Source organism: Flectobacillus rivi (assembly GCF_030056655.1).
Lineage (GTDB): Bacteria > Bacteroidota > Bacteroidia > Cytophagales > Spirosomataceae > Flectobacillus > Flectobacillus rivi.
In genome coordinates this window covers 57672-115342 of the sequence record NZ_JASHIE010000020.1, presented here as the reverse complement: position 1 = coordinate 115342, position 57671 = coordinate 57672, and the positions used below count along the sequence as shown (strand labels likewise).

Below are 57671 nucleotides of genomic sequence, written 5' to 3'. Positions count from 1 at the left end.
AAGTACCTTGAAAATGCCAGTCAAATTACCTGATGGAAGTTCTTTGCTACTTGAACCCAATAGTACCATTCAGTTTCCTGAAAGTTTTGAGGATTCGCCCAACCGAGAGGTGTATTTGGATGGGCAGGCATTTTTTGAAGTCGTCAAAAACCCTCAACAACCTTTTTTGGTTCATGCCAAAACTACGGTCGTCAAAGTCTTAGGTACCAGTTTTACAGTACAGTCTTTTAACACCGAAAAAGAAGTAAAAGTAGTAGTAAAAACAGGTAAAGTAATGGTCTATGAAAAAGAAGAGGAAGACAATAACCGAGTGACTCTATTACCTAACCAGCAGGTTATTGTAGATGAGCAAAATCTGATGCAAGCCTCAGCAATTAGTGAAGAACAAGTAGTAGCAATTACCTCAAGAACTAGCACAGTACTAGAGTTTAACGAAAGTCCAGTTGCCCAGATTTTCAAGAAACTCGAAAATCTATACGGCGTACATATCTATTTTGACCAAAAGTTATTAGAAGATTGTTCGCTCACGACCACGCTAGGCGAAGAGCCTTTATTTACCAAACTTCAAATCATTTGTGAGGCCATTGGACCCAATACCAAATTTGAAGTAGTCAACGAGAAAATTATTATTCAATCACTAGGGTGTAACCAATAAATAAAACAATCGCAATGAAAAACCTACTTAACTCCTTCCCTCCATAGCAATAAAAAAAGGTGTATGTCGTGGTGGCACACAACAAACACCTAGCATTTTTCCCCTTCCTGTCTGCTCAACATGCCCTTTCAAAAAAGGGTAAGGGGATGTTTTTGTTTTACTTAACAGAAAACCATTCAAGTTTATGAAAAAAAATCGACAATCAAAGGCTTTTTGGCTTACTATTATGAGAATTACTGGAATGCAGTTTTTCATGATTCTATTCCTCACGAGTTTTGCTTGGGCAAAAACCTCAGCACAAGAAGAACTCAACAAAAAGATTAGTATCTCTATCGACGGAATAGTCCTAAAATCAGCTTTACAAAAAATTGAAAAAACTGCTCAAATAAGAATCTCTTACAACTCGCAAGTTGTGCCTCTCAACAGAACTGTCACTCTTTTGGCAAGCAACGAGCGTGTAGGCGATGTATTAGAGCGTTTACTCAAACCTCTTTCGGTGACGTATGTAATGTTTAACAATCAAATTGTTTTACGTAAAATCGAAGCACCCAGTACTCCCAGCACGCCCGAAACAGAGCGAGAAAACGTGGTGGCTTTACCAACTGTTTCAGGAACTATTACCGACGAAAAAGGAAAAGCCCTCCCAGGGGTAAATATTACCATCAAAGGCACGACCAAAGGAACGAATTCAGACGCAAGTGGGCATTTCAAAATTGAGGTACCTTCCGAAAATACGACCTTGGTTTTTAGTTATGTGGGCTACGTTAAACAAGAAATAGTGGTTGGTAATCGTACCGTTTTCAATATTTCTTTGGCACTCGAACTTCAATCATTAGACGAAGTTGTCGTGGTAGGTTATGGTACCCAAAGCAAAAGAGCAGTATCTGGTGCGGTATCATCAGTAGGTTTTAAGCAGTTCCAAGACCGTTCATTTAGCAATGTGACTCAAGCACTTTCTGGTCAGATTGCTGGTGTAAATATTAGCCAAAGTCAAGGTGCTCCAGGGGTATCTCCTATTATTCGTATTCGTGGTGTAAGCTCCATTACGGCTGGAACAAACCCACTTTTTGTGGTGGATGGTGTACCGCTCGAAAACTTCAACTTGAATATGGTAAACCCTCAGGATATTGAATCTGTGGAGGTATTGAAAGATGCCTCTTCAGCAGCAATTTATGGTTCAAGAGGTGCCAATGGCGTTATTTTGGTGACAACCAAATTAGGAAAAGCAGGCAAAACCACCTTCAGCGTTGGCTATGAATCGGGTGTACAAAGCGTAGAAAGACGCGTTAAAATGATGGATGCTCAGCAGTGGATTGACTATTACATCGATGTTCACAATAATGCTTGGGTTGATTTGAATCCAGCTAAAAACAAAGCTTCTGATCCTAACAGTTTGAGAGGCTCGGTTTACAAAATCCCTGATGAGTTTTTGACTAATCCTCAACAGTTTGGAAAAGGTACAGATTGGCAAGATGTAATGTTTAGAGTAGCTCCTTCGCAGAATGCACAGTTCTCTGCTTCGGGCGGTACAGACAAAACACAGTTTATGTTTTCGGCAGCGTATTTGAGTCAAGATGCCGTTTTGGACGAAAACTACTATAAGCGCCTTTCGTTACGTTCAAATATCAAACATCAATTGAGTAATAAGTTTACGATTGGCTTAAATCTTGGTGTTACAGGAATTTTTGATAGAACCGATGGTACTCAAGGAAAAAGTGATGTGGTAAGTTTGGCATTGCAGAGTGACCCTATTTTTCCAGTTTACAACGAAAATGGTAATATCGGTTATCGCGACCCTAACTCGGTTTGGAACAAATATGTAGCCTACAATGACCTAAACTTATGGCATCCATATTCATTGACACGCTATATCCACAAGCAAAATAAGACTTTCAACACACTAGCTACAGGCTTTTTGGAATATAAAATTTTGGATGATTTAAAATTCAAAACCAGTATTAGCGCCAATTTGTACAATACACGTTACAACTCTTATCGTGTCAACAAACAAGGCTATGGCTATTCTGGGATTCTCCCTGCTGAAGGTTATTCAACAAGTGGATATAGTTTAAACTGGTTAAGTGAGAATACCTTGAACTATGACAAAAGCTTTGGCGATCACAATTTGGCTTTACTCTTGGGCTATTCTGTTCAAAAACAACGCAACGAATTTGCTTCGATTACTTCTGGTAGTTTTCCAAATGACTTGGTTGAAACCCTCAACGCTGGAGTAGTATCAAGTGGCTTTACCAATGCCTCAGAATGGGCTATGATTTCGTATTTGGCAAGAGCACAGTATAATTATTTGAATAGATATTTCTTCACTGCCGCTATCCGTCGTGATGGTAGTTCAAGATTTGGAGGCAACAGCCGTTGGGGATATTTTCCTTCAGTATCTGGTGCGTGGGTAGTTTCAGACGAAAACTTCATGAAAGATATTCGAGCTATCAATAACCTGAAATTCAGAGTAAGTTATGGTATGTCGGGTAACAATCAAATCCCTAATTATGGCTCTACGAGTTTATTAAGTTCATCTAACTATGTTTCAGGCTCAACCCTAGCTTCTGGTTTAGCGATTTCGAATATTGCCAATACCAATTTGCAATGGGAACGTACAACTCAATTTAACCTTGGGCTAGACTTAAAATTGCTGAACAACCGTATTGGTTTATCTGCTGAATATTACAATTCAACGACCAACGATATGTTGTTGAACGTGCCTGTTCCAGATATTACGGGCTTCTCTACGCAGTTGACAAATATCGGTAAAATGGAAAACAAGGGTGTTGAATTAAACTTGAATACACAGAACATTCAAACGCCGAAATTTAGCTGGTCAACTGATTTCAACTTTAGCTCAAACCGAAACAAAGTATTACAATTAGGTCAAAACAACGCTCCTATTACTTACACAGACTTTGTGGTCACTGTAAAAACAGAAGTTGGACAGCCGATTTCTAATTTCTATGGCTATGTAGTGGATGGTGTTTTCAAAAATCAAGCACAGGTAGATGCAACACCGCATTATTCGACCACAAAACCTGGTGACCCAATCATCAGAGATGTCAATGGTGATGGAAAAATTACAGTTGACGACCGTACAACCTTGGGTAATTATCAACCTGACTTTATGGCGGGTATCACCAACAATTTCTCTTATAAAGGCTTTGACTTGTCGTTTATGTTCCAAGGCTCATTCGGAGGCGAAATCGTTAATCAAAACTTCCGTTACTCTGGTTTTTGGAACAACGGACGTAATATGTACGCAGGTGTAGCCAATCGTTGGCGCTCAGAATCTGACCCAGGCGATGGCACACACTTCAGAGCTACATTAGGTTTGACAGGTTTGCAAGACCAATTCACAAGTCTTTGGGTAGAAGATGCCTCATTTGTGAGATTGAAAAACATTCGCGTTTCGTACACTATCCCAGCGTCTATCACTCAAAAATTACATTTGAAAACGGCACGTGTGTACGTAAATGCCGAAAACGTGTATTTGTGGAGTAAGTACACCAATTACGACCCTGAAAATACTACTTATAACGCATCCAACTTTTCGGGTGAAGCCAATGGTAACTCTTCAAGTGGTTTGAACGCCTCAGGAAATGCGCCAAATGGTGCTTTTATAGGCGTAGATTATGGCTCATACCCAATTCCAAGAGTTATTACGATTGGTGCTAAGATAGATTTTTAATCAATGTTTTTTAAACTTCAAAAAACAGGATAGACATGAAAAAAATTGTAAAAATATACCTTCTCCTTGCCGCAAGTTTGCTTACTACCAGTTGTAGTGATTCATTTTTAGAACTTGCGCCTATTTCGAATGCAACGGCAGACAATTTCAAATCAACCGACGACTTTGAACTTGCCATCAATTCGGCATACGCTTCTTTATACACCGTTTATCACCCAGAGGGACCCGTTTCGTATTGTAATGAACAAATGAGCGACAACGCCATTATGTACAATATTTCAGGGATTCAGGCAGACAAATGGCAGTTTAAAGATTATAGCTTGATGACCACCAATACGATGGTGTATCAGTTCTGGCAAGACTATTACCGTGCTGTTTTTAGTACAAATATCGTTTTGGATAAAATCGAGACAGCCTCATTGAGTGAAGCCTACAAAAATGATGTTCGTTCGCAAATGCGTTTTTTGAGAGCCTTATTTTACTTTAATATGGTTCAAACTTGGGGCGATATTCCTTTGGTAACAAAGCCTCTTTCGGGTGACGAGGCCTATGCCGTACCTCGCTCGCCACAAGCCGATGTGTATGATTTGATTAAGAAGGATTTAGGCTTTGCTATCGAAAATTTGCCTTTGGCTTCTGCCATTCCTAGTACTAAAATCGGTCGTGCCTCAAAAGGTGCTGCACAAGCACTGTTAGGAAAAGTATATTTGACCTTGGGCGACAAAACCTCCGCAGCAAATGTATTGAAGGATGTGTACAATAGTAACCAATATGCTTTATTGAGTACCTATGGTAGTCTTTGGGGACCTAATGTCAAAAACACCAAAGAATCTATTTTCGAAATTCAGTTTTTGGGAGGTTCGGCATCAGCACCTTACAGTCGTTACTACCAAACTTTTTATCCAAACAATAACTTCCTTGGATTTTATGGTAGTGGCATGAACCAAGTAACTGACGATTTGTACAACGAATACGAAGCTAACGACCCACGTAGAGACTTGTCTATTGCTTTAGGATATAATAATGGTACAACCTTTATTGCGCAAAAATATCCTATCAAATGGACTCATACCAATGCGCCAATTGGAAGCGGTAACCCTTTAGCCAATAACAACTTTATGGTATTACGCTATGCTGATGTACTATTAATGCTGTCCGAAGCTACAGGCGATGCTACTTATCTGAACCAAGTAAGAACAAGAGCAGGGCTACCTAAATTTGGCGACGCAGGCTACCCAACTGCTTTTGCAGGTTCATTGAGTACTGCTATTGAGCACGAAAGAAGGGTAGAACTTGCTATAGAATTCCATCGTTGGTTTGATTTGAAACGTACCAACCGTGCCATTACAGTATTGCAACCAAAAGGAAAAGCCATTACGACAGATAAGCTATTGCTTCCTATTCCTCAAATCGTAAGGTCTCAAAATCCAGTAATTACGCAAAACAATGGATACAATTAAACGTTAGTACTGAATGTAAGAATTAGGGCTGCTAGAAGCATTTATTTCGGATATTGGATGTTGGATTTCGGAAGTGTAATCTACCTTTTTATTGGTAGAAAATAAATGTATTTTTCTTTATTTCCGAAATCAGAAATCCCAAATCTGCAAAAATTTGAAATCCTTCGACAGTCCTAACATACAATTAGTGATTATTTGAAAATCCATTAATACTTAAGCTGATTCAAGGTAGATCATTATCTCTTTGAATCAGCTTTTTTACTTTCAAGGAATATGATTTTTCTGAAACCTAGACTATTAATTAAGAATAATCCTTATTTTTAGGTAAAAAACCATACCTCTAATGACAAGCATTCAAGAAATATCGAGAGAAAACATCTCCATCCTAGCCCATTTAGCCACCCAACTTTGGACTGATACTCATTTCGACGAAATGTCAGAGCATTTTGAAGAAGTATTATTGGCAGAGCACCCAACAGCTTTTCTATTACTACAAGATCAAAAACCTATTGGATTTATTGAATTGAGTGTTCGTCAAGACTATGTAGAAGGTGCCGAAGATATGCCTGTAGCCTACGTCGAAGGAATTTACGTTGACAATGTTTTTCGTAAAAAAGGCTTAGCCATTCAACTCATCCACAAAGCTGAGCAATGGGCTCGCTCACAAGGATACACGCAACTTTGTTCAGACTCGGAACTTGCCAATTCAGGCAGTATTATATTCCATCAAAAAGCTGGTTTCGAAGAAGTTGGAAGGATTGTATGTTTTGTAAAAAACCTCAACTAGGATACAAGATGATATGGATTAACAATATCTGCGGCACATAGTGATATGTATCCTTCTGATTATGAGTTTATTCTGATAACTGACATACTGTTAACTAATAACTTCCTTTTACTTAGCTGAATAACATCGATTATCTCATAAAAAATAATACCATTCTATCAATTGACAAGATGCTTTGTATCTTGTCAACAAGTTCTAACTCAAATACAAAACCCTTTAAATATGAATCAACAACCTTCTAGTGCATTTGTGGCCGCTTCTTGGGTAGCACTCGGCATAGGAATCATTGGATACCTCATCGGTTTATGGAACGCCGAAATGGCACTTAACGAAAAAGGATACTATTTCACGGTTTTGATGTATGGCCTTTTCTCTGTGATTTCACTACAAAAAAGTGTTCGTGACAAACTAGAAAATATTCCCGTTACAGCTATTTATTACAGTCTAAGCTGGTTTTCAACCATTTTAACGATTGTTCTGTTAACCGTGGGCTTATGGAATGCAACGCTACTTCCGAGCGAAAAGGGATTTTATGCTTTTGCTTTTCTTCTAGCACTTTTCGGTGCAATTGCCGTACAGAAAAATACTAGAGATAGTCAGAAGGGAAACTAGCCGTTAGCCGTTAGCCGTTAGCCGTTAGCCGTTAGCTAGAAAAATGGTTAATGGTAATGTCTACTGGAAACGCAAGGCTTTGCGTCTCTACCTACACAATTTTTAATTCACAATTCACTAAATCGCTCATTCACAATTTACAAATGCCTCTGATTAAACTTCAAACCGAGATAGAATCCAGTCTAGAAATCTGCTTTGATTTAGCTAGAAGCATTGATTTACATACTATCTCAACGGCTCATACTAAAGAAAAAGCCATCGAAGGAAAAACCACAGGGCTGATTGGCTTAGGTGAATATGTGACCTTCGAAGCAACACATTTTGGTATCAAACAACACCTGTCAGCACATATTACGGCGTATGAGCGCCCCTATTACTTTAAGGATGAATTGATTAAAGGAGCTTTCAAGTCGCTGACTCATATTCATCAATTTGAATATGTTGGAGGTAAGGTGCTTATGACAGATTGGTTTGAGTTTGAATCGCCATTAGGATTTCTTGGAAAGTTGGCAAATCACTTATTTTTAACTAAATACATGACAAAGCTCCTTTCTGAAAGAAACAGAATTATCAAAGAATTTGCAGAATCTGGGAGATATAAAGAAGTATTAAATCTGATGTAGGATAAGTTTGTGTAGATACCTAGTTCAAGATTTAGTATCGAAATAGCCTTTATTTCAATTTAAAACTATGTAAAAGATAGGTCCAAGACTAAGTCTTGAACTAGTACTTAAAAATTCAAAGACAATCATGCAAAAGCCCATTTACTCTTGTATTTGGTACAATCACCAAGCCACAGAGGCTGCTGATTTTTATACCAAACTATTTCCTAATTCGCATATTCTCCAACAGAACCCAATGGTAAGCTCCTTTGAGCTAATGGGTACTAAATTTATGGGATTAAATGGCGGTCCACGATATAAGCCAACTCCAGCTGTGTCGTACTATGTATATTGTGGCAGTGAACAGGAAATAGAGCGATTATATACAGCACTTTTGGAAGGAGGTAACGCCGTAATGCCATTAGGAGAATATGATTGGAGCAAGAAATACGCATGGCTCTGCGACAAGTTTGGCGTGTACTGGCAATTGGATATTCAAGCAATCGAAGCTCCTCAAAAAATCGTTCCTACCCTCCTTTTTGCCAATGATAAATTTCCAAAACTCAAGGAAGCTGTCTATCAGTACGTACAGATTTTTGACAATTCTAGTGTAAAAATAGAGTCCCCATACCCAGCTCACTTCAACTTTCCAGAAGAAAGACTTCTTTTTTGTCAGTACCAATTAGGCAGTATTTTGTTTAATGCCATCAGTAGTCACAATGCGCACGACTTTGATTTCTCTCCTGGCAATTCATTCGTTGTTGAATGTGATACCCAAGAGGAAATCGATTATTACTGGGAAAATTTAGGTAAAAATGGAAGATATGACCAATGCGGTTGGCTCGCAGATCAATATGGTGTTTCTTGGCAAATTGTACCAAGTATTTTGCCAAAGCTCATGAGTGACCCAGCAAAAAGTAAAAATGTGGTTCAAGCATTTATGAAAATGCAAAAATTTGATATTCAAACACTAGTCGATGCCTAATTCATAACTAGAAAACACTCGTTGACCAGTCACAATACATTTCAACCACTCATCGCAATTTGTAGCGGTGTTCTCTACACATTTCAATATATTGTAGTTAAAACTATTTGTAAGAAAGTATATGATTTATTTTTTGCATACTTTTTCATAAAATCTTGCGTTTTAACCAACAATAATTTATCAATCGCAAATACTACAATAAGTCCGTCAAATGTTTATTTTTGTAGTTCTTATCAAGTCGATTCTAACATTTTTTTGAACACAAGGCTTGATTCTACTCCATCATTCTAGCCTGCAAGAGCAGTATAGCATTTGGAATAAACTTTTGCAAAATTGCAGTAAACATTAAATCAAACCATGAATCTAAAACACATAGTACTCTGCTCGGGCGTAGCACTTACGTCATTTGCCACGCATGCACAAGTGAAAAAGTCAGCTACTCCAGCATCGAAAGCTGCCACTAAACCTGCCGTTGCAAAAGTAGCAACAGATACCAAAGAATTGAAATTGACAAACTTAGCCGACTCAGCAAGTTATAGTTTAGGAGTTTTAGTAGCTCAAAACTTCAAAATGCAAAATATTCCAATCAATTCAGAATTGATGGCAAAGGCTTTTGGAGAAGTAATGAAAGGTGCTAGTACGCAGATTTCTGATATGCAAGCCAATCAAATCCTTCAAAAATTCATGATGGAAGCGCAAGCAGCTCAGTACAAGCCAATCAAAGAAGCAGGCGAAAAGTTTTTGGCTGAGAACAAAAAGAAAGAAGGCGTTGTTACTTTACCAAGCGGATTACAATACCAAATCTTGAAAGCAGGCGATGGTCCAAAACCAACAGCTAACGATAAAGTAAAAACACATTATCATGGTACTTTATTAGATGGAACTGTATTTGACAGTTCTGTTCAACGTGACGAACCTATCACTTTTCCAGTAACTGGTGTAATTCAGGGATGGATCGAAGCGTTACAATTAATGCCAGTAGGTTCTAAATGGAAATTGTTTATTCCTCAAGAATTGGCTTACGGTTCTCGCGGTAGCGGTCCAGTAATCAAACCATATTCAGCTTTAATTTTTGAAGTTGAATTACTAAGTATCGAAAAATAATAAAGCGAATCTAGGGTTGAGTGATTGGTTTTATAGTCAGTCACTCAATTACCTTCGCATCGAATCTCTATGAAGAAATATCTCATTGCACTTGTTCCTGTTACGCTATTGGCAGTTATGGGACTTCGCTCGACCTCACATAGTGCCGAGAAAAACCTTACTGTGGCTTACAAATTTAGTGAAGACGACCTCAAGCCCACCGAAACACAGAAAAAAGTAGAAGAATTAGTGACACAAATCCTGACGAATTATCATTACAGAAGGGTTCCTCTCAATGATTCTTTATCTTCTAAAATCCTTGATAATTACATCAAGGAGCTTGACGGTAATAAAATGAACTTCACAAAACAGGACATTCAGGATTTCGAACAGTTTCGTTATTCATTGGATGACCAGTTGCAAAAAGGTGACTTAACAGCCGCTTACCAAATCTATAATATTTATCGTAAAAGAGCCAAAGAACGTTTTACGTTCGTAAATCAGCTTTTGGCAAAACCGATGAATTTTAATGTAGACGAGGTTTATACGCCAGACAGAGAAAAAGCGGAATGGGCTTCGAACAAACAAGAGCTTGATGAGATTTGGAGAAAAGCTATCAAAAGTACTTTGTTAGACTGGAAAATCAGTGGAAAAGCTGATACTTCGGCTGTCAAAGATTTGAAAGAGCGTTATTCTCGTAGCGAAAAGTATTTCGACAAAACAAAGAGTGAAGATGTATTCCAACAATACATGAACTCATTCACCGAAAGTATCGATCCTCATACGAACTACATGATTCCTAAGGCTGCTGCACAGTTCAACCAAGAAATGGCGCAGTCGTTTGAAGGTATTGGAGCAACACTTCGTCTGGATGGTGATTATGTAACTATTATCGAGCTTATCACGGGTGGCCCTGCGTACAGAAGCAAAGCCCTAAAACCAAAAGATAGAATCGTAGCAGTAGCACAAGGGGAAAATGGAGCCTTTACTGATATTGTAGGTTGGATGACCGATGATGCCGTGAAATTGATTAAAGGTCCTAAAAATACCATTGTTCGTTTGAAAATCCTTTCAGGTGATGCAGCGGTGGGCTCAGTACCTAAAGAGGTTCGTTTGGTTCGTGAAAAAATCAAATTAGAAGATGGTAGTGCGAAAAAGGATATTCTAGAATTTACTAACAATGGTCGTTCGTACAAATTAGGTTTAATTACCTTGCCTGTATTCTACCGTGATTTTGAAGGTGTAAGAAAAGGTGAAGGAGACTTCAAGAGTACAAGCGCAGATGTTAAGAAGTTTTTGACTGAATTAAAAGCTGAAAAAGTTGACGGTGTAATTCTTGACCTTCGTAACAACGGTGGTGGTTCTTTGGTAGAAGCGGTGAGTTTGACAGGCTTGTTTATTCCTCAAGGTCCTGTGGTACAACGCAAACATGCCGATGGTGAAATCTCAGCCGAGTTCGACCGTGATCCTTCTGTAACATATGATGGTCCACTGGGTGTTTTAGTAAATAGATTTAGTGCTTCGGCTTCAGAAATTTTTGCTGGTGCGATTCAAGATTATAAGCGTGGTATTGTTGTAGGTGAGCAAACTTATGGAAAAGGAACAGTTCAAACCTTAGTAGATTTAGGTCGTTTCTTAAAAGGTGAGCCTGACAACGTAGGTCAATTGAAAATCACCATGGAGAAATTCTACCGCATTACAGGTAGTAGTACACAACACAAAGGTGTAACGCCAGATATTCAATTACCTTCAGGCTTCTCGGCAGAAGAATACGGCGAAAGCTCACAACCAAGTGCTTTGCCTTGGGATATGATTGCGACAAGCAAATACACGCCATCTACAGATGTAAATGAACAGATTGTTGCGTCTTTAAACAAAAAATACCAAGAACACTTGAAATCAGAAACAGATTTGAAAAAATTAGTCGCTGATTTTGATTACTGGAAAAAAACAAAAGAACGCAAAACAATCTCTTTGAAAGAAGACAAACGTCGTAAAGAAATTGAAGAGCAGAAAAAACGCAATAGCCAAGACCTTGCTGAAGAGTTAGCTGACGTTGAAAAACCAGAAGCTAAAACAGAAGTAAAAACTGACTCAGTAAGTATTGCACAAGCAAAACAAAAAGCAGCTAAAGAAAGACGTGAAAAAGACGCTTATTTGAAGGAAACAGAAAGATTATTAACAGATTATATCTTCCTTGCTCCTTCTAATGGTATCAAAATCACTCAGAATAAAAAATAATTTAGTGAATTTTGATTGAGTGAATGAATGATTATTGGCTGGCTGTAGAGACATGCTTTACGCCTTGTTCAGAGGAATGTCTCTCATTGAATATCAAAAAAAAGGTGGTCGAACATATTTTCGACCACCTTTTTTTTGATATTGCTACTCTATGTCTGACTTGGCTTAAGACGCAAAGCAGTGCGTCTCTACTGCTGGAATATCATTTTTAGAATAATCACAAATCACTCCATTAGGAACAATTCGATAATCTTATTTCATCTTCACAATTGTAACACCTGCACCGCCTCGGTCAGCATGTTCATCTACCATTTTATCGACTTGCTTGTAGCCTCTTAAATGTTGGCGAATGAGTGTTCTTAAAATACCATCACCTTTCCCGTGTACAATTCTAATCTCGTCATATCCTACCATAATGGCGTCGTTCATAAAGCGGTCTACATCTACCAAAGCCTCCTCTCCTCTTTTCCCTCTTAAATCAAGGTTGAATGAGAAGTTTTGCATTTTCTCATTCATATCAATTCCCGTTAGCTTGGCTTTAGGAGAAGCTTTTTGACGAAACTCTTTTCTAGAAATTTTCTCCAAACGATTAAGTTTTACTGTCGTTTTCAAATCGCCAATCGCTACTTCAATATCTTTACCACGAACACCTAATACTTCTCCAATGGCTTCCTGCCCTTTGATACGTACCAATGACCCTATCACAATATCACCTCCAATTACCTCAATGACATCTTTTTCTTCTTCCTCTTTCTTTGGAGTTGGCTTATTTTTGTTCTCAGGTACTTTTTCTATTACTAAAGATTCTTGAAAATCCTGTAAATCTTGGCGAAGCTCTTTTGTAGCCGACTTATCAGCCTCTTGCTCACGTATTTCCTTAATGGTTGCCTCGATTTTCTGATTAGCTGTTTTTACTAACTCTTTTGCTTGCAGTTTAGCGCTATTCAGAATGGTCTTTTTCTCTGAATCTAATAAGTTTTTCAGTGAGTTATACTGGTCAAGTAACTGATCGAGATGACGTTGTTTTTGGGCATTTTCAACATTCTTATCAGCGAATACCTTCTTCTCAATTTCTAACTCTTTGACCAATTTCTCGAAGCTTACCTGTTGTTTACCCATCTTGTTTTTAGCACGATCGATTACATTTTTGGGTAAACCAATTTTGTAAGCAATTTCAACTGCAAAAGAACTTCCTGGTTTTCCGATTTCAAGCTCATAAAGTGGCTCTAAATGTTCTGCATCGTAACGCATCGCACCATTGACAAGACCTTTGGTACGATCAGCAAATGTTTTCAAGTTGGTATAGTGGGTGTTAATCACACCATACGCGCCCGAACGATTCAAATCTTCAAGAATACTCTCAGCAATAGCTCCACCCAGTGCAGGCTCTGTACCTGTACCAAATTCATCAATCAAAAACAAAGTCTTTCTGTCAGATTGAATCAAGAAATGTTTCATGTTCGTCAAGTGCGAACTATAAGTACTTAGGTCGTTCTCTAAGCTTTGCTCATCACCAATATCAATGAAAATATTTCTAAACAAACCAATAGTTGAGTACTCTGCCATTGGCACCAATAAACCGCATTGGTACATATACTGAATCAAACCAACAGTTTTGAGGGTAACCGACTTACCACCTGCGTTTGGTCCTGAAATCAACAAAATACGATTGTCTAATTCTAAGGTAATTGACAATGGAACGACACTTTTACCCATCTTCTTGAAAGAAGCATAAAGCAATGGGTGACGAGCATTTTTCCAATCCACCAATTGGGTATTCACACTTAAAGGCGCAATAGCTCCCAACTCGATAGCATAACAAGCTTTGGCACGAACAAAATCGATAATACCAAGGAAAGTATACGCACGCTTCAAGACAGGTACGTGCGGACGCAATCGTGTAGTCAAATCCATTAAAATTCGGATAATCTCACGGCGTTCGGCCGATTCTAACTCACGAATTTCGTTATTGGCTTCAAGTACTTCGGTTGGTTCAAGGAATACGGTTTTACCTGTATCTGATTCGTCATGGATAAAACCTTTGATTTTACGTTTGTGCTCAGCTGCCAACGGAATCACCATACGACCATTACGCAAAGTCAATGAAAAATCGTCAGACACCCAGCCATTGCTTCTGGCATTGCGAAGAATGCTATCTAGTTTTTTACGTAAATCGTTTTCTTGAGAAACTAACTGACGACGAATAGACTGTAATTCTGGGCTAGCGTTATCTTTCAAACGACCACGGTCATCAATTACTTTGTCTAAAGCGTCGAGAATACCTCTTATTTCTAATTTAGCATCTTTGTTGGTCTTTACTTCCTCTTGATTTTTATCGGTACGAGGCTGAAAAGCCATGCCCAACAATTCACGTAACTGTGGGTATTGCTCAGGTTCTTTGTTGTCAAAAAAACGAAGACATTCTTGAATAGTACGAAGAGAAAGCTTTACATCAAAAAACTCCGCTTCAGAAAGAAAAGCGCCTTCAATAGCCGCTTTGGTCAGTTGTTGATTAACATCGAGGTAATTTTGAGAAGGAAATGCCTGTGGTTCATATTGCATAATCTCACGCATTTCATCTACCTGACGAATCATTTTTTGGACTAAATCATAGTTATCCGAAAAGCGAACTTTCTCTACAAATGCCTTGCCAAGTGGACTAATACATAATTCACTAAGTCGTTCTCTAATTCGGTCAAATCCTAATTTTTGTTCTATATTTTGAGGGTATAACATCATAAAAAAATAACAAATTACGTAAGACATTTGTTCGCTGTCTTACCACAGATCATCAAAAAGGTATCTATGAGTATCTATTTTAACAAAATGTTATCCCCAAATCGATTTTTAGAAGCTCAAAGTCCTTGTTTTTACAAATTTCCACTCTTTTTTCTCGAAATCAAAACCTTCGTGAATATTGAGAAAAATGGTTATTGGATAGTGTTGGAAAAATAGGTTCTTTATTCATAAAAATAGCCCTCAAGTAATTCTGAGGGCTATTCTTATGAAACCTTAATTTTTTATTGGCAATCTTTCAATTTACGTTCTACAAAGTCCTGCTTTTTTTCATCATAAATAAAACAATGTTGCTCAAGTTTTACCATTTTGTTATTTGCTACTTTGTACAAAGTCGAGGTATATTGTGACCCCGCACAGCATTGGTTTACTTCGGTAATTCTTTTGGTTTTAGCATCAAATGTCAGTGAAACACCTTCAAAACCACTGTCTTTGTATTGTCCGTTTCCGTCAACCAAAAAATATTTTGAAGAGGTATTTGCTCCAGCATAAGATGATTCAAACAAAGATATATCAGCTTGACCATCAAAATTAAAATCGCCCGTTTCTACGCTGTTAAAGCCCATTGGTTGACAATCTACCGCAATGGTTTGGAGCAATTTATCCGTCTTTTTTTCGTAAACTTTTAGCGCTTTTACGCGTGCTTGATATTCATCTTTGGCTTTACTTAACACTATTTTAAAATATTGATTACCAGAAGTAGCTTTTTGTAATAATTCACGATTACTCCAAGCTATCCCTTCTCCATCATCAAGGTCGTATTTTTTTGTTAGTGTTATTTTAAAACTTTTTGTACCAGCAGGGTTCGTCCAAGTTCCTGACAATTGAGTAGCCTGAGCTGAAAACTTATCAATTACCATTTTACCCGTAACTTTTTCCTTGGCATCCTTTTCGAGAATAGAAAGCACTTTATTCTTGATAGAACCAGAAATATCGATTGGCTCATCGTTGCTGGTATAAACATAAATGCCTTGAATTTCGTCGTCAGAATAAATATTCAAAACCAACTCGATAGGATATTTGTCAATTGTACCTGTATAGACAGACTGAGCATAAGTTGCGCTACACCAAAGAGTACTTAATAGTAGTAATAGTTTTTTCATAATAAATGAATCTTCATAGAGTTTATTCAAAAAATCAATCTACACCAGCCGTAAATCCACCAGCAATTGTTACCCCTTGTGTTCCTTTAGTGATTTTTGAAAGATATAAGGTGCTGTTGATATCATTGTAATACGTTGCAGCATCTAATACTAAATCCAATATACCATCGCCATCAATATCTCCTGCAAACTGAACTGTAGCAATTTTAGAATCAAAACGTGGCTGGCGAAGCAAGACATTAGTATAGTTTTTACCCTCTTTTGTAAACGAAATAGAGAGTGTATAATCAGTCACTAAAATCTGATTAGGGTCGTCTTTGGAAATTTCTTTTTTACCTACAGCAAATAGTTTGTATTTCACCCCTAAATACTCAAACTCAATGGCATCATTGGGATAAAACTCTGTTTTGGCCAAAGTCAATGGCGCAATGACATGGTCTTTCAAATAAGACTGCGATTCAATCAATAACAAACAAGTATCTTTTTGTGCAATATTGATTTGAATACCAGTTTTAGCATCGGGTTTCTCGTCAATCATTTCATCATGAACCATTTCTAAGGAAATACCCGTTGTTTTAAGTTCAAAGCCTTTCTCGGTTTGAAAAATTCCTACCCAAGATTTTTTATCTGAGTCTAAAGGTACTTGCCCTTCATGAAATGTCCCAGGCATCTGAACGGTAATTTGATAGTCTGTTTCTTTAGGAAACATGTTTGTAGAATCAACCTTTACTTGTGCTAATGTGGAGTCTGTTGTAGTTTGTTGTTCTTGTGATTTTTGCTTGCAAGAGGCCATAGCAAGCAGGCCTAGCAAGGCGCTAGTCTTCAAAAGTGTGTGCATTTTGGTTCGGGTTTAAATGAGGTATCTAATATAGCAAAAACAGTAGACACTTTCGATTGCGGATTTCAGATTTTTGATTGCGGAGTTTGTGGGGGTAATTTTCTATATCAAAGACAAACGCAAATATGGTGTCTCTACAGATTGTCAATTCTAATCTAGAAGTTTATGAAGGATTATAAAACTGTTTATTTCGGATAGTGGATGTTGGATTTCCGAAATCAGAAATCCCAAATCTGAAATGGCTCGAAATCCTTCGTACACAACTAACACTAATTCAGTCACTCAATAAAAAAATCCCCCAAGGCAAGCCAAGGAGGATTTTTTTATAGTGTTTGATATTTCTTATTGATTCAAGAAATCACCTGAAGTAATTTGCGCCAAACCATCCAAAGGACGATTGTACAAATATCCATAAGTTGCATAGTTGGTACCATCTACCTCAACTTGGATATCCTTACGCAAGAATACAGATTCTGATTCATTTTCTGGATAAAACTCTTCGTATTCATCCAAAATTTTCACCAAACGAAGCGGGTTTGTCAATTTGTATAACTCACCAACAACTTTGTCAGATGCATCATCAGAAGGAACAATACCAGGGTATTCTCCGATGTTGAACATCTTTCCTTGGTAATTAGCCAAACCGATAAACTCAGAATTACGAGCAATCAATTTATGCAATTCGTTACCGTATCCTTTACGCAAAGTTCCGTAAACAAATAAGAATTCTTCTTTGTTTGGCTCAGGAAGTTTTGCCTCCTCTACCGACAATACTAAGTCTTCTTGTTCAACTACGGTACCTTCGTTAAGTACAATACGAGAAACTACACCTTCGAATGGAGACGATACGATCGATTCCATTTTCATGGCCTCGATAACATACAATGGAGCGTTTTTCTTCACTTCATCGCCTGGTTTCACCAAGATTCGACTCAAACGCCCTTGCAATGGCGCGCCGATATCTCCTTTGGCAGAAGCTTTAGCGTGCTGAGGACGTTCAATTTTGATATTTCTATCTAAAATCTTGATACGACGAGCCTGACCATTCAATTCGAAAGTAACTGTACGCAAACCTGATTCGTCTGGTTCTGAAGCATACAAGTATTTCACAATAATAGTTTTACCTTCGTCGATTGTGATTAAGATTTCTTCATCTTGCTTCAAGCCATAGAAGAATGCAGTCGTAGGAAGAGCTGATACATCGCCGTAATTTTGTTGAGCTTTGTAATAGTCTTCATATACTTTCGGATACATCTTATAAGAAAGATAATCCAAGAAACCTTCTTGATTTTCTGGGAACTTAGCTTGGAAATCAGCAAAATCCTTATCAAAATCAATTGGCGTAATATTATCGTTTGGACGACCTGTAATGGCAAGATCTCCTTTCAAGATAATTTCCTGTAATTGCTTAGGGAAACCACCATAAGGCTGACCAAGACCACCTTTGAAGAAGTCTTTTACAGATTCAGGGAAAGAAAGTGTTGCACCACGAGCATATACATCCTCAGCAGTTAAGCTATTGGCAGTCATAAAGATAGCCATATCTCCTACTACTTTTGAAGATGGTGTTACTTTTACGATGTCACCAAACAATTTGTTTGCCTCCACGTAGTTACGCTTCATCAATTCAAATTTATCACCCACACCCAAGGCAATCGCCTGACCACGCAAGTTGGTGTACTGACCACCAGGGATTTCGTTGTCATAAACCTCAGCAGTACCTGCTTTTAATTCAGATTCAAATGGATAATAGATTTGACGAATATCTTCCCAATAGTTAGAATATTGGTTCAATAAGCCTAAGTTCAATGGACAATCACGCTCGTTGCCTTGCATCATTGCCACCACTGAGTTGAAGTTTGGTTGAGCAGTCAAACCAGACATTGCACCTAATGAACAGTCAACTACATCGACACCTGCTTCAATAGCTTTCAAGTACGTAGCCGCTTGAATTGATGCTGTGTCGTGTGTATGCAAGTGTACAGGAATAGAAAGCGCCTTTTTCAACTCCGTAACCAAAGTTTGAGCTTGGTATGGTCTTAACAAACCAGCCATATCTTTGATACAAAGCATGTGAGCACCTTCGTCTTCCAACTGACGAGCCATGTCTAAGTAATACTGAAGTGTATATTTTTCGTTGTTGAAAATATCACCTGTATAACAAATAGAAGCTTCTGCGATAGAGTTGGTACGCTCACGAACGGCACGAATCGAAACTTTCATCGCTTCAACCCAGTTTAATGAGTCGAAGATACGGAACACGTCGATACCGTTTTCAGCAGATTTTTCTACAAATTTCTCAATCAAGTTATCAGGATATGCTGAGTAACCAACGGCATTGGAGCCACGGAACAGCATCTGCAACAACATATTTGGCATAGCCTCACGGAAAGCCTGTAAGCGTTTCCAAGGCGATTCGTTCAAGAAACGCATCGATACGTCGAAGGTTGCACCACCCCATACTTCCATTGAGAAGAGTTCAGGGAAGCTTTTGGCAAAACCTTCAGCCACAGCCAACATATCACGGGTACGAACACGAGTAGCCAAAAGCGACTGGTGACCATCACGGAAAGTAGTATCTGTATAAAGGATTTGTTTTTGATCTTTTACCCATTGTGCAAACTTGTCGGCACCCATCGAATCCAAACGTTGCTTATTACCCATTGGATATTCAGCATATTTGTCAAATGCCGGAACTACTGGCGTACGGAAAGTACGTTCGTTTTTCACTTTTACATCTGGGTTACCATTTACTACTACATCTCCTAAATAACGAAGAGCTTTTGTAGAACGGTCACGAGTCGGCGTAAAATTGAAAAGCTCAGGATGTGAGTCAATAAATTGTACCACACATTTTCCTTGTTGGAAAATAGGGTGCTGAATCACATTACGTAAGAATGGAATATTGGTTTTTACCCCACGAATACGGAATTCGGTAAGAGCACGCAACAAACGTTCAGAAGCGCCTTTCAAGGTACGACCTTTAGCCGAAACCTTTACGAGCATTGAATCGAAGTAAGGAGAAATTTTAACCCCTGGATACGACGACCCTTCATCCAAACGAATACCAAAACCAGCTGCATTGCGATATGCAATGATGGTACCAAAGTCAGGTTTGAAACCATTGGCAGGGTCTTCTGTAGTAATACGACACTGAATAGCATAACCTCTCAATGGAATATCCTCTTGGCGAAGGATATAAATATTCGGGTCAGAAAGGCGGTAGTTTTGAGCAATCAAAATTTGGGTACGCACAATGTCGATACCTGTTACCTCTTCTGTAATAGTATGTTCTACCTGAACGCGTGGGTTTACTTCGATAAAGTAGATATTCTCGTCTTTATCTACCAAGAACTCAACCGTACCAGCGTTGTAATAATTTACTGCTTTACCAATCGATAAGGCGTATTTGTACAACTTTTGTTTGGTTTCATCTTTCAAACCCACAGAAGGTGCTACTTCTACTACCTTTTGGAAACGACGTTGTACCGAACAATCACGCTCATAAAGGTGTACTAAATTGCCATGCTGGTCACCCAACAACTGCACCTCAATATGTTTTGGTTGGTCGATGAACTTCTCAATAAAGATAGTATCATCACCAAACGCATTTTTAGCTTCGTTTTTCGCTTCAGCGAAAGCTTTTTCTAAAGCTTCCTCTTCACGTACTACACGCATACCACGACCGCCACCACCGGCCGCAGCTTTTACCATTACAGGAAAACCAATACGACGAGCCTCTCTAAGTGCAATATCATACGATACTAGCTCCTCTTTCGAGTCTTCAATCATTGGTACTTCAGCCTTACGAGCAGCATCTTTGGCAGCTACCTTATCGCCCAAAGCATTCATTGCTTCTGGAGAAGGACCAACAAATTTGATTCCTTCTTCACGACAACGACGAGCCAATGTTACGTTTTCAGAAAGAAATCCATAACCTGGATGAATAGCGTCTATTTCTTTCTCCTTACATAACTTTATTAACCCCTCGATATCGAGATATGGTTTTAAAGGTTCGTCGTCCTTACCAATTTGATAAGCCTCATCCGCTTTGTATCTGTGAAGCGAATAACGATCTTCAAATGTGTAAACGGCAACCGTTCGGATACCTAACTCAGAGGCAGCACGCATAATACGGATAGCAATCTCACCACGGTTGGCGACAAGTAAGCTATTAATCGTTTGAACGTATGGTTGTGGCATTTTTTGAGTTTGTCAGTTTGGAGTTTAAAACAGTCAGGAATAAAAATAGATAAAAGGTACTCGTTGAACTACGCAAAATTCGCAATCGTGATTTCTTCTATCATTTACAAGATTAACAGAATAAAGAATTATTAATTCATACAAAAATCAAAAATAAATTGTGTATTTACCCAAACTTTCACAAGAAAATTTGGTCTATATTAGAAAGATGCAATTTTGTTTGGGTTAGATACAACTGATTGATTGTTATGCTAACTATTTCCATAACAAATCACCAATTTTTATCTTAAAAATAGTTAAATCGACAGGTCTACCTAAGTACTTCTCTCTATTTGTCTGCAACCTTTGGTTAAAATCTTGCATCTTAGGGTTAAAATCTAAAAATCTCTTTGAACCCACTATGAACTCAACATCCTCCTCTTCCAATCGAATTCCCTTAGTAGATGGCTTACGTGGTATTGCTCTTTTAGGCATCGTAATTGCTCATGCTTTAGGCTGGTTTATTGCTGGCTTTATTCCAGAGTCGGTATGGCAATCCTATCAAAATTCTTTACCCACTACCATTGTTAATTATTTTGATGGCATTTTTATTTCAGGGAAATTTTATACCTTTTTTTCTCTATTATTCGGCTTAAGTTTTTCTCTACAATTTACCAATAGAAAGGCAGATGATACGCACTTCGAATTAAGATTTCTCTGGCGACTCGCGTTGCTTTTTGTCATAGGCTTTATTCATCATATCCATTGGCGTGGCGATATATTGGGTATCTATGCTTTTTTAGGGATATTTCTATTACTGGCAAATTTGCTTTCAAATCGAGTGGTACTGATTTTAGCTATTTTAATGAGCCTCAATACGCCTATTTTAGTCATTCGGACTGTCGAATACTGGCACCCTTCGCCAAAAGTTTCTGAAGTCGTAGCCAAAAAAGAGCAAGAAAAATCGAATAAAGAACAGCTAAAAAACTTCCAAACGCTCAAGGCAGGTAGTTATACCCAAATTATTCAACAAAACTTTAAGGATTTTGCTTTCAAAGCCGATTTTCAGTGGAACTCTGGACGCATTTTTGTCACCTTTGGTTTTTTCCTTTTAGGATTGCTGGTGGGGCGTCTTCGTTTATTTGATCATTTTCAAGAATATAAAAAACAATTTAAGAAGGCAGTCTGGGCTTGTTTTATACTCAATATTGTCATTGTTACTTTTTTCATTACCCTTCAAGCCACTATTCCTTGGGACAAATTACCCTCTTGGTTCGGTATCCTCTCTGAACTTTTGTTTTCGATTCATTCTGCCACCATGACCCTAATGTATGTAGCAGGTTTCAGTTTATTACTGTCAAAAAGCTCATGGGAAGGTATTTTAAAACAACTTTCTTATGTAGGCAGAATGGCATTGACGAATTATTTACTCCAAAGTTTCGTAGGAATACTTCTTTTTTATGGTTTCGGATTGGGCTTGGCGGGAGACTTTAATCCTGCTTGGTGCTTATTAGGCGCTGTGGCAGTCTTTTTATTACAAATCTTACTGAGTAAATGGTGGTTGAGTCGATACTATTATGGTCCAATAGAATGGCTTTGGCGCTCGGCAACGTACGGAAAGTGGCAAAAAATGCCACGCCAATAAATCGTAATAGGGCAATCTGTCAGCGAATGGGTTTTTATTTACCTATCTTTTAAGTAAACTTGCAAGAATTTATCGAATAGCGTATCCAAGGATACAATATGTTTTCGGCAAAACCGAATCAAGAATCTCAAAAGAATATGGAACATCAAAAACCTGTTATAGGTATTACCTTAGGTGACTACAATGGCGTAGGTCCAGAAGTAATACTAAAAGCCCTAGCCAGTAACCGCATCCTCAAAATCTGTACACCCGTAATCTATGGATCGCAGCGTGTATTGAGCTATTACCGTAAAGTATTGGATTTGAAAGATTGGACTTTGCATAGTATCCCTGCCATCCAACAAATCAACTACAAAGTAACTAATGTGATTACCTGTTGGGACGACAAACAAACTGATGTAGAGCCAGGCAAAGTAACTCCCGAAGCTGGCGCTGCTGCTTTGGCTTGCTTGCAAAAAGCTACACAGGACTTGAAAGACGGGCACATTCAAGCTATCGTTACAGCTCCTATCAATAAGTATAATATCCAGTCGGAGGAATTTAAGTTTCCGGGACATACTGAGTTTTTTACAAGTGCTTTCGAAGCAAAAGACTCTTTAATGTTCTTGGTTTCTGAGCAAATCCGTGTTGGAGTAGTGACAGGACATATTCCATTAGGACGTGTGCGCTCACAAGTTACCCCAGAACGTATTACTCAAAAATTAACCATGATGATCGAATCATTGACCAATGATTTCGGGATTCAGAAACCTAAAGTTGCCGTATTAGGACTCAACCCTCATGCTGGCGAAGATGGCTTGTTGGGTAGCGAAGAAAAAGACGTTATCTCTCCTGTTTTAGAGCAATTTAAACAAAACGGTAACTTGGTTTTTGGACCATTTCCTGCTGATGGTTTCTTTGGCAATATGCAACATCGTCATTTCGATGCCATTTTGGCCATGTACCACGACCAAGGTTTGATTCCATTCAAATATATTGCCTTCGAAAATGGTGTAAACTTCACCGCAGGATTACCAGTAGTTCGTACTTCGCCCGACCACGGAACGGCTTATGGGATTGCAGGAAAAAATACAGCAAGCGAAAGTTCAATGCTTCAAGCGATTTATACAGCCATTGATGTTGTAAAAAACCGCAAAGAATCCGCTGTAGAAATAGAAGAAAAGTAAAACTTTTTCTTACTTTTGAAACAAAATTTAAAATACCCATGAACGTTAAGTTGATGGGTATTTAATTATGAAGAGGCTTAAACCTCAAACTATCTATCCAGTTATTACCAATAATCATTTAACTTAATCAATTTAGAGCAATGTTGAACGAACAAACATCTCGTCGTGACTTCCTCAGAACTAGTCTTTTGACAACTGCTGGCGCAGCACTTCTTTCGAACGATTTATTCGCAAATATTAAAAAAGGTGAAAAGAGCCACATTGGTGTCCAATTGTGGTCAGTACGTGAAGATGTTTCTAAAGACCCTAAAGCCGCTTTAGCTAAAATTGCTAAAATGGGTTATAAAAACGTAGAAGGTTTCGGATATTCAAATGGTAAATTCTTTGGCTTATCGGCAGACGAATATTTAAAAACCATGAATGACAATGGCTTAAAAATGCCATCTGCTCATAACATGATTACGTCAAAAGATGTCGTAAACGGTCAGCTTTCAGACAGCTACAAGCGTATGTTGGAAGATGCAGCCAAAGTTGGTCAGAAATACACTATCGTTCCTTACATGCTCGACGATGACCGTAATCAAGGTAAATTGATGGCTGATATTTTCAACAAAGCAGCAGAATATGCTAAAACGTTGAACTTGAAATTTGGCTATCACAACCACGATTTCGAATTCAAATCGCCAAATGGTGAAATGCTTTATACTACTTTATTAGACAATACAGAAAAACATATCGTATTTGAAATGGACTTGTATTGGGCAGTAGTAGCAGGTCAAAAACCAGCAGATTGGTTCAATAAATACAAAGGACGCTTCACACACGTACACGTAAAAGACCACGATCCAGTGAAAAACGTAAGTGTTGAAGTAGGTGAAGGAGATATCAACTTCCAAGAAATTTTCAACAAAAAAGACGTAGCAGGTATCAAATACTTTATCGTTGAACTTGAAGCATACAAGCGCACGCCAATGGAAGGTATCGAGATTAGTTTGAACAATTTGAAAAAATTGAAATTCTAATTCTGCTATTCTTAACAAGGATAATCATTTTAAATTGAGTGAATGGTGGTTAAGTAAATGTGTGATTATTTTTTCAATCAACATTTCAACGATAGATGATATAATACCTTGTATTCAAAGATGTGTCATTTAAAATTTTAGCATCCTCAAAAGCGGTCGAGAAAATTTCGACCGCTTTTTTGATTTATGAAAGATGCTTAGTTGAGCTTAACATGTATTCAGTATTAAAGTAGTTCTTAACCAAGGCTTCCATTTTGCGGGTGAATTTATTCCCCCGTGACAAAAATATTTAAACAGCTTCATTTGCAGGCTAGGAGATTGTATCTGTTTTCTCTATTATTCTCACAAAACTCGAAATGACTTGTGCTTTTATTTAGCCCTTACCTAAAAGCCCAAAGCCGATACCCAAAAGCCCCTTGCGCCCAACATATACCTATTTACCTACAAATATTTCGTTCAGAATGAAACCCACCGTAACTTTGATTCGTTTTACAATAAACTTGATTACAGTACATTTTAAGTTCTTTCTTTCTGATAGGACAAAGTAGATTAGATGAAGAAAAATATTTTGATTGCCGACGAAATGCACCTTAGCATTCATTCAATGCTAACAGAAATCGGAATGACTTATGATTATTTCCCAGAAATTTCTCGTGCAGAGTTGTTGGAAAAACTCAAAGACTACGATGGTTTGATTATTCGTAGCAAAACGAAGGTAGATATCGAAATGCTCGATACCGCTCCTGAGTTGAAGTTTATTGCTAGAGCAGGTGCTGGTCTCGACCTTATCGACGTCGCAGAAGCCGAGCGCAGAGGAATTATTATTTTTGCCGCCAATGAAGGTAACCGTGATGCTGTGGGCGAACATGTTATTGGGATGCTTCTATGTCTTTTCAATCATATCAATACTGCTGATGTAGAGGTTCGTCACAAAATCTGGAAGCGAGAAGCCAATCGTGGCATCGAACTCATGGGTATGACTGTTGGATTGATTGGATATGGAAATATGGGCAGTTCGGTAGCAAAAAGATTATCAGGATTTGGGGTAAAGGTATTGGCTTATGACAAATACAAAAGTAATTTTAGTGACCAATATGCCCAAGAAGCCACATTGGAGGAATTGTTTGAGCAGGTAGATGTCTTAAGTCTTCACGTGCCATTAACCTCTGAAACCAAAATGATGGTGAATACAGACTTTATCAATTCGTTTCAGAAACCATTCTTTTTGGTAAATACAGCTCGTGGAGAGGTAGCTTCGGTTTGTAATATTGTGGAAGCCTTAAACTCTGGGAAGTTAAGAGGAGCATGTTTGGATGTTTTGGAAAATGAAAAAATGTCTCAACTCAGTGCTGAGCAAGAAAGTTATTACGAAGCACTTTTCCAGAAAAAAAATGTCATTCTTACGCCTCATATTGGTGGGTGGACTCATGAGAGCTATGTGAAGATTAATGAGGTATTGATTGATAAGATTAAAGAAATCCATTCTCATAATTAGCACAACAATATTTTTTAAGTAAAAACCTAAAGTGTCGACTCAATTTTACTCAAGTCGACACTTCAGATTTCTATTTCGAATATTATTTTGTACGATTACACTATAGCGAATTTCCTTCAAACAATTTCGACTTAAATCAGTTAGTGAAGTATGAAAACTTCATTAGCTGATTTTGATTTTTTGGAACCTACTACATTTATCATTACCTGTATTACTATGTTTTTTGTGGTAATGATTCGGTATTTTATTCTTTCAGGATTTTTCCATAGTTATTTCTATTTGTGGAAAAAAGAAGAATGGAAACTTCGCAAAATCAATGCAAAGGCCTATCCTCCAGAACAGTTTAAAAAAGAAATAACTTGGTCTACGCTAACAGCAATCTTATTTTCTGTTATTGGAGCATTCACAGCCGTACTTTGGCAAAAAGGCTATACACAATTATATACAGACTTACATTGGTACGATGTAGTTTGGTTCCCATGCAGCATAGTCATCTCAATGCTTATTCATGAAACATATTACTATTGGGTTCACAGATGGATGCATCATCCAAAAATCTACCATCTTGTCCACAAAGTCCATCATGACAGCAAAATTACCTCCGCTTGGACAGCCTTCTCATTTCATCCAATTGAAGGTCTTTTGGAAGCACTTATTATGCCAGTCATTATTTGTATCATTCCTATGCATATTTATGCCGCAACGGTTCATCTAACCATTATGACGATTACGGCGGCTATCAATCACTTAGACATTGAGATTTATCCTAAAACAAAATGGGGTAATTGGTTGGGGAAAATCATGATTGGAGCTACACATCATAGTCATCATCACAAGTATTATCGTTATAACTTTGGTTTGTACTTTACCTTTTGGGATAAAATTGGTAAAACCGAAAGCCCGAAATTTCAAAAAGAATTTGAAGAAAGAGCATAAAAAAGGAGACGATAAACGTCTCCTTTCACAGTGTGGTAATAATAATTGTAATATAAAATCTTAGTAGTTATAGTGAGTACGAACTAAGCCTCTATAGCCTCTTTCTTGCAACCACATAACTCTTTCTGATGCAGATTCTTTTGTATGGAATTCACCGAAGAGAATACGATACACTTTACCCATTTCTTTTTGACCTACTTGAACAAAAATTTCTTCAGGTGACAAACCTAATTTCACAAGTTCGTCATACATATCATGAATTTTGTTTAAGCTTGTCAAAGCTGTTACTTGCACAGCAAAACCTCTTGGCGATTTTACGGTACCGTTGATATCATAAGTTCTATCTTCAGAGAATGCCGTCGAGTAGCTACTTGGAGAAGTTGCCGCTACTGAAGCCTGAGGCATCAATGAGGTAGGTTGTACAGGCACTCTATCTTGAGTACTTGCTGCAATATCATAATCTCTATAAATATTTACCTGAGAGGCAGGTCTAGCATTCAACACTTCAACTCTTACTTGAGCTTTGCCACTTGCAATCATACCCAAACGAGAAGCAGCTTCTCTTGACAAATTCAACAGTTTGCCTTCTTCTTCACAACGACAATAATCATTTACGCGTACATCAACCGTGCGGTTATTTTCGAGGTTTGTTACTCTCAAAACCGTGTTTAGAGGATACTTTGAATGCGAAGCTGTAAGCTGTGCATCATCATAGCGCTCTCCATAAGACGTTAAATTTCCAGTTAAATTTTTACCGTAATATTTTGCAATCCCTTCTTCTACTACATTATTTCCATAAGAACCACTATACTCAGAATTTTGAGCTTTTGTAACCATCAAACCACCTTGAACTAAAATAAGGAAAGCGGATGCGATTAATTTTTTCATAATTGTTATTCAGATTATGTGTTTATTTTCAGATGTGTTTTAAGAAACGCAGTGCTAATACTCGATGAAACCCTCGAAATTTGAAGCAAATGTATAAAATGTCTATTATAAAGTTTATACAATTTTCAACAAAAATCATGCCAGCATTAATATATCTTAGCTAAGCTTAAGCATAATAAGGCTTTAATTCAAAATTAAACAGATAAAAGCCTCAAAAAACTTATGAATTGGAGATTTCATGAACCAATTCAGGGTTTCTCTGGTATTTCAAATTCTATGTTTTGTCCAACTTTCAGGCAAAACATTATACTTTATAAATGTGTGAAGTAAGGAGATATGAGATTTGAGTGGCTTACTAAAAAGAATTTGTCTTTTTCAAAGATTTATACTTACCTAGGCTTGATATTCAAACTCTTTCTATAAAATATTGTAAGTCCTTGTTTATTTACTAGCTTATATCGTGCCAAACTTTTGTAAAACTCAAAATTTTATTAAAAAAACTTGTTTTACTTTTAGATTTTAGATTTCGACAATTAGAAATATATTTGTATAGGCGCTATCAAGGCATTGCTTGTGTCAATCTTTGGTATTGCTCTACTATTAAATAACATTTTTATAAACAAAAACATTCTGTGTATCTAGAGTAAGTTTTGAACAATGTGTTGGAGATCTCAGCTTGCCGAAATGATAATTATCTAATAATCAGCCTTTAATCTCTTAACTCATTTTTCTTCATTGTTATTTAGGTACCAAAACCATTTTCCCATTTTAGAACAAATAGCTATGGCTAAGACAAAACAATCTTCAAAAAAACCACAAAACGGACAGAGTCGAGTAATTATCGAACGTGTAACTCCTGAAATCGATGGAGGACGTTTTGCTATTAAAGCTGTACAAGGGGATACCATTCATGTAGAGGCTGACGTTTTTTTGGATGGTCACGATATTCTCGCAGCAAGATTGCTCCATAAGCGCAACAATGCCAAAGACTGGATTGAAACCCCTATGTATTTTATCAATAACGACCGCTATGGGGCATCGTTTGGGGTCGAAGACAATGGTTTGTACGAATACACCGTTGAAGCATGGGTAGACCATGCCGCTAGCTGGGAGCACGAAATCAGCATGAAAATCAAGGATGGACAGCATGTCAATATTGAACTACTCGTAGGTGCTAATTTATTAGATTATATGGCAACAGTAGCTTCAGCCTCGGACAAGCCGCTGATTGAACATGCGGCAAGCCTATTCCGTAATCCTGAAGAATACCAACATGCTATTGAGTTTGCCACAGGAGCTACCATGCATGATTGGATTCAGTTATACCCTAATAAAAAGTATGTTAGTACTTACAAGACACTCAAACTTTGGGTTGACCGTGAAAAAGCTGCTTTTTCTTCTTGGTATTCGATGTTTCCTCGCTCTGCGGCCTCGAAAAAAGGTGTTCATGGGACATTCAAAGATGTTGAAGAAAATGTAATTCCTCGTATCAAATCGCTTGGGTTTGATGTGTTGTATATCCCTCCTATTCACCCAATTGGACATCAGTTTAGAAAAGGGAAAAACAACTCGACCACCTGTGAACCTGGCGAACCTGGAGTTCCCTACGGTATTGGTTCTGAGTTGGGCGGTCATACAGCAATTCTTTCAGAATTAGGCACCTTGGATGATTTGAAACATCTGATTCAGACTTGTAAAGAAAATGGTATTGAATTAGCTACCGATTTGGCCATTCAATGTTCTCCTGATCACCCTTATACTAAAGAACATCCAGAGTGGTTTAAGGTTCGTCCTGATGGCACCATTCAGTATGCCGAGAATCCTCCTAAGAAATATCAAGATATTTATCCTATTAATTTTGAGTCAGAAAACTGGGAAGCACTGTGGGATGAATTGAAAAATGTCATCATGACTTGGGCAGAATGGGGTATCCGTCTTATTCGTGTAGACAATCCACATACCAAATCATTTAATTTCTGGGAGTGGGTTATTGCAGAAGTGCAAGCCGTATATCCAGACATGATTTTCTTGGCAGAGGCATTTACTAAGCCAAAAGTAATGGCGCAACTTGCCAAATTGGGTTATGCCCAATCATATACCTATTATACTTGGCGCAATAACAAAGCCGAATTGACGGATTATATGATGGAGTTGACGCATACCGAACAGAAATATTATATGCGTCCCAACTTTTGGCCAAATACCCATGATATTTTGCCATGGTGCTTGCAAGGTGGTTTAGAACCGATGTTTATCACACGTTATTTTATGGCAGCTACGCTTTCGGCTAATTATGGTATTTTCGGACCTGTATTTGAAAGCATGAACCACGAAGCAAATCCTGGAAAAGAAGAATATCGTAATTCGGAGAAATACGAAATCAAGCATTGGGATTGGTCTTTTGAAAATAAATTGACCCATATTATTCGTTTGACTAACCAAGCTCGTGTCGAAAACTCGGCTTTGCAACGCACCAATAACATTACTTTCTGTCAAATTGAAAATGACCAAGTATTAGCGTATCTAAAAACTCATGCAAATGGCAACCGTATTTTATGCGTTGTAAACTTAGACCCTTACAATCGCCAAGGAGGTGTAGTGAGAGTACCACTTTCGCAAATCCATAAGCATCAAGACCAAGAATATGTCGTTCATGATTTGTTGACAGGAGCCAAATATCACTGGAAAGGCGAATATAATTTTGTGGATCTTGACCCTCATATTATGCCAATGCACTTGTTCAGAATTGAAGATATATAGTTGCTGTTTTCTTCTCAGGTTAGTGAGTAAAATTAAAATGATTTTACCTGCTCTAGGCTTTATGCTGTAAGCTAAATGTTGAAAGGCATTTCTCGTGAAATAACGAAAGCTTTTTTGCCTAATGCCTTAGGCTTAAAATCTAAAGCATAATATGGCAATCTTATGTTGCATTACTACTTAGGTGTTTAGTATCAAATCCCTCTCGGAAATTGCTTATTACTACCTAAGTATATTAAGAAATTATTAAGCCCAACTTCATACCTTAAGAAGTTGGGCTTATTTTTGGTTAAAATCATAAGCAAAAATACAGATACAATTGCATAGAGCCATTTTTTGAAACAATTCGGTTTACAATCGATTTCATAAAAATACTTGTCAAAAAATGATTTATTAATAAAAAAAATAATTAAATTTCTATTCCTAGGCTTAATTCAGATAAATTTCAGCTGTAAAGTTATCTCCAAACCAATATGACCATTTGAATATGATAATAACACATACTCTCTATCCAGCTCAATTATTCTTACCAAAATCCTCCTGTTTTTTCGGTAAAAAACGGCAATAGCTAGCCCTCTAATATTTCACTTTTTCTTAAAATCTCCATATTTCATTATGTGAGACTGGATAAATTTTGCCCAATGTTAAGAATAAATCAAGTTGACTTAATGATTTATTTACAGCCTCTCGGTTTTGATGGGATAACTTGCGCCTCCAAATTAAGCATTGGTGAATGCTAGAGACAGGATACTCGTGATTTTCTATAATTCTAAAAAGTATACAACATCCTGATACTCATACTTATCAACCCAATTTTATCATGAACAAACTCTACTCTCAGAGTCTTACCAGCAAACTAGCCGCTGGTTTGCTATTAGGTGTTTGTGTGGGGCTTTCGCCCACACCGCTTCATGCTCACAACCGTGCAGCATTATCTAATTACAGCTTAGAAAAATTAATGACTAGTGAAATTCCTGTAAAAGGAAAAGTCATTGATGCCACAACTAACGAACCGCTTATTGGTTGTTCGGTTGCAGTGAAAGGTAGCAAGCGTGGTGTAAATACCGACGCAAAAGGGAATTTTGCATTGAATGTTGACGAAAAGGCAACTTTGGTCATCACTTTTGTAGGATACGAAAGACAAGAAATAGCGGTAAATGGCCGTACACAAATAGAGGTTTCGTTAAAATCAACTGCGTCTGACTTAGAACAAGTTGTTGTTGTAGGTTATGGTAGTACCACGAAAAAAGATGTAACAGGTTCGGTAAAATCATTGAAAAGTGCCGAATTTAACCAAGGAATTATCAACACTCCTGAATCTTTATTACAAGGTAAAGTATCTGGGGTAAACGTAACTTCAGCGAGTGGTGAACCAGGTGGTACACAAAACATTACGGTTCGTGGACCAGGTGGTGTTCGTACAGGTAGTACTCCATTGTTTGTAGTTGATGGAATGGCGCTTGATAACTCGTCAACAGGTGGTGCAACCAACCCTTTGACATTTATGAACCCTCAAGACATTGAGTCTATCGACGTATTGAAAGATGCATCAGCTACGGCTATCTATGGATCAAGAGGTGCCAATGGGGTTATTTTGATTACTACTAAAAAAGGAAAATCAGGATTCTCTTCGTTGACATATTCTGCTAGCTACGGTTTGTCTACTATGGCTCGTCCGTTGAATGTATTTACAGCTGATGAATATCGTAAGCAAGTAGTAGCTGTTGGTGGTGTATTAGAAGATTTTAAAGGCAATACCGACTGGCAAAAACAAATCAGCCGTACTGCTGTGACACAAAACCATAACTTATCTTTTGGTGGTGGTGCTGACAAATTGACTTATTATGGTTCATTTGGTATCCAGAATCAAGAAGGTATTATCAAAAATAGCCAGTTGAATCGTTACTCTGGTCGTTTGAATGTTACGCAAAAACTATTAAAAGACCGTTTGACTGTTGATGTAAACTTAAATGCGTCACAGACCTACAACGAACGTCCTCCAATCGGATCTGTGTTGGGTAGTGCTATTTCTACAAACCCAACGATTCCTGCTTATGACGCCAATGGCAATATCTATTTGTACCAATCAGGTACAAACCCATTGTTGGCTTTAAAGTTGGAGAAAGATGCAACAACCACTACCAGACTTTTGGGGAATATCTCTCCTTCATTGAAAATTACAGACCACTTAACGTACAAACTTAACTTCGGGATTGACTATTCAAGCGCACACCGTGATTTGCAATCCTTGGCTAACGCTGTACCACAACAAGATGGTCGTTTGGAATCGATTGACACTTGGAATACTAACCGCTTGATTGAAAACTATTTGACTTATAACAGAAACATTGGCAAAGACCATACTTTATCGATGTTGGTGGGTCACTCTTATCAAAGATTCTACTTCCAAGGTCGTGGTTATAGTATCAATAAATTCCCTATTACTGACCTTGAGCCAATTTATAACCCAGGCTTAGGACAAGAATTGACTTTGGCAAACAACAAGCCTTATGGTTATGCGACTATCAACGAATTACAATCATTCTTTGGTCGTGTAAATTACTCATACAAAGACAAGTATTTGTTGACAGCAACAGTTCGTGCTGACGGTTCATCAAAATTTGGTGCTAACAATAAATACGGGGTATTCCCATCATTCTCGGCAGGTTGGAGAATTTCTGAAGAGGAATTCATGAAAGGTTCGGCTGTAAGCAACTTAAAGCTAAGAGCTGGTTGGGGTAGAACAGGTAACCAAGAAATTCCTTCAAAAATTACTCAAGCACGCTTTACTTCAGTGGTTTCTGGAACAACATCTTATCCTTTGGATGAGTCGTCTACCTACCCTGCTGGTACTTCATATACTCGTTTGGCTAACCCGAATATTCAGTGGGAACAGTCTACACAAACTGACTTAGGTTTAGATTTCGCATTTTTGAATGGTGCTTTGAGTGGTACAATCGATGCTTTCCACAAAGTTTCTGGTGATATTTTGTTAGAAGTAATTCCTTCTGACCCAGTACAACCAGCAGGTACATTCTGGACAAACGTGAAGGATATGACTATCACCAACAAAGGTTTGGAATTAGAATTGAACTACCGTCATTCTACGAAACAAGGTTTGACTTACGAATTTGGTGGAAACATTACTTTCATCAGCAACGTAGTAAACAAATCACCTTACTCGGTAATTCCTTCTGGTTCGGCTTCAGGTTCTGGTTTGACTTCAGCTACTATCAATGGTTATGTAAATGGTCAACCTATCGGTACATTCTTCTTGAAAGAATTTATTGGTTTGGATGACAAAGGTTTGAGTAAATACAGAGATGTTGACGGTGATGGTATCGTTACTGACAACGACCGTATTGCAGCAGGAACAGCTTTACCAAACAAACAATATAACTTCTTTGGTCGTGTGAGCTACAAAGGTTTTGATTTGGCGGCTAACTTTAATGGCGTATCTGGAAACAAAATTTATGACAACACAGCTAACGCAAACTTCTACAAATTGCGTCTTTCAAAAGGAATCAATACTACACCAGAGGTATTAGCATTCCCGAATGAGTCTGTTAACAACTCAGCTCCAGTATCGACAAGATTCTTGAAAGATGGCGCATTTTTACGTTTGAATAACCTTGCATTAGGTTACACATTCGATACCAAAAAGCTAGGAATCAACGAATGGATTTCGGGCTTGAGATTATCAGTAACTGGTCAAAACTTATTCGTAATTACCCAATACAATGGTTATGACCCAGAAGTAAACACCGACCGTACTATCAACGGTATTACTTCTTATGGTATCGATTATTTAAGTTATCCAAAAGCAAGAACGGTTGTATTTGGACTTAACGTAACATTCTAATTTTCTAAAGAAACATGAAAAAACCAGTTATATTCCTTTCATTGTTAGCTTCTTTGATAGCAAGTCAAAGTTGTACTAACCTCGAAGAACAAGTACTAGACGAATCTTTTTCTCCGAGTATTTCTTATGCTGATATTGCTAATGGTACTTTAGCACCAGTATATGCTTTATTGCCAAGTGTTTTTTTACATACTAACTATTTTGCTATTCAAGAAATCTCTACAGACGAGGCTATTTTGCCTTACCGTGGAGGTACAGACTGGGGTGACAATGGTATTTATTTAGCCTTGCACCAGCATACACAAACCAGTACAGATCCAAACTTGAAAAACACTTGGAACTTTATTCTTCAAGGTATTTCTCGTTCGGTTTCAGCTATCAATGAGTTTCAAGGCAAAACCGATGCAACTTCTCAGTTGTACTTGGCAGAATCACGTGGTATGCGTGCCTATTACTCAATGTTGACTTTGGATTTGTTTGGTGTTGTTTTTGTAAAAAATAGTGTTGGTGAAACTTCGAAAGTAATCCGTGGTGCAGAAGCAGTAGAATATATCAAATCAGAATTGTTGGCGGTTGAACCAAACCTTTCAACTACAGTAGGTCCTGGTCGTTTGAACAAAGCTGCTGCTTGGGGTTTATTGGCTCGCTTGTACTTAAATGCTGCTGTTTATCGTAATGTGACAGCACAGACTGTAACTTTCTCAAATGACGATTTGGACAAAGTAATTGAGTACACTGATAAAATTATTAACTCAAATCAGTACCAATTATCACCAGATTATTTCTCAATTTTCAATAGCGATAACCATAGCAACAAAGAAATTGTCTTTGCTGTTGACCAACGTGCTGAGTTGAATGGTCATAACCGTTTGGCGTACTTCTCGTTGTCGGGTGATCAATTCCCATTGCCAGCATTCCCTGCGGCGAATGGTACTGATGGACCAGCCATTACTTCTGATTTCTATCGTACTTGGGTAAATGCTTATGGCTCACAAGACCCTAGCGTTGACCCACGTTTTTACAAGCAAAACCTTTCGATTTACTCAAACCCTGCTGACTCATGTGTAACGGCTGAGAGCTTTAATATCAACCGTGGTATTTTGCGTGGTCAACAATATGGTTTGATTCGTAAAAATGGGGTATTCTTGAAATGTCCAGATGGAAAAATGAAGGTAGGTAAACTTTACAATGACACTCGTAACCGTCCGACTACTCCAGTAATCTTTACGGAAAAAGTAGACTTTACAGTAGCAGGTTCTGATTACTCAACTGGTTACCGTGTTGAAAAATACGAATTCTCGAAGAAATCTTCTTCAGGTCGTAACTTAGGAGATGCTGATATTGTAATCTTACGTTTGGCAGATGTGTATTTGATGCGTGCTGAAGCAAAATTGCGTAAGAGTAACGATGCCGCTTCGGCTTTGGCAGATGTTAATACGGTTCGTGCATCTAGAAAAGCTGCAACACCTCCTCCAGCTTTGACAAGTATATCATTAGACTTATTGTATCGTGAAAGAGGTTTTGAGTTTTACTGGGAAATGCTTCGCCGTACAGATATGATTCGTTTTGGTAAATACGAAGATACTTGGACTGAAAAAACAAATACAGACCGTAACAAACGTATTTTCCCAATTCCACAAACAGCCATCGACGGTGCATCTAACCTTCCAGGCTACTTAGTGCAGAATCCATCATACTAATTATTTCGGATTGTAGATTTTTGAATTCGGATTTCATGAACACCCTTTTCTAAAAAGTTTAGAGAAGGGTGTTTTTTTATGCTGCTACTATGTTAGAATGCTGATACCTTTTAATCCGAAATCAGCCATCTCAAATCTGCAATCTCATTGGTTGTTATAATAGGTAAAATCCTTTGTGATTTTACCATTTTGTAAGGTAAAAATCGTGCAAATGGGTAGCTCAAAAGTATTGCTTGGCATGGAGCCTTTCGAGATAAACTCTACTATGATATGGTTCGAATCTGAAGGATAAACACTAATAACACTGTCCCGAATATCTGGAAACATTTTGGCTAGTTCGGTATATTTAGCAATAGTTTGCTGCTGTGATTGCTTCACAGTACCATTACCAAAAGAGGGGTCCTTAAAATCTGCTGAGTCGACATACATCGCTGCCATTGACTTAAAATCATGGCGGTTAAAGTGTTCAAAGTAGGTTTTGACAAAGGCCTCTGCTTTTTGTTTATTAGAATCTTCTTTTTGAGATTGACAGCCCAAAAGGGTAGTTACCAATAGAGTTACAAATAGATTTTTCATAGCAATAAAGGTTTATGTGGAGGGTATGTAAATGATGAGATGAAGATATTATCTAAGAAGTTTGCAACTAAAATACCTGATTATCAATACTATTCCAAATCACATCTGGTTACTCACAAACGCAATAACCTGTGCAGCAGGAATCAAAAGTGCTTGCGCCAATACCGTTCCCAATAACCTTGAAATCATCATAAAAGAGATATTGAAACGAAATCGGCTCTCGCTTATTTCTTTTGACATAAATTGGTCAGTCAAAATAGACAAATATGGATCGATAAAAACAAACAAAATGATTGTAGAAAACCCATTGATTAGTGCGGACAAATTACTGGCGGTACTTCTATAGGTAGGGTTCAAATATCCTGCATAAACTGAAGCAATAACCCCAACAGAAAGAATGGCTGTAGCCAGCATATTGAGAATAAAAATCTTCCAAGGATAATTTTCTTGTCCTTGCAACATCCTCCAATTAGTCCATTGTGGCAGAACAGAGTAAGATTTGACCTTTTGCCAAAATTGTTCTTTTCTTAGAAAGCTTTCCATCATTTTCCCGAAAGTCTTTACCTGATAAAACTCCAAAATCGCACGGTGGAATATTCGCTGGACACTCGGAGTCAGTACTATGCCGATGACCGTGGCTATGGTAAACGACAACAATATCATCCTAAAAATAAGTGTTGTATTATCCAAATCGGCATCAATGGTTTTCTCTACATAGTTGGCAAGTAATGGGGCTTGAAAACCATTAGCAGTTCTAGAAATTACATTGAGAATATTGAAGAGCGAAAATGCCAAAGCTATCTTGCCTGTACGAATGCCAGCAATACGTGCAGCAAAAGAAAAGGTGGCAATCAGGTTTATTACAAGGTTTAAAACTAAAATAATAATCACTATTTTCATCTGAAGAACTGGTTAGAAATTTAAAAAGGGATTCGAGAGGAAAATTACTCCTTTTCGAATCCCTTTTCAAGTTTTTTACTCTTTAATCAATTCTATTCTATACTGCTCTTGGTTAGCGCCCTTCCCTACCGAATATACAATTAGAGGTTTTTCTAATGCTTCCTTTTTGTACACATTTTCAAAGTAATCATTAGTCATTAAGTCAATTTGGTATCTACGTTTACCGACTTGAGCATTTTTGCCGAGTCTACTAACAAAATAATGAGAAAAATCTTCTGATTTGTATTTTTCTAAGGTCTGATAAGGTACATGCTTTTCATTAATCCAAATTCCACAGCGAGGATGTGTCCATATTTTCAGCATTTCGTCAGTGGGTCGTTCTATAGTAAACATAAGAGGATGTTTCAATGCCTCTAACTCCACTTTAGTCAATTCAGAATAATCTTTTATCACAACAGGATTTTTCTCGCCTTTTGCAAGGAATATTTTACTGATCTTGTATTTTACTTTTTGATTTGTTACATCAATAGCTACTGGCATTGGTTTCTGAATCTTTTTCTCGTTTTTTTGCCCTAAAGACCAGTCTGAAAATCTAGCAATTAATACCAAAATTAAAGGCAAACAAGCTACGCCACGCAAGATACGGGCGGTTATGGAGGTGTGATGTGTCATCATAAGAAAGCGTTTTTTAGTAATAGAAAAGGTTGAACTGCTTGTTAAATAAAGAGCATTGCCTGTGGCATTTTGAAGTAAAAGTTGCTGATAGGTTGGTACTTGTGTATGAGCGAGAACTTCTCTGTCAGCCAAAAACTCATGATTTAATTGAATAGTTTTTTTGTACAAATACAAGATGGGATTCCACCAAAAAACTATCAGAAATACCTCAACGAAAAGAATATCCCAAGTATGTTTTTGCTTTACATGAGTCAATTCATGCAAAAGAATATCTGATTCAATTCCTTTGGTTTGATAAATTGACTTGTTTAAAAAGATATAGTTACAAAAACTAAACGGAGCGATTTTCTCCTCAATCAATACCAAATGAGCATTCTGGTGTATTAGCTTCTCGTTAGTCACAGCTTTGCGAGTAATCAGATACAGTCCTCGCAAAAATCTGATCAACAACACTCCTAGTATTAGACCATAGATGTAGAACCCAATGGGCATTGCGACTGTGGGCTCATCACTCGGTTGAATTGGCTCAATCGTAGGTATGTTCCCATCAATCGCATTTGCATTTTTTATAGGTAGAACTATTTCCATAACATGTTCTTGATACCATGGAATCTCGAATGAAATCAACGGAATCAACGTACTCAAGACTAATCCTATGAGTAAAAAATAGCGCTTGAACACATGAAAGTTTTCACCTTCGAGACATAGTTTATAAAATAGGTATATCAAACCCAGACAGGCTGAAAATTTGAGTAGATAGAGTGTCATTGCTGTTTCTGTTGAAGTTGATCATCAATGATTTTTTTCAATTCTTCTAATTCTTCTGTACTCATTTCACTTTGTTGAGTAAAGAAGGACGCAAACTGTCCAACCGAGTTGTTAAAGAAATTCTTAATGAGTCCTTTTACATGCTTCGTAAAATAATCGTCTTTGGATACAAGCGGATAATACTCCCTCGAATTACCATATTCTCGATAAGCCACAAATCCTTTATCAATCATTCGTTTCAATAAAGTTGCTACGGTAGTCGTGGCTGGTTTGGGGTCGGGATATGCCTCTAGTAAATCTTTCATAAAGGCTTTTTCCTTCTGCCAAAGGTATTCCATCAGTTTTTCTTCAGTCTCTGAAAGCTTCATTTCTACATATTTAGAATTTACTCTACAAATGTAGAATAAAAAATTAAATACGCAATACTAGATTGATTTTTTTGGAAAAAATGATGGGATGTATTGAGGCTACAACTGTCTAGTTCGAGGCATTATTGACAATTCACATAGTTTGTTGTGGGCATTTTTTCCCATCCATTCGCAGGAATTTTATCTATGGAAGCAACGCAAATAGATTTAAGTCCATAAATCTGCAATTTACATTGTTGTAGCTTGGTATTTTGCCTTAAATCAATTGATTCCAACTTGTTATACATAATCCATGAAGCATAAAGCTCTACTAGATTTGTCAGTTGAGATACATTGAACGAGCTTAAACTACTTCCTGTACAATTCAAGACTTTAAGCTGAGTGGAGTTATTCAAGAAATCTAAATTCGAAATATTGGTATAGGCACAATTAAGGTTTTGAAGATTGGCGAGGGGGCTTAATTGTATGGTTTGGATTTGTTTATATTGGGTTACACCAGCAATCAACTCTTGAATACCTGAGCATTTTATATAAGTCAGTTTGTGGTTTTTACTCAAATCTAAAGTGGATAAGGAATTGTAGGAACAATCAAGATATGTTAGGTTTTCAAACTCCTCTATTCCTGCGAGGTTTGAAATGGTGTTAGTAATGTTTGAAACATCTCCTTGAATCAGTAAAGTATCCACTTTCATGGCATCTATTTTTGATATTTTCCCATTTACTTGCTGGTCAGAATCAATTCCTTTGGTAACAAGCATTTTTTCAAAAATAGGGTCATTAATCGTGACTGCTTCAGCAATATCTTCTGTTTTTTTACAACCAAGTAAAACAAAGAAAGGTAATAAGTATAGTAGATTTTTCATAGGTATGATGGTTTTAGAACTGAATAGCTCTAGTCCAAGACTTGGTCTTGAACTAGTAATTTTTTACGTCTTCTATTATTTTTTTCCTTTATAATCTCGGTAGGTATCTGCTACAATTTTGTGAATCACTTTATCTAGGGTTTCTACTTCCTGTTCGAGAAAAGTCCAAGTAGGAATCGAACGAAAATCCTCATAATCCATATTGATGAGGTCTATCAAACCTTTGATATTAGCCACTGGTCGACGAATTTCATGAGAATGTTGCCATGCAATTTTTTCTAAAATCTGCACTTGATCCTTTAGTTGAATTTCGTTTTGAGTACGAGCGGTTACATCTTGAATCATGGCTAACACTAACTGTTTACCATTAACAATAAAAGAATTGAGACTAACCTCTACAATTAATTCTTTGCCATCTTTTGTAATAGCAGGAATAAACCTTCCTGCTCCCATGTGATACATTCTTGGTGTTTCTAGGTACTCGGCGGTGTGCAAATGATGGGTATTTTTAAAACGAGAAGGTATCAGCAAATCAATATGTTGATTCATAATTTCTTGATGTGTATAACCAAAAATCTTCTCAGTCTCAGGATTACTCAAGGTAATTTTCATTTGATCATTGACGATCAAAATGGCAATAGGTGCTGTTTCAATGATACGACGAAACTTCATTTCGCTTTCCTGCATAGAGATTTCGGCATTCTTTTTTTCATCTATGCTAAACGACTGCACCACTACACCAAGTAATTGTTTGTGTTTATCAAAAACAGGGTACATTTTTACAGTAAACCATATTTCCTCACCATAAGCCGTTTTAGTGAGTATCTCTTGTTCAATTGTTTGTCCCTCGCATGCAAGCGTAAATAAGTCTAGTAATTGCTGTGGTTCTTTTGCGTAAATAAATTCACGGAAGTCAGCTCCAACATAAATTTTTTTACCAATATTTTCAAATAGCCTTTGAGCAATTGCATGATTAAATTGCAGCACTTTAAAGTACTTACTAATCAGGATTAATCCTTCTGTATTATTGGCAAAAATCGCTTCAAATGTAGTATTTGCTAACTCAAGTGCTAATTCTGCTTTCTTTTGAGCGTCAATATTTTTGATATATAAGGCTATTCCAATGAGCTCATGGTTCGCATCATAAACGGGATTCATTTTGTACTCAAGCCAAATTGTGATATCTCCAACAATAGCCTCATTCTGAACGATTGTAATCTCCCCTCCTAAAGCTTTCTGAAAACTTTCGGCATATAACTGCCTTGTGGATTCAAAGAGATAGTCGTGATAATCATCACCTATTTGAAGTGCTTTATTGAAAAATCGGGAAATCGTTTGTTGAAGAGTACGATTAAAAAGAATAACAGAATGGTTGGCAGAAAGCAATACAAAACTCTCAGGTGAACTATCGAGTATCGCCTTAAAGGTATCACTTAATGGGATTTCAGATGAGTTTAGCATTAGATAGGTATATACTCTAAAGCAGTAAAAGCGTTAGCAGCAGTTTTTTATAATGGTGATGTTTGTTAGCTAACAAATTTACACAGATTTCTAATTTTCTACTCTCTTTTTGAAGAATAAAGCTTTCAAATGTATTGCCCTACTTATTTTTGAGTAAAAAACGAGGACATATTGGTAAGGGCTTACACTCGACAAACTGTGAGTTTTAATTGTTGTCGAATTGTAGAAAAGCGCTGTAGATATAACCATTTGTTATACCTACAGCGCTCATTAAAATGATACCGTTTTATATTAAACTATTACTCCATTTTTGTTCCCAAATCATGAAGCAGAGAGCTCGTTAAAACTTATAATTATACCCTACTCGAATAACTTGTGTTTCGTAATAATCTGCGCTATTGTATTTGAACCCATCGCCATTGATCGTTTTCTTAATTTTCATCGTGTTAAACAAATCTGTGGCGTTAACTACCAATTCATGCTTGCCATTGCTCAAAGACTTTTTCAAACCTACATCACACGAAAAACGTTGTTGAATTTGTCCTTGTGGAATAAGGTCTGGCGCCAAATAGGTGAATAAAACTTGTAAGTCCGTTTTATTAGGTAAATGAATGATATTGTTCCATTTAGTATTCCATGAAACCAACATTTGCTCATCCGAACTTGATATATGTGGCGTCGGATAAAGATTCATAATAGCAAAAGCATTGATTTGATTTCGGTAAACGTTGGCATTGATATTTAACGAATACCAAGGAGCTATTTCCTTACTAAATACCATTTCTATTCCCGTATTATAGCTTTTGTTTACATTCTGAAAAATGGCATAAATCAAGGTACTATTGGGCACTGTGCTTGAAATACGAGTGATCGTTCCGTCTACAATTTTGTGATACAATGAGGTGTAAAAATAACCTTGTGGGATATTAGTTTTATAACCTAATTCAAGGCTATTGGTAAACTGTGGCTTGAGGGCAGGATTACCCACTTTGATAATTTCTGCATCGTCATATTTCGGAAAAACACGAATATCTACCTCATTTGGGCGGTCTACTCGACGATTATACAAGAATGTTAACTGATGATTATCACTGATTTTGTAACCCAAACGTACATTCGGGAAAGGTTGTGTGTACGAATATCCATCACTTTTGTATGTATTGTGTGTCGGACTCACCTGATAATTTACCGACACGTATTCCATACGCAAGCCAATTTCGGCTTCGAGTTTTCGAGTTTCAAAAACCAAATTTCCATAAACCGCAGGAATAGACTCTTTATAGGTTGCAGGGCCACCCGCCGAAGAATCCAATGGAGAATTAACCCCAGGGAAAAACTGCATATTGGTCGGAATATCACGTTTACGGTATTTTACTCCTGTTTCTACTCTACCAAATTTGAGCGGTTTGATGTAATCTAAGTTAAAATCTGAAACCGTTTCATCAGAAAGTAATTTGAATGAATCTTTACCCGTAAAAGTCGGCATGGCATTGGTAAAAAAGTATTTCTCATCCTCACGATGGAAGGTATAATTGTAACCAAAATTCAACAAATGCCCAGGATCCTGAAATTTATGCTGATAGGCAAGTGTTGCCATAGCGGTAGTTTTCAATTCATCTTCCAAGAAAGTCCACAAACGTAGTCTTTTGCTAAAATCTCCGTTAAAAAATGGCTCATCGCCATTATCTAAGATTTTTTCGGTGCCAAATAAGCCCGAAACAGTCAAGGTATTTTGACTATCCAGAAACCAATCAAAGCCCGCCTTTGAGTTAAAGAAGTTAGTATCTCGATTACGTTTCAATTGTTGTTTTATGACAGTTCCATCGTCATAAGTACGAGCGGTATATTCGTTTTTGTTGAGCGTATGCGTGTAAAGATTATCTACCTGAACGAAAGCATTGATTTTATTGGTACGATAATTTAATGCCAACGATGGATTGATTTTGGGCGTCATCGTGTACTGCGGACGCACATCAGGATAGTTATCTTGGCGCTGCCAAAGAGCACCCAAACCCGTGGCAAAGCCCAACTTTCCATTGAATCCTTGCTTAATATTTTTCTTCATGATGATATTAATAATCCCTGCACTACCGTTGGCGTCGTACTTGGAGCTAGGGTTATTAATTACCTCAATTTTATCGATGTTCGAGGCAGGAATATTATCCAAACCATATTGGGCGTTAAATCCTGTCAGCGCCGTTTGTTTGCCATCTATTAAGATAGTCACCTTGTCATTACCCCTTAATGATACTTTACCACTTTCGATTGTCACACCTGGTACGCTTTGCATAGCCTGCAAAATCGAGCCTCCACTTTGCGAAATATTATTGGCAATAGAAAATACCTTTTTGTCCATTTTGGCACTCACTTCATCGGCTTTTCCTTGAACAGTTATCTCCCCTAAAGTTTGTACATTTTCGCTAAGTTCAATAACGGGCAAGTCCAAGAATGCGGAAAGTTTTCCTACGAAAATCTTTTGTTTGGCAACATTAAATCCAACCAATGAAACCGTCAAAACATAATCATTGGGCTTTACATTGGTCAAAGTAAAACGTCCCTCCTCATTCGAGACTGTTCCTGTCACGAAGGCGCTATCCTTGGCAGTTTTCAAGATAATATTGGCATAAGGCAACACCGTTGTATTAGTCTTATGTTTGACTTGACCCGAAATACTTACAGACGTAACCTGCGCCTGAGCGACATTTCCAAGGCACAACATCAAGCTTAATAATGTTAGTTTTTGAATGAGAGAAGTTAATGTTTTCATATAAAATTGTTTGGGGGCTTTTGGCAATATGCTTTAAGCAGAATAGTCTTATTCGCTTCAAATATTAGCCAAATGCCTAATATTGATATCCTAGAGCGTATTAATTTAATATAATATTGGTGTAGTGGAAACTCTTGCAGTTACCACATTCAAAATCGCAACCGCCAGGGTTGAAGCTACACCTAAAAATCATAAATGGGGGTTTGTTTGAACAAAATAGAAACTTTCGTACAATGTTGACTCAGCACCTATAATTAACTAAAAACAAACTTTAAATTGATGCTTATTCGTATCAAAAGCATACTCCATTTTCCAGTTGTATCTATGACAAATTTCTTTGGCGATGGCCAACCCCAAGCCACTACTTACTTGCTCGGAGGAGGATACCGAAAAACGTCGAAAAATATGCGCAGGATTTAGCGATATTATCCCTGTATTTTGAACAGATAATTGCTGGCTATCTAAAAATATTACTATTTCACCGTCTTCTGAAGTATATCTGATAGCATTGGTCAATAAATTATACAAAAGTGTTTCTATCAAAAACTTATTTCCTTTAATATCTTGACGAGCTTCCAGCCGTACCTGAATCGCTAAGTTTTTGCTTTCGGCATAATCTTGTAAAAGCTCCAAAATATCATTTATCATCCCTCCAATATCTAGTATTTCTACGTTTTCGAATTGGTGATTTTCGATTTTTGCCAAGAGCAAAAGATTTTTATTAATACGAGAAACTCTGGCAAGCGGCTTTTCAATACCTTCGAGCACCTGTAATTGAGCCTCATTGAGTTCCGGTAATTGATAAAATAAATCTACTTTTGATCTTAATATTGCTAAAGGTGTTTGCAACTCATGCGAGGCATTTTCGATAAAGGTTTTTTGCTGTTTGTAAGCACTAATAGCCGCATAAAGCATCTTTTGAAGGGTATTATGAAGGTCTTCAAATTCCTGTATTTCGGTTTTCTCAAAATCAATGGTCTCAGTTGCAGACAGGTCAAAGCTTTTGAGTTGCCCTAATGTTTTTTCAAAGGGGCGCCAAGCTTTTTGGGCAATAGTTCTATTCAAGAAAATAAAACCCAAGGCTAATAGAACAAAAAAGAACAACGACACCACCGAGATAATATATACGATTTCGTCGGCCTCCTCTACATTGGTTTCAATCCATAAGCTGTAACGCTTCCCCTTAAAATGAATATGACTGGTTAGACCTCTGAACCGATCTATCTCGGTATGTTTTTTATGCTTATTCTTTCGCATAACCAAATAGGTACTATCAGACTTTTTGAAGTGTTGCCTTTCGGGAAGAATCCTAGTTCCAGACTGCAACACATTCCAAATGTGAGTCACACTATCAAATTGTGCTTGGGTGAGCGACAAATTTTGCAATTGCGAAACAATACGTTCTTTGATAATTAGATTGTGTTCGTCTAATTCTTTTTGCCAAACTGTTTCTACCACCCAATAATAGGCCGGGATGCTCAAGCTCAAAATCACAAAAGCATAAATCGTAAATGCCTTTAGGGGCTTATCGAGGAGTTTGGTCATTTTTCCCATTTGTAACCTACACCATAGAGTGTTTTCAAGTAATTATTCCCGCCAACTTCAAGCAGTTTTTTCTTTAAATTTTTGATATGTGCATACACAAAGTCATGATTATCAAACATATCGGCAATATCGCCCGAAAGATATTCAGCAAGGGCACTTTTGGAGATAACTTTATTTTTGTTACTGATAAAAAATACCAACAAATCAAATTCTTTGCGAGTCAGATTGATTTCTTGGTCGTTGACTTTAACATTTTTTGACAAAAGATTAATTTCTATTTCCTCAAACTGGACATTGTTGAGGTTATTAAAATTCTTTCGTCGGATAACGGAGTAAATTCTCGCCAGCAACTCGGATTGGTGGAAAGGTTTTGGGAGATAATCATCCGCTCCTAACTGCAATCCTTTCACTTTATCCTCAACCGAGTTTTTGGCCGAAAGTATTATAACACCCTCCAAACGCTGTTGGAGATTCATCGTTGCCAGCAAATCAAGTCCACTGCCATCGGGTAACATCAAGTCGAGCAATACACAATCATAGGTATGACATGCCAGTTTTTGGCGGGCATCTTCCAAGGTAAACGCCAATTCACACAGATAATTTTCGTCTGCAAGATAGGCGCCCATAGCATAAGCCAATTCTTTTTCGTCTTCTATGATGAGAATTTTCATATTCAAAATTAGGATTAGATTCTGAATAAATTCTGAATTTTTGATTGGCAAAGTATGAATGCTGAATTATGAATTGTAAATTATGAATGTAAAGTTTTTATTATCAATATCTTACACTTGAAATTCATTAAATTTAGTTTTGTGTTTAAGGCAAAAGGCAAAGAGTGGTAAATTGTTTTTTAATAACAATAGATATGTTAGCTGTTTCAAGTTTAAGAACTTGGAACAGAAGGGAATCCATGTTGAATTTGATGCGGATGGGAAAGTGATTACTTTTGAAAAAATATCTACCCCAAATCAAGCATAGTTTGACTATGGAGAAAACCCATTATTGAACTACATAAATAAAGCCTTATCATTGGTAATCAAATGGTAAGGCTTTATTCATGTAATAGGATACTTGAAGTGTTACTAATGTTAGGGAAAAGCGTCTACAAATTATACTTTTAATAAAATAAATCAAAAAATGAAAAAAACTCTACTAGTATTGCTTCTTATCTTATCAATGAAAAGCTATTCGCAAAATTTGGAATTTTATGGCAAGGTAGTATCCTATTTGTTAGACAAAAAAGGTAAAATATATTACACAATTAACGATAATCCATTTGACTCGACCCAATACATATTATATGATAAAAACAAACAATACAGACTAGAATTAAGTAAGGAAGAGATAGAGAAAAAGAAAATAGAGTATTTAGTATTTTCACAGAGCGTTCAATATCACAAAAGTTGTGGATATAAAATCAAGCTTGAACGTATAATGAATTCTTCTGAGTTCAGGAATTTAAACACGATTAAACTTTACACAGACCTACTACTGGACATAAATTGTGCAACAAGTTCATTTTATGATGCAAAAATGAAAAATCAAGAAAAATTTGTTGGTCATTACAGTTTAGTAATTGGAGACACATTGCGTCATATTGAATTAAGTGATGAGTTTTTAGGTTATCATTCGCAACTTAGCAAGGCAACAAAGAACCATATGAGTGAAGAGATTGGTGAATGGAATTACGATGTGAAGAAGAAGAAATTAATATTTAATATTGAGCAACTAGAAAACTATGAATACAATTTGGCAGAAAGTAGAATGTATAAATTTGAATTTGTTGTTAAAGAGACATCAAAAGGGTTAGAGTTCAAATCTAATCATGGAGTATTGATAAAATGGGCGGATGATGCACTCTTAAACGCTTTTAAATCGGGGAATTCACAAAAAGATATATTATTACTATTTCGGAAAGGACATACACCATTGCCTTGGGTTTATTTAAACGAGGAATATATTGCTAGGCATTTAGCTAAGTTTGATAAGGGAGCTGTTCGTTTTACATCACGTAAGTCATTTAATACATATGGTACACTAGGATCTTATCTATCTCATGGAGATTTGGTGTTCCCAAAAACAGAGTTAGATAAGATTTTATTAGAGACAGGAGGTAATTTAAGACAGGTAGAACAAAAGCTTGGATTGGATAATGGCTACCTTGAAGATGAAGATGCAATGATTGTACTCATAGATAAGCAGGATTTTAGGGGGTTAAGTATTCCTTTTGGAAATGAAGATGGAGCTAACTCATTTTACTTGCCTGGAGGTTACACCTTAGGAGGCATTCCTGTGGCAATACTCTCTTTCTCACGATATACTGCATTTAAAGAAATTAAATTAAAATAAAGATGATGAAATATTATTATTTAGAAGATAGGAGCTATCCTGACTACTTTTGAAAAAATATCTACCCCTAGCTGTTTCAAGTTTAACAACTTGGAACGCCTAATAAAAAGCAGTCTCCGTCTGCGACCTTGCTCAAACTGAATATACTAAAGTATTCAATCTTTGCTATTAGCTGTGTTGGTGGTGCAGTCGAAGATTACAATTGATTTATGGTTCCAAGTTGTTAAACTTGGAACAGCAGGGGTGAATAGATTTTATAAAAAACAAAATCCCCAAAGTCATGAAGACTATGGGGATTTTGTTAAATTGTTTAGAGTACGCTTGTTGGAATAATAATCCAATAACCGATACACCATTAACTAATAATTCTTAGAAACTATAACGTAAACCTAACTGAGCTTGGTAACGTGACGATAATTGGTCAACTGAGAACGGTGCTGTAGTTGGTTTGATAAAGTTGTAAGTTGGGTCTGTAGCAGTACCTGAGTTTTTGCGCACTAAACCAATACTAGCTGTTGAGTTGAATGTATTTGATACGAAGTAGATTCTTCCCCACTCGCTATTCAACAAGTTAGTAAAGTTGATAACATCTAACGAAATCTGTAATGTGTGTGATTTCTTTCCTGCTGTAGTAATATTAATGTCGTGCATCAAACGTACATCGGCTGTTGTATTCCAAGGAGTTCTACCAGTGTTACGCTCAGTGAAGTTGCCTTTGCGAGTACTCAAGTAAGAATCGCCGTTTACAAAATCCATAAACTGTTGTGCTTGTTGAGCTGCTGTAATGGTGTTACCGCTAGCATCTTTGTAATCAACCATGTATTTTGTTGCTTCTGTCGCATCTTTGAACACATACGCCAAACCAGCAGCCTGTGGAGTGTTAGCAATCGTTGAGTTCACAAAACCCCATGTGAATGGATTACCTGATTGAGCATTGATTACTGCCGAGAACTGCGTTGCGTGATTTTTGTTCCACTGTTTTCTATAACCCAAAGAAGCAATAATACGGTGGCGAATATCAAAGTTTGAGTGAGCCAATGCTGGGTCATTTGGTGTCAATGACTGGTTCAACTGCCAGTTAGATTCCATTGAGTTACGAATACCGTTGGTCAAATCCCAAGATTGTCCGTAAGTATAAGCTACTGAAGCGTTCAAGCCAAATGAGTACGTTTTAGCAATTTGTGCTGTTAAGCTATAACGGTATCCTTGTGAAGTATTCGACAACATATAAGCATTCGAAAATGAAGAATTCACTTTCTGACCTGTCGAACCACCCGACAAATATACTGGCATTTGGTGCTGAGTATCATAAGAGAAATAAGTAACCGAGTCTTTCAAGTTAACTTGTTGGAATTTCAAGTCGTTGATTGTTTTGGTATAAATCCCTTCCAAGGTAATTTTATAACCTTTTACGTTATAATCTACCGCCAAACTACTTCTCCATACTTGTGGCATTTTGAAGTTATTACTTACAACGTCTACTTGTGTTTGGTTACCTTGACCGTTGTTGAAAGCATAAGTTTTAGCACCATCTTTCAATACATCGCCTTTTACGCCTGATTTTGTAGCCAAGTTGTTTACGTCAAATGAACCATAACCAACACCGTCGTTGTAGAAGGCATATCCTAACCAAGCAAATGGAATTTTACCTGTGAAAATACCGCTACCACCACGTACGATAACAGATTTATCACCATTTACATCATAGTTGAACCCAATACGTGGAGAAACTAAAACCTGCCCAAAAATCTTATTGTTGATTTGTGATAAAGGTGTTGATGTGTAAGTAGTTCCTGCATTTTTGTCAATGGCTGTATTTTTAGTAGCCGAACTAATCGATGGAGAATCTGTAGTTGCTAAGTCAAAACGTAAACCTGGAGATAATCTCAAACGGTCATTTACTTGAATATCATCCTGACCATATACACTGTACATTCCTACGTTGAATTTCGCATAAGGATTGTCGAAGTTATAATCACGGTCGTTGTTTGTAAAGCTATATGAACCTCTAACACGGTTTACTTTTCCCGCAAAAAACTCATCCAAACTTCTGTAAGCTACACGACCATTCCAAGAGTTCACGAAACCATAATTGATTGAATACAACTCGTTGTGCGTACCTACTAAGAAAGTGTGTTTTCCTCTAAACCAAGTAAAGTTATCCGTAATTTCAAATGTTTTTTGACGCATGTTAAATACTGTAGCCTCACGGTCGTTACCGAAAAATACCGTTCCACCATTTACTGCAATCTCCACTTGTGGCATCGATACGTTACCACTCAATGGCTGTCTGTAGTCATGAATATCTGAATAACCCAAAATCAAACTGTTTGAAGCATTACCAAAACGGCTTTTTAACTCTGCTACTGTTGAGTTTTGATTGTTCACTTGTTTGAAGTCCATGCTCGCAAATCTGAAGTTGGCAGCATCTCTTTCCAAGTTGGTAGCTTCAGAAGTAATGTAGTTGTTACGAAGTGACAATTGGTGTTTGTCAGAAATATTCCAATCCAAACGGTTGAAGAATTTATTACTTCTTGAAGAAATGTTATAATCTCCTGCCGTACCTACATCAAAACCGTAGTTTGTTTTTACAAAATCAGAGATTTTTTGAGCCGTTGCAGCATCGATCAACGATAAAGTATTTCCATTGGCATCTTTATATCCTGCACCATAGAAAAGGGGTTCTTGACGACGAGTGATTTCTTCGTTTGTAAAGAAGAACAATTTATTTTTAATCAAAGGCAAACCTACTCTAAAACCTGTTTGGTAGTCATAATAGCTACTTGGGATTTTAGCACCATCACCAGCGTTGTTTGGACCAGTGATTGTTGCATTACGACCAAAACCATATACCGAACCTGTTACGTCGTTTGTACCACTACGCGTTACAGCGTTGATAGAACCACCTGTGAAGTTACCGATTTTTACATCGTAAGGAGCAATATATACTTGAATATCCTGAATCGCATCCAAAGAAATAGGATTGGTACGAGTACTACTTCCAGGCATACCCGAAGTACCACCTTGTCCACCCAAAGATGGGCTAAAACCAATCGCATCGTTGTTGATAGTACCATCAATTGTTACGTTGTTGTAACGGAAGTTTGTACCTGCAAAAGAGTTGTTGGCACTTTGTGGCGTCATACGAGTCATGTCGGTAAGACTGCGGCTCAACGTTGGTAATGATTTGATTTGAGCTTCGCCCAAATTAGTGCCTGCGCCTAATTTAGCACCACCTTTTTCGCCTTTTACTACAACCTCAGCCAATGACGTACTTTCTTCTTGAAGTACAAAATCAACGTTAGAGTTTGAACCTAAATTGAGTGTGATACCCTCTACTACTTGTGAACGGTACCCTACAAACGTCACAACGATTTTGTAAGGACCACCTGGGTTCATGTTAGCAATAGTAAAGTGACCATCACCACTAGAAGCTACACCGTATTTAGCACCTGTTGGCAAATAGGTAGCGATAACTGACGCTCCTGGTACTTCCTGACCAGTTTTGTCTTTTACTTTTCCAGAAATAGAAGATGTTGTTACTTGAGCTTGAATTGCAGTCATGCTTAAGAAAAATACAGCGATAACTGTCAACAACTGTGAAAGTTGTTTAGCGTAAACGTTCGTTTTCATGATTTTACGAAAGAGTGAATAAAGAAATACCATGTTGCATTCAATATGAATGCAAGAAAATGTGATTAGAATAATGTAGGAAAATCTTAAATGAGGAGTTGTAAAAACAAAATGTAGCGTCCAAACTTAAATAGACTTCTTAGCTGTGTAACCAACGTTTTTGACAATGGCTTGAGCAAAATAGAAACGACTTCTATTTCACGAGCGACTGACGCTTTAACTTCCTTAATATCATCAGTATCTTCTGACTCTATATTTTCAAGAGAAGCATTAGTTTGGCTATCTACTACACTCAGTAGTTTTACAGCATGCTGGTTGGAATGATGAGAAACAGATTTCGTCGTAGCATGAACAAGCTTGTGCTCATGACTAATCACCGATTCTCTTGTGCTAATAGAAAAGAGTGTGATTAGGGTTATGACGATATGTTTCCAGAATTTCATGGTACAAACTTACATCGCCAATATTAACTAATATGTATTCCAATGTTAAATTAATGTTAAGGGTGAGTTTAGGCTTTGAGCTATCGGTTATCGGCTTTCAGTTATTGGGTATCTAATAAAACATATTTTCAAATCTTCAAATTACCAAATTTTCAAATTGTAAAAGGTTTTCCAACACGAACCAATATGACCAAAGAAGAAATAATCGTAAGAATACCAATCAACAAGATAGACATTTCTATGCCGAAATAATCTGCCAAAATACCTGTCAACAAAGCCCCTGCCGCATAGCCCAAATCACGCCAAAAACGGAAAGTACCCAAACTTTCGGCTCGTTGCGAAGGGTGTGTATAATCTGCAATAGCATTGATAAAGGTAGGATATACCAAAGCTGTTCCCAAGCCTAAAAGTATGCCTATTCCTCCAAACATCTCGAATGAATTGGCCTTGATTAAACCCATAATCGCAATACCTTGAAACAACATTCCTCCAAAAAGCAACATCTTCTTGGAATACACATCGGAAAGCTTCCCCGTAAAAAGCTGACTCAAGCCCCATACCATCGGGTATATCGCTGTAAGAATACCGATATTAGTTTGCGAAAATCCTTTACTGAGTAATAAAATGGGTAATAGCCCCCAAACCATACCGTCATTAAGATTATTGACCAAACCTGCTTGTGTAATTCCGCTAAGGGATTTATGAGTAAAAGATGTATTCAGAAAAATATTTTTGAGTAAAGGAATAGTGCTTTGGGTACTTTCTTGCCCCACGTGTAGACGAGTATCTTTGACAAAAAGTATTGAAAGTAACAAACCCATGATTGAAAAACCTATACCCAGATAAAAAGGATACGGTCTAACTCCGTAGGTATTGGCAATATATCCTGTCAAAAACGCCACAATACCAACCGACACATATCCTGCGAATTCGTTGATTCCTACCGCTAAACCTCTTTTTTTACTACCAACCAAATCTATTTTCATAATCACCGCCATACTCCAAGCCAAGCCTTGATTGATACCCAATAAGATATTTGCCAAGATAACCCAATTCCAATTGTTGGCGTAGATTAAGATAAAAGGTACAGGCAAGGCAAATACCCAACCTATCACAAGGAGTTTTTTTCGCCCAATAAGATTAGCCAGTTTTCCTGTAAAATAATTACAGACTGCCTTCGTGATACCAAAGGCAATGATAAATGAAAACACAGCCGTTTTAGAAGAAATCCCAAAATCTTTCTCAGCCAATTGTGGCAAGACCGAGCGTTCCAATCCTATCATCCCTCCCACAAAGGCATTGATGATGACAAGAATCGAAAATTGCTTCCAGTTTTCTTTTAAGCCAAGTTGTACGGTATTCATAGCTTGATGTATGAAAATTTCTAGTTTAAGACAAAGTATGCAACTAATAGAAATGGTCTTCTGAATTTTTTCCGAAATCAAAAGATCAAATCTGGAACTGTTTAAAAACATACCTAGTTCAAGACTTAGTCTCGAACTAGGCAAGGACAAAATCACACTCAAAACTCAGCACTCGAAATTCAGCACTCTACCTAAGTGTACCATTTTTTTCTAAACCAAAAGGCTAAGTTTACCAATCCAATCAAGGCTGGTACTTCTACCAATGGTCCAATAACACCTGCAAAAGCTTCGCCACTATTGATGCCAAACACACCAATTGCTACGGCAATCGCCAATTCAAAATTATTTCCAGTTGCGGTAAAGGCGATAGAAGTACTTTTGGCATAATCTGCGCCAAAGTTTTTTCCAATAATGAAACTTACCACAAACATTACCGCAAAATATATCACCAAAGGAATAGCGATACGTACCACGTCCATCGGAATCTGTACAATAAGTTGACCTTTGAGACTAAACATAATCACAATGGTAAACAATAACGCTATCAAAGTAATCGGCGAAATCATAGGAACATAAGTTTCCTGAAACCAAGTTTCGCCTTTGGTTTTAATCAAAATCCATCTACTAAAAAGTCCTAAACCAAAAGGAATCCCAAGATAAATTCCCACACTCTCAGCAATTTGACTCATTTTTACCTCAATATTCAATCCTTGGATACCAAAATAGGTTGGCAAAACGCCGATAAAAATATAGGCATAAACACTATACAACAGCACTTGAAAAATACTATTTAGTGCAATGAGTCCAGCGGCATATTCACGACTTCCATCAGCTAAATCATTCCAAACTACCACCATAGCAATACATCTGGCCAGTCCTATCAGAATCAAACCAACCATATAACTAGGATAATCTTTGAGAAAAGTAATAGCCAAGAGGAACATAAAAATGGGTCCAATAATCCAATTCAGTACCAATGACGCTGATAATACTTTTATGTTGGAAAAGACTTCTCCCATTTTTTCGTACTTCACTTTCGCAAGTGGAGGATACATCATCAAAATCAAACCAATGGCCAATGGAATATTGGTGGTTCCACTCGAAAATGAGTTAATCCAATTGGAGGATTCAGGATAAAAATGCCCGATTCCAACGCCAATCGCCATCGCCAAGAATATCCAAAGAGTCAGATATCTATCTAAAAAACCTAGTTGCTTGCGTTCTACAACTGGGGCACAATTATTTGCAGACATTTTGTATCGTTTTTGCTCTAGGCTATAAGCTTTATGCCTTAAGCCAAAATATAAATTGTTTCTTATCAATCTCGTTAACCTCAATGCCAAAGACTTAGTCCTGATGATGCGAAGACGTCTGATTAAACATTTTTAACAACATCCGCCTCCAGGCGTGCAGCATGCTGACTGACTTGCTTGCAAATCACTCAAGCGCACTTTAGGTTTTTCAGCAGGGACTCCACAAGCATCTTGCGCCAAACAAGCTGTTTTCTTAGGTAGCAATTGGAAATTTGGGCCATCAAATCCTAATCCATACTTCCCAATGGTATCAGACTGATACTCAACCTCTACTTCCAAATCTCCAATACCTAATCTATTTTCGGATAATGCGATGATATTCAACAATTTTTGTGGTTTCAAACGATGTTCGAAGTCATTTGCATCCCATAATTGGAAGTTAATAATCTTCTCGATGCGCTCTACCCCACCGCAATCAATAAAATGTCTGGTGATTAGTCCGACTTCTGTTACATGAAAATGTTCTGGTACAAAAGTGCCATTTGCTAATTGAAAATTTACCGATTCGGCAGTTGCTAAATGTTGTTTTACTTCTGAAAGTTTCATGATTTTATGCGTTTTGATGAGAATAGTTAGCTGATTTTTTATTCACAACACCCTTTACGGCTATTGAGCGTGGAGAGAATATTTCCAAAATAACGTTGAAGCTTCTCAACTCCTTTTTCGTCGATACAATAACAAATAGCATTACCTTCAATAGCACCTTTGATTAATCCTGCATTTTTGAGTTCTTTCAAATGCTGAGAAATCGTAGGTTGTGCCAAAGGAAGCTCATTAACGATATCTCCTGTAATACAAGCATTTACCTTCAAGAGATAGTCTAGTATAGCTACTCGAGCAGGGTGACCAATGGCCTTAAACATAATGGCTAAGTCATTTTGCTCTTCAGAAAAAAAATCTGTTTTTGTAATACCCATGTTAATTGAGTGATTGAATGAGTGAGTAATTGAGCAATTTTTATTTTACCAAAGAAAAAACATACAGCGTCTCCAAAGCGATTTGCTTGCTTCTGGCTTCGTACATGGCAGATTCTTCAGGAGTGCCATCAAAGGCTTTGGGGTCTTCGTAAGGCGTTGCCACTCTTGCACTCGCGCCAAATACTAGAGGACAATTTTTGTCGGCACTATTGCAGGTCATTACAGCACAAAATCCAGCCTTTGGATTAGCATCGCTATCATACTTTTTAGAAAATGCTGTAACAGGCGCTACATCATCAGCAAAATAGACTTGATAGACGGGATTAGCGCCATTCGTAGTTTTCTCTATTCTAAATCCTAAACGTTCGGATGCCGCAACTGCTCTTTCATTAAAAGCTGTTTCTTCAGTTCCACCCGAATAAGTTTCCACTTGTGGAATACCATAATAAGCGGCCGCCACACCAGCCCAAATTTGCCCATAATGACTCCTGCGAGAATTGTGTGTACATATATATACCAATCTCACTGGTTCTTGACTAGCTACCTGTGCGCTTATATAGGTTGAAATTTGTGCCAGAAGAGCTTTTCTTTCTTCTGAAATCGTATCAAATTGAGCAATTGAGGCTTCAATTAAATGTTGAATTGGACTGAAAATCATCATTAGAAATGTTGGTTAAAATATAAATTCTGAATGTTGAGTGATGACGCAAAATAAAATTGAGTGGTAACTCTTGCAGTTTCCACATTCAAAATGGCAACCGCAAGGGTTCCAAGTACACGTTAAAAAACATTGAATAAGAACTCTTTTGAACAAGATAAAATCCTTCGTACAGCCCTCATTCATCATTCACAATTCACCACTCAAAACTCTCTGGGGCTTCTTCTCTCTAGGATATGGGTATTGCGCCAAATGCCGTTTCTTTTAGCAATCCTTTCCCGATACCCAACGATCCTAAAACCCGCCTTTTGATGCAAATGAATGCTAACAGTATTCTCTGAAAAAATACTTGACTGGAGCGTCCATATACCTGCCTTCTCACTTTCTTCTATCACTCGGCTCATTAGGATACTTCCAAGACCTTTACCCTTGGACTCAGTTGCCACATATATGCTCAATTCGGCAACTCCCGCATAGACGGCTCTCGTAGAAACGGGGCTTAGAGCAGCCCAAGCAATAACTTTATAATCTTGTTCTACGACCAAACGGCAGATTTTTAAAT

Annotated in this window: 40 protein-coding genes (2 of these 40 cut by a window edge); 18 read left to right on the top strand and 22 right to left on the bottom strand. The window is 37.4% G+C overall.

All coding sequences use genetic code 11. The annotated features are described in order from the left end of the window. From QM481_RS23015 to QM481_RS22975, 9 genes are all read left to right on the top strand, one after another. Positions 1-655, top strand: the 3' portion of a protein-coding gene (locus QM481_RS23015) for a FecR family protein (RefSeq protein WP_283383519.1). The gene continues 443 nt to the left of window position 1, outside the view; 655 of the gene's 1098 nt are visible here — the last part of the coding sequence; its start codon lies beyond the left edge, outside the window; it ends in the stop codon at positions 653-655. A 184-nt stretch (positions 656-839) separates the two neighbouring features. Further along, complete coding sequence (locus QM481_RS23010; RefSeq protein ID WP_283383518.1) at positions 840-4349, top strand: TonB-dependent receptor; 3510 nt, start codon at positions 840-842, stop codon at positions 4347-4349. A gap of 35 nt (positions 4350-4384) precedes the next feature. Continuing rightward, positions 4385-5809: a RagB/SusD family nutrient uptake outer membrane protein gene (locus QM481_RS23005; RefSeq protein WP_283383517.1), complete on the top strand. Its 1425-nt coding sequence runs from the start codon at positions 4385-4387 to the stop codon at positions 5807-5809. A gap of 343 nt (positions 5810-6152) precedes the next feature. Further along, positions 6153-6596, top strand: a complete 444-nt coding sequence (gene aac(6'), locus QM481_RS23000; protein ID WP_166549225.1) for an aminoglycoside 6'-N-acetyltransferase — start codon at positions 6153-6155, stop codon at positions 6594-6596. 222 nt (positions 6597-6818) lie between these two features. After that, positions 6819-7208, top strand: coding sequence for an inner membrane protein YiaA (yiaA, locus tag QM481_RS22995; protein WP_166549226.1), 390 nt, complete (start codon positions 6819-6821; stop codon positions 7206-7208). Between the two features lie 143 nt (positions 7209-7351). After that, positions 7352-7831 (top strand): SRPBCC family protein, encoded by a 480-nt coding sequence (locus QM481_RS22990; RefSeq protein ID WP_283383516.1) that lies wholly within the window; start codon positions 7352-7354, stop codon positions 7829-7831. A 127-nt stretch (positions 7832-7958) separates the two neighbouring features. Beyond that, entirely contained in the window at positions 7959-8795 is an 837-nt protein-coding gene (locus QM481_RS22985; RefSeq protein ID WP_283383515.1) for a VOC family protein, read from the top strand. Between the two features lie 357 nt (positions 8796-9152). After that, positions 9153-9899, top strand: coding sequence for a BamJ family beta-barrel-assembly machinery protein (bamJ, locus tag QM481_RS22980; RefSeq protein WP_283383514.1), 747 nt, complete (start codon positions 9153-9155; stop codon positions 9897-9899). Positions 9900-9968: 69 nt separating this feature from the next. Continuing rightward, positions 9969-12119, top strand: a complete 2151-nt coding sequence (locus tag QM481_RS22975) for a carboxy terminal-processing peptidase (RefSeq protein WP_283383513.1) — start codon at positions 9969-9971, stop codon at positions 12117-12119. Positions 12120-12371: 252 nt separating this feature from the next. Here QM481_RS22975 and QM481_RS22970 read toward each other — a convergent pair whose 3' ends face one another. The 4 genes from QM481_RS22970 to QM481_RS22955 all read right to left on the bottom strand — a co-directional run bounded on the left by QM481_RS22970 (position 12372) and on the right by QM481_RS22955 (position 21059). After that, on the bottom strand, positions 12372-14855 hold the full coding sequence (locus tag QM481_RS22970) for an endonuclease MutS2 (RefSeq protein WP_166549316.1): 2484 nt from the start codon (positions 14853-14855) through the stop codon (positions 12372-12374). A 284-nt stretch (positions 14856-15139) separates the two neighbouring features. Continuing rightward, a complete protein-coding gene (locus QM481_RS22965) occupies positions 15140-16018 on the bottom strand; it encodes an XAC2610-related protein (protein ID WP_283383512.1) in 879 nt (292 codons plus the stop codon). A 34-nt stretch (positions 16019-16052) separates the two neighbouring features. After that, a complete protein-coding gene (locus QM481_RS22960) occupies positions 16053-16856 on the bottom strand; it encodes a hypothetical protein (RefSeq protein ID WP_283383511.1) in 804 nt (267 codons plus the stop codon). Between the two features lie 342 nt (positions 16857-17198). Next, positions 17199-21059 (bottom strand): pyruvate carboxylase, encoded by a 3861-nt coding sequence (locus QM481_RS22955; protein WP_283383510.1) that lies wholly within the window; start codon positions 21057-21059, stop codon positions 17199-17201. A gap of 400 nt (positions 21060-21459) precedes the next feature. Between QM481_RS22955 and QM481_RS22950 the strand changes: the two genes are divergently transcribed. The 5 genes from QM481_RS22950 to QM481_RS22930 all read left to right on the top strand — a co-directional run bounded on the left by QM481_RS22950 (position 21460) and on the right by QM481_RS22930 (position 27302). After that, complete coding sequence (locus QM481_RS22950; RefSeq protein ID WP_283383509.1) at positions 21460-22683, top strand: DUF418 domain-containing protein; 1224 nt, start codon at positions 21460-21462, stop codon at positions 22681-22683. 98 nt (positions 22684-22781) lie between these two features. Next, a complete protein-coding gene (pdxA, locus tag QM481_RS22945; protein WP_283383508.1) occupies positions 22782-23849 on the top strand; it encodes a 4-hydroxythreonine-4-phosphate dehydrogenase PdxA in 1068 nt (355 codons plus the stop codon). Between the two features lie 140 nt (positions 23850-23989). After that, entirely contained in the window at positions 23990-24871 is an 882-nt protein-coding gene (locus QM481_RS22940; protein WP_166549236.1) for a TIM barrel protein, read from the top strand. 553 nt (positions 24872-25424) lie between these two features. Further along, entirely contained in the window at positions 25425-26366 is a 942-nt protein-coding gene (locus tag QM481_RS22935; RefSeq protein ID WP_283383507.1) for an NAD(P)-dependent oxidoreductase, read from the top strand. 150 nt (positions 26367-26516) lie between these two features. Further along, entirely contained in the window at positions 26517-27302 is a 786-nt protein-coding gene (locus QM481_RS22930; protein ID WP_283383506.1) for a sterol desaturase family protein, read from the top strand. Between the two features lie 60 nt (positions 27303-27362). Here QM481_RS22930 and QM481_RS22925 read toward each other — a convergent pair whose 3' ends face one another. Then, positions 27363-28190, bottom strand: a complete 828-nt coding sequence (locus tag QM481_RS22925; protein WP_283383505.1) for a septal ring lytic transglycosylase RlpA family protein — start codon at positions 28188-28190, stop codon at positions 27363-27365. Positions 28191-28973: 783 nt separating this feature from the next. Between QM481_RS22925 and QM481_RS22920 the strand changes: the two genes are divergently transcribed. The 3 genes from QM481_RS22920 (at position 28974) to QM481_RS22910 (ending at position 36509) form a co-directional block, all read left to right on the top strand. Next, positions 28974-30950, top strand: a complete 1977-nt coding sequence (locus tag QM481_RS22920; protein ID WP_283383504.1) for an alpha-1,4-glucan--maltose-1-phosphate maltosyltransferase — start codon at positions 28974-28976, stop codon at positions 30948-30950. A gap of 955 nt (positions 30951-31905) precedes the next feature. Then, positions 31906-34809 carry a SusC/RagA family TonB-linked outer membrane protein gene (locus tag QM481_RS22915; protein WP_283383523.1) on the top strand — a complete coding sequence of 968 codons (2904 nt, stop codon included), beginning with the start codon at positions 31906-31908 and terminating at the stop codon, positions 34807-34809. Positions 34810-34823: 14 nt separating this feature from the next. Continuing rightward, the gene (locus QM481_RS22910) at positions 34824-36509 is read left to right on the top strand and encodes a RagB/SusD family nutrient uptake outer membrane protein (RefSeq protein WP_283383503.1); all 1686 of its coding nucleotides are present in this window, start codon (positions 34824-34826) and stop codon (positions 36507-36509) included. A 144-nt stretch (positions 36510-36653) separates the two neighbouring features. On the opposite strand, the gene QM481_RS22905 is transcribed toward QM481_RS22910, so the two are convergent. From QM481_RS22905 to QM481_RS22865, 9 genes are all read right to left on the bottom strand, one after another. Next, positions 36654-37085, bottom strand: coding sequence for a nuclear transport factor 2 family protein (locus QM481_RS22905; protein ID WP_283383502.1), 432 nt, complete (start codon positions 37083-37085; stop codon positions 36654-36656). A 99-nt stretch (positions 37086-37184) separates the two neighbouring features. Then, entirely contained in the window at positions 37185-37985 is an 801-nt protein-coding gene (locus tag QM481_RS22900; RefSeq protein ID WP_283383501.1) for a lipid II flippase Amj family protein, read from the bottom strand. 75 nt (positions 37986-38060) lie between these two features. Continuing rightward, entirely contained in the window at positions 38061-39428 is a 1368-nt protein-coding gene (locus QM481_RS22895; protein ID WP_283383500.1) for a M56 family metallopeptidase, read from the bottom strand. Beyond that, positions 39425-39796 carry a BlaI/MecI/CopY family transcriptional regulator gene (locus tag QM481_RS22890; RefSeq protein ID WP_166549244.1) on the bottom strand — a complete coding sequence of 124 codons (372 nt, stop codon included), beginning with the start codon at positions 39794-39796 and terminating at the stop codon, positions 39425-39427. The genes QM481_RS22895 and QM481_RS22890 overlap by 4 nt, the downstream gene beginning before the upstream one ends. Positions 39797-39918: 122 nt before the next feature. Continuing rightward, a complete protein-coding gene (locus tag QM481_RS22885) occupies positions 39919-40659 on the bottom strand; it encodes a leucine-rich repeat domain-containing protein (RefSeq protein WP_283383499.1) in 741 nt (246 codons plus the stop codon). Positions 40660-40734: 75 nt separating this feature from the next. Further along, positions 40735-42120, bottom strand: a complete 1386-nt coding sequence (locus QM481_RS22880; RefSeq protein ID WP_283383498.1) for a PAS domain S-box protein — start codon at positions 42118-42120, stop codon at positions 40735-40737. Positions 42121-42460: 340 nt separating this feature from the next. Then, positions 42461-44887: an outer membrane beta-barrel family protein gene (locus tag QM481_RS22875; protein ID WP_283383497.1), complete on the bottom strand. Its 2427-nt coding sequence runs from the start codon at positions 44885-44887 to the stop codon at positions 42461-42463. A gap of 258 nt (positions 44888-45145) precedes the next feature. After that, positions 45146-46432, bottom strand: a complete 1287-nt coding sequence (locus QM481_RS22870; RefSeq protein WP_283383496.1) for a sensor histidine kinase — start codon at positions 46430-46432, stop codon at positions 45146-45148. Further along, the gene (locus QM481_RS22865; protein WP_283383495.1) at positions 46429-47103 is read right to left on the bottom strand and encodes a response regulator transcription factor; all 675 of its coding nucleotides are present in this window, start codon (positions 47101-47103) and stop codon (positions 46429-46431) included. Before QM481_RS22865 ends, QM481_RS22870 begins: the two co-directional genes overlap by 4 nt. A 466-nt stretch (positions 47104-47569) precedes the next feature. Here QM481_RS22865 and QM481_RS22860 point away from each other — a divergent pair, with 466 nt between their 5' ends. Then, positions 47570-48781 (top strand): hypothetical protein, encoded by a 1212-nt coding sequence (locus QM481_RS22860; protein WP_283383494.1) that lies wholly within the window; start codon positions 47570-47572, stop codon positions 48779-48781. Between the two features lie 369 nt (positions 48782-49150). Here QM481_RS22860 and QM481_RS22855 read toward each other — a convergent pair whose 3' ends face one another. The 8 genes from QM481_RS22855 to QM481_RS22820 form a co-directional block, all read right to left on the bottom strand. After that, the gene (locus QM481_RS22855) at positions 49151-52414 is read right to left on the bottom strand and encodes a TonB-dependent receptor (RefSeq protein WP_283383493.1); all 3264 of its coding nucleotides are present in this window, start codon (positions 52412-52414) and stop codon (positions 49151-49153) included. A gap of 86 nt (positions 52415-52500) precedes the next feature. Beyond that, positions 52501-52857 carry a hypothetical protein gene (locus QM481_RS22850; RefSeq protein ID WP_283383492.1) on the bottom strand — a complete coding sequence of 119 codons (357 nt, stop codon included), beginning with the start codon at positions 52855-52857 and terminating at the stop codon, positions 52501-52503. Positions 52858-53009: 152 nt separating this feature from the next. Then, a complete protein-coding gene (locus QM481_RS22845; RefSeq protein WP_283383491.1) occupies positions 53010-54221 on the bottom strand; it encodes an MFS transporter in 1212 nt (403 codons plus the stop codon). Between the two features lie 191 nt (positions 54222-54412). Then, positions 54413-55474, bottom strand: a complete 1062-nt coding sequence (gene arsB, locus QM481_RS22840; protein WP_283383490.1) for an ACR3 family arsenite efflux transporter — start codon at positions 55472-55474, stop codon at positions 54413-54415. 132 nt (positions 55475-55606) lie between these two features. Continuing rightward, complete coding sequence (locus QM481_RS22835; protein WP_283383489.1) at positions 55607-56080, bottom strand: DUF6428 family protein; 474 nt, start codon at positions 56078-56080, stop codon at positions 55607-55609. A 38-nt stretch (positions 56081-56118) separates the two neighbouring features. Then, entirely contained in the window at positions 56119-56451 is a 333-nt protein-coding gene (locus tag QM481_RS22830; protein ID WP_166549254.1) for an ArsR/SmtB family transcription factor, read from the bottom strand. Between the two features lie 40 nt (positions 56452-56491). Then, positions 56492-57112 (bottom strand): low molecular weight phosphatase family protein, encoded by a 621-nt coding sequence (locus tag QM481_RS22825; protein ID WP_283383488.1) that lies wholly within the window; start codon positions 57110-57112, stop codon positions 56492-56494. Positions 57113-57312: 200 nt separating this feature from the next. Beyond that, positions 57313-57671 carry the 3' portion of a GNAT family N-acetyltransferase gene (locus QM481_RS22820; protein WP_283383487.1) on the bottom strand. The gene runs 160 nt beyond the window's last position, so only the last 359 of its 519 coding nucleotides appear in the window; the start codon falls outside the window, past its right edge; it ends in the stop codon at positions 57313-57315.

Coding starts and splice junctions, on each gene's coding strand:
- QM481_RS22955 (WP_283383510.1), bottom strand. CDS start 21,059: ATGCCACAACCATACGTTCAAACGATTAATAGCTTACTTGTCGCCAAC.
- QM481_RS22950 (WP_283383509.1), top strand. CDS start 21,460: ATGAACTCAACATCCTCCTCTTCCAATCGAATTCCCTTAGTAGATGGC.
- QM481_RS22870 (WP_283383496.1), bottom strand. CDS start 46,432: ATGACCAAACTCCTCGATAAGCCCCTAAAGGCATTTACGATTTATGCT.
- QM481_RS23005 (WP_283383517.1), top strand. CDS start 4,385: ATGAAAAAAATTGTAAAAATATACCTTCTCCTTGCCGCAAGTTTGCTT.
- QM481_RS22905 (WP_283383502.1), bottom strand. CDS start 37,085: ATGAAAAATCTATTTGTAACTCTATTGGTAACTACCCTTTTGGGCTGT.
- QM481_RS22880 (WP_283383498.1), bottom strand. CDS start 42,120: ATGCTAAACTCATCTGAAATCCCATTAAGTGATACCTTTAAGGCGATA.
- QM481_RS22850 (WP_283383492.1), bottom strand. CDS start 52,857: ATGAAATTCTGGAAACATATCGTCATAACCCTAATCACACTCTTTTCT.
- QM481_RS22895 (WP_283383500.1), bottom strand. CDS start 39,428: ATGACACTCTATCTACTCAAATTTTCAGCCTGTCTGGGTTTGATATAC.
- pdxA (WP_283383508.1), top strand. CDS start 22,782: ATGTTTTCGGCAAAACCGAATCAAGAATCTCAAAAGAATATGGAACAT.
- QM481_RS22890 (WP_166549244.1), bottom strand. CDS start 39,796: ATGAAGCTTTCAGAGACTGAAGAAAAACTGATGGAATACCTTTGGCAG.
- QM481_RS22860 (WP_283383494.1), top strand. CDS start 47,570: ATGAAAAAAACTCTACTAGTATTGCTTCTTATCTTATCAATGAAAAGC.
- QM481_RS22920 (WP_283383504.1), top strand. CDS start 28,974: ATGGCTAAGACAAAACAATCTTCAAAAAAACCACAAAACGGACAGAGT.
- QM481_RS23010 (WP_283383518.1), top strand. CDS start 840: ATGAAAAAAAATCGACAATCAAAGGCTTTTTGGCTTACTATTATGAGA.
- QM481_RS22915 (WP_283383523.1), top strand. CDS start 31,906: ATGACTAGTGAAATTCCTGTAAAAGGAAAAGTCATTGATGCCACAACT.
- yiaA (WP_166549226.1), top strand. CDS start 6,819: ATGAATCAACAACCTTCTAGTGCATTTGTGGCCGCTTCTTGGGTAGCA.
- QM481_RS22900 (WP_283383501.1), bottom strand. CDS start 37,985: ATGAAAATAGTGATTATTATTTTAGTTTTAAACCTTGTAATAAACCTG.
- QM481_RS22960 (WP_283383511.1), bottom strand. CDS start 16,856: ATGCACACACTTTTGAAGACTAGCGCCTTGCTAGGCCTGCTTGCTATG.
- QM481_RS22970 (WP_166549316.1), bottom strand. CDS start 14,855: ATGTTATACCCTCAAAATATAGAACAAAAATTAGGATTTGACCGAATT.
- QM481_RS22865 (WP_283383495.1), bottom strand. CDS start 47,103: ATGAAAATTCTCATCATAGAAGACGAAAAAGAATTGGCTTATGCTATG.
- QM481_RS22935 (WP_283383507.1), top strand. CDS start 25,425: ATGAAGAAAAATATTTTGATTGCCGACGAAATGCACCTTAGCATTCAT.
- QM481_RS22845 (WP_283383491.1), bottom strand. CDS start 54,221: ATGAATACCGTACAACTTGGCTTAAAAGAAAACTGGAAGCAATTTTCG.
- QM481_RS22825 (WP_283383488.1), bottom strand. CDS start 57,112: ATGATGATTTTCAGTCCAATTCAACATTTAATTGAAGCCTCAATTGCT.
- QM481_RS22830 (WP_166549254.1), bottom strand. CDS start 56,451: ATGGGTATTACAAAAACAGATTTTTTTTCTGAAGAGCAAAATGACTTA.
- QM481_RS22965 (WP_283383512.1), bottom strand. CDS start 16,018: ATGAAAAAACTATTACTACTATTAAGTACTCTTTGGTGTAGCGCAACT.
- QM481_RS22975 (WP_283383513.1), top strand. CDS start 9,969: ATGAAGAAATATCTCATTGCACTTGTTCCTGTTACGCTATTGGCAGTT.
- QM481_RS22875 (WP_283383497.1), bottom strand. CDS start 44,887: ATGAAAACATTAACTTCTCTCATTCAAAAACTAACATTATTAAGCTTG.
- QM481_RS22985 (WP_283383515.1), top strand. CDS start 7,959: ATGCAAAAGCCCATTTACTCTTGTATTTGGTACAATCACCAAGCCACA.
- QM481_RS22910 (WP_283383503.1), top strand. CDS start 34,824: ATGAAAAAACCAGTTATATTCCTTTCATTGTTAGCTTCTTTGATAGCA.
- QM481_RS22940 (WP_166549236.1), top strand. CDS start 23,990: ATGTTGAACGAACAAACATCTCGTCGTGACTTCCTCAGAACTAGTCTT.
- QM481_RS22835 (WP_283383489.1), bottom strand. CDS start 56,080: ATGAAACTTTCAGAAGTAAAACAACATTTAGCAACTGCCGAATCGGTA.
- QM481_RS22930 (WP_283383506.1), top strand. CDS start 26,517: ATGAAAACTTCATTAGCTGATTTTGATTTTTTGGAACCTACTACATTT.
- QM481_RS22885 (WP_283383499.1), bottom strand. CDS start 40,659: ATGAAAAATCTACTATACTTATTACCTTTCTTTGTTTTACTTGGTTGT.
- QM481_RS22990 (WP_283383516.1), top strand. CDS start 7,352: ATGCCTCTGATTAAACTTCAAACCGAGATAGAATCCAGTCTAGAAATC.
- QM481_RS22925 (WP_283383505.1), bottom strand. CDS start 28,190: ATGAAAAAATTAATCGCATCCGCTTTCCTTATTTTAGTTCAAGGTGGT.
- bamJ (WP_283383514.1), top strand. CDS start 9,153: ATGAATCTAAAACACATAGTACTCTGCTCGGGCGTAGCACTTACGTCA.
- QM481_RS22855 (WP_283383493.1), bottom strand. CDS start 52,414: ATGAAAACGAACGTTTACGCTAAACAACTTTCACAGTTGTTGACAGTT.
- arsB (WP_283383490.1), bottom strand. CDS start 55,474: ATGTCTGCAAATAATTGTGCCCCAGTTGTAGAACGCAAGCAACTAGGT.